This is a genomic window from Streptomyces sp. NPDC003697 (genome assembly GCF_053587115.1).
In genome coordinates this window covers 1-55,145 of the sequence record NZ_JBSFNN010000043.1, presented here as the reverse complement: position 1 = coordinate 55,145, position 55,145 = coordinate 1, and the positions used below count along the sequence as shown (strand labels likewise).

Sequence of the window (55,145 nt, the reverse complement as noted above, 5' to 3'; positions counted from 1 at the left end):
CACTACCTAACTCAACCCGCCCCCCCAAGGGACGCCGGGCCCCGGTCGACCGGGGCCCTTCGTCCGTTCGGGGGGGCGGGCGTCAGGCCTTGACGCGGACGTCCTTGCGGAACTTGGCGGTCAGGTCGGCCGCGGCCTTCAGGTCGGGGCTCTTGCCGGCCATCGCGTCGGCCAGGTCCACGTTCAGGATGACGCCGAGCGTGCTGTGGTCGCCCCAGATGCACACGGGCATGTGGATCTCGCTCGGGCCCGTGGAGGAGCCGCCGTCCGACGAGTCGCCCTTGACCATCATCTCCTGGCACTTGAGGACCGCGCCGTCGAGTCCGGCCGGCTCGAACGCCTTCGGGCTGCCGACCATCTCGCCCTCGTCGTCCTTGGCTGCGTTCTTGTTCGTCTCGGCGAACATCGCGTCGACCACGGCCTCCGGGTCGTCGATCTCGCCGTACACGCCCATGAAGTTGACCATCTTCATGGCCAGCGGGTTGTTCTTGTCGCCGCTCTGGTATCCGGCGTGCACGTCCTTGGCGTTCTTGACGCCGTGCTTCTCGGCGTCCTTGACGTCGCTCTCGTCGAAGCCGCCGCTGTCGACGTCGTTCGCCTTCTTGTACTGGCCGGCGAGGACCGTCGCCGGCGTCGTCAGCTTGTGCGGGCCGTCGTCCGCGACGTCCGAGCCGGCGCCCCCGCCGATCACGAAGTACGCGCCCACCGCGATCGCCGCCACGACCGCCACCGCGCCGATGATCAGGCCCGTCTTCTTCCCGCCGCCTCCCGGGGCCGGCGGCTGCGGGACGCCGTAGGGCTGCTGGCCGTAGGGGTTCGGCTGGGGCGGGACGCCCTGCGGCTGCTGTGGGTAGCCGTAGCCGGGCTGCGGCGGGGCGGGCGGGGCCTGCTGGGGGTAGCCGTAGCCGGGCTGGGGAGCCTGCGGCGGCTGGCCGTAGGGACCCGGCTGACCGTACGGGCCGGGCTGCCCCGGCTGCTGGGGCTGCCCGCCGTACGGGCCCGGCTGGTTGTGACTCATTCCTGGGTTCCCCTCCAGATGCTTATCCGTACCTGACATCCTGGCCCAGGCACCGGCCGCGCAGACCACCGGGGTGCGCACCGTTACACAACAAACGCGTTTCGGGACGGGGCGGTGACACCTCTAAACTGAGCCCGTGACCGAGAACGCTCAGCAGCAGCCACCAGCGCCCCCCATCGAACTGCCGACCCAGTACGCGCCGGCCGACGTAGAGGGGCCGCTGTACGAGCGCTGGGTGGAGCGCGGTTACTTCGAGGCGGACGAGAAGAGCGACAAGCCGCCCTACACGGTGGTCATCCCGCCGCCGAACGTCACCGGCTCGCTCCACCTGGGCCACGCCTTCGAGCACACCCTCATCGACGCCCTCACGCGCCGCAAGCGCATGCAGGGCTACGAGACGCTGTGGCAGCCCGGCATGGACCACGCCGGCATCGCCACGCAGAACGTCGTCGAGCGGGAGCTGGCCAAGGAGGGCAAGTCCCGGCACGACCTGGGCCGTGAAGCGTTCGTCGAGCGCGTCTGGCGGTGGAAGTCCGAGTCCGGCGGCCAGATCAGCGGCCAGATGCGCCGCCTCGGCGACGGCGTCGCCTGGTCGCGCGAGCGCTTCACCATGGACGAGGGCCTCTCCCAGGCCGTCCAGACCATCTTCAAACGGCTCTACGACGACGAGCTGATCTACCGCGCCGAGCGCATCATCAACTGGTGCCCGCGGTGTCTGACCGCCATCTCGGACATCGAGGTGGAGTACCAGGACGACGACGGCGAGCTCGTCTCCATGAGGTACGGCGACGGGGACGAGACCATCGTCGTCGCCACCACCCGCGCCGAGACCATGCTCGGTGACACGGCCGTGGCCGTCCACCCTGAGGACGAGCGGTACCGGCACCTGGTCGGCAAGCTCATCAAGCTGCCGCTGACCGACCGTTCCATCCCGGTCGTCGCGGACGAGCACGTCGACCCGGAGTTCGGCACCGGTGCCGTCAAGGTCACCCCGGCGCACGACCCGAACGACTTCGAGATCGGCCAGCGTCACGACCTGCCGTCCGTCACCGTCCTGGACGAGCACGCCGTGATCACGGCGCACGGCCCCTTCCAGGGCCTGGACCGCTTCGAGGCCCGCTCCGCGATCGTCGCCGCGCTGCGCGCCGAGGGCCGGATCGTCGCCGAGAAGCGGCCGTACACCCACTCCGTCGGCCACTGCTCGCGCTGCAAGACCACCATCGAGCCGCGCCTGTCCATGCAGTGGTGGGTCAAGGTCGGCCCGCTCGCCCGGGCCGCCGGTGACGCGGTCCGCGAGGGCAAGGTCAGGATCCATCCGCAGGAGATGGAGAAGCGCTACTTCGACTGGGTCGACAACCTCCACGACTGGTGCATCTCGCGGCAGTTGTGGTGGGGCCACCGAATTCCCGTCTGGTACGGGCCGAACGGCGAGGTCGTCTGCGTCGGCCCCGACGAGGAGCCCCCGGCCGGCGAGGGCTGGCGCCAGGACTCCGACGTCCTGGACACCTGGTTCTCCTCCGGCCTGTGGCCGTTCTCCACGTTGGGCTGGCCGGAGCAGACCGAGAGCCTCGCGAAGTTCTACCCGAACTCCGTCCTGGTCACCGGCTACGACATCCTGTTCTTCTGGGTCGCCCGGATGATGATGTTCGGCCTGTACGCGATGGACGGCACCCCGCCGTTCCACACCATCGCCCTGCACGGCATGGTCCGCGACCAGTTCGGCAAGAAGATGTCGAAGTCCTTCGGCAACGCGGTCAACCCGCTGGACTGGATGGACAAGTACGGCTCCGACGCGCTGCGGTTCACCCTGGCGCGCGGCGCCAACCCCGGCGTCGACGTCCCGATCGGCGAGGACTGGGTCCAGGGCTCGCGCAACTTCGCCAACAAGATCTGGAACGCGACCCGCTTCGCGCTGATGAACGGCGCGACGGTCCAGGGGCCGCTGCCGGACGCCGCGAGCATGTCGGCGACGGACCGCTGGATCCTCTCCCGGCTGAACTCGGTCGTCGCCGAAGTCGACGCCTACTACGACGACTTCCAGTTCGCCAAGCTGTCCGACGCGCTGTTCCACTTCGCGTGGGACGAGGTCTTCGACTGGTACGTCGAGCTGTCCAAGACGACGTTCCAGGCGGGCGGTGAGGCGGCCGAGGTCAGCAAGCGGGTCCTGGGCGAGGTCCTCGACGTCACCCTGAAGCTGCTGCACCCGGTGGTCCCGTTCGTCACGGAGACGCTGTGGACCACCCTCACGGGCGGTGAGTCGCTCGTCGTCGCCGAGTGGCCGACGGCCGTCTCCGTCCCCGGGGCCGACACCCCGGGCGGTTTCCGCGACGCCGGCGCCGAGCGGGAGATCGAGACGCTGCAGTCGCTCGTCACGGAGGTCCGCCGCTTCCGTGCCGACCAGGGCCTGCAGCCGGGCCAGCGGGTGCCGGCGCGGCTGACCCTCGCCGGCACGGCGCTGGCGCCGCACGAGGCGGCCATCCGCCAGCTGCTGCGGCTGCAGCCGGAGGGCGACTCCTTCACCGCGACGGCGACCCTGCCGGTCGCGGGCGTCGAGGTGGCGCTTGACCTGTCCGGCGCGATCGACGTGGCGGCGGAGCGCAAGCGGCTCGCGAAGGACCTGGCGGCGGCGGAGAAGGAGAAGGCGCAGGCCACGGCCAAGCTCGGCAACGAGGCCTTCCTGGCCAAGGCGCCGGACCAGGTGGTGGACAAGATCCGCACCCGCCTCGCCAAGGCGGAGGAGGACATCACCCGCATCACGGCCCAGCTCGGCCGCCTGCCGCAGGCGTGAGCGACACCGCCTGACCGCGCACACGACGGCAGACGAGGCCCCGGAGCCGCTCCCGGCCCCGGGGGCCCCGCCTGCCTCCCGGGGGCGCCGTCCGTGCGCCTGGCAGGCCGCCGCCGGGGCCTGTCCGCGCCCCGGGCCGTCCGGAGTGGGCCGCCGGGTGGGCGTGCCGGGCCGGGCGGTACGGATGACCCCGTCCCGGGTACGTAGACTGGCTGTTGTGAGCGACCTCCCCCGGCACGACGACCAGCAGCCCGACCCCCTCGACTCCTTCGACGAGATCACCGCGACGGAGACCGACCGCGACCCCGATCTGGCGGTCATCGAGGCCGGCAGCCGCACCCTGCGCACGCAGGGCGGCTCGCCGCAGGCCGAGGCGCCGGCGCGACCGGAGGACCCCGAGGTCGACAAGGCCCTGCGTGAGGTCGAGGGCGAGCTGGCCACCCGCTGGGGCGAGACCAAGCTGGAGCCGTCCGTCAGCCGCATCTCGGCGCTGATGGACGTCCTGGGCGAGCCGCAGCGCGCGTACCCCTCCCTCCACATCACCGGCACCAACGGCAAGACCTCCACCGCCCGCATGATCGAGGCGCTGCTCGGCGCGTTCGAGCTGCGCACCGGCCGGTACACCTCGCCGCACGTCCAGTCGATCACCGAGCGGATCAGCCTGGACGGCGCCCCGATCTCCGCCGAGCGGTTCGTCGAGACGTACCAGGACATCAAGGCGTACGTGGAGATGGTCGACGCCGCGCAGGAGTACCGGCTGTCCTTCTTCGAGGTGCTGACCGGCATGGCCTACGCCGCCTTCGCCGACGCCCCCGTGGACGTCGCGGTCGTCGAGGTCGGCATGGGCGGCAGCTGGGACGCCACCAACGTCATCGACGCCGGCGTGGCCGTCGTGACCCCCATCGACCTGGACCACACCGATCGCCTGGGGTCCACACCCGGCGAGATCGCGGGCGAGAAGGCCGGCATCGTCAAGCAGGGCGCCACGGTGATCATGGCCCAGCAGCCCGTGGACGCGGCGCAGGTCCTGCTGAAGAGGGCCGTGGAGGCCGACGCCACCGTGGCCCGGGAGGGGCTGGAGTTCGGCGTCGTCTCGCGTCAGGTCGCCGTCGGCGGACAGCTGCTGACCCTGCGCGGCCTCGGCGGCGAGTACACCGAGGTCTACCTCCCGCTGCACGGCGCCCACCAGGCGCACAACGCCGCCGTCGCGCTCGCCGCCGTCGAGGCCTTCTTCGGAGTCGGCGCCCAGCGCGCCGAGCCGCTGGACATCGACACCGTCCGCAAGGCGTTCGCCTCCGTCGCCTCGCCGGGCCGGCTGGAGGTGGTGCGCCGCTCGCCCACCGTCGTCCTGGACGCCGCGCACAACCCGGCGGGCGCGCGGGCCGCGGCCGAGGCGATCGGGGAGGCGTTCGACTTCAGCCGCCTGATCGGCGTCGTCGGCGTCAGCGACGACAAGGACGTGCGCGGCCTGCTGGAGGCCTTCGAACCGATCTTCGCCGAGGTCGTCGTCACCCAGAACTCCAGCCACCGTGCGATGGACGCCGACGAGCTGGCCGCGATCGCCGTCGAGGTCTTCGGCGACGAGCGCGTCCAGGTCGAGCCGCGGCTGCCCGACGCGCTGGAGGCCGCCATCACGCTCGCCGAGGAGGAGGGGGAGTTCGCGGGCGGGGGCGTCCTCGTCACCGGATCCGTCATCACCGTCGGCGAGGCCCGACTGCTCCTCGGGAAGGGCTGACTCTGCCGTGCGTACGCTCTGTTCCTCGACGCTGATCGGCGAGTTCTTCGTCATCGCCTTCGCCGCGCTGGTCGCGATGAAGGACCCCGCCCTGTCCACGAGCACGGTGTGGACGGTCAGCGGCATCGCCATGCTGCTGTGCGTGCTGCTGTGCGGCATGGTGACCCGCCGCGCCGGCGTGGCCCTCGGCTGGGCCCTGCAGATCGCGCTGATCGGGTCCGGTTTCGTGGTGCCCACGATGTTCTTCCTGGGGGCGGTCTTCGGAGCGCTGTGGTGGGCCTCGGTGCACTACGGCAGAAAGGTCGACGAGGCCAAGGCCCGCTTCGCCGCCCAGGCCGGCTCCGGTGAGGCTGACGCTGTGTGACAGCGGCGGGGAAGTGCCCTGTAACCTCGTGCCACCGCACACCCCGTGAGGAAAAAGGAGCCCTCCCGTGACCCAGCGCACCCTCGTCCTGCTCAAGCCCGACGCCGTTCGGCGCGGGCTGACCGGCGAGATCATCAGCCGTATCGAGCGCAAGGCCGGCTGGCAGATCACCGCGCTGGAACTGCGCACCCTGGACCAGGAGACCCTGGAGCAGCACTACGGCGAGCACAAGGGCAAGCCCTTCTACGAGCCGCTGGTGGAGTTCATGTCCTCCGGCCCGGTCGTGGCGTTGGTCGTCGAGGGCGAGCGGGTGATCGAGGGGGTGCGCGCCCTGGCCGGCCCCACCGACCCGATCGCCGCCGCCCCCGGGTCCATCCGCGGCGACTACGGCGTGATCGTCCGGGAGAACCTGATCCACGCCTCCGACTCGGAGGAGTCCGCCGAGCGTGAGCTAAAGATCTTCTTCCCCGGCCGGGCCTGAGTCCCCGCCGGCGCCGCCCCGGCGACAGCCTGTCCTGACGCCCCGTCAGTCCGCCGGGGCGCCTGACCTGGGGCGGCCGAGTCCGTCCGACCGCCCATCGGCGTACGCGTGCCGATCGGGGGAACGAATGCCCCCGATGGACCGTCTCCACAAGCGAGGCGGCACGCCACATGCCGACAATGGCGGAGACCCTCGCGCAGTGTTCGTGCAGGCGCGTCTACGATGGAAGCCTTCACGTCACAGCACCCACCTCGCCGACCTGAAAAGCCCTCAAAAGCTTGCGGGTAGGCCAGACGAATTCTGATGGGGAACTCAATGTCGTTCATCGGCCGTGACATGGCTGTCGACCTCGGGACCGCCAACACGCTGGTGTACGTCAGGGGTCGCGGGATCGTACTCAACGAACCGTCCGTCGTCGCGATCAACACGAACACCGGTGGCATCCTCGCCGTCGGCGCCGAAGCCAAGAAGATGATCGGGCGCACGCCCGGCAACATCGTCGCCGTCCGCCCGCTGAAGGACGGCGTCATCGCGGACTTCGAGATCACCGAGCGGATGCTCCGCTACTTCATCCTGAAGATCCACAAGCGGCGGTATCTGGCGCGTCCGCGCGTCGTCGTCTGCGTACCCTCCGGCATCACCGGCGTCGAGCGCCGCGCCGTCATCGAGGCGTCGTCCCAGGCCGGCGCACGCCAGGTGCACATCATCGAGGAGCCCATGGCGGCCGCCATCGGCTCCGGCCTGCCGGTCCACGAGGCCACGGGCAACATGGTGGTGGACATCGGCGGCGGCACCACGGAGGTCGCGGTCATCTCGCTCGGCGGCATCGTCACCGCGCAGTCCATCCGGGTCGCCGGCGACGAGCTGGACAACGCGATCATCCAGCACGTCAAGAAGGAGTACTCGCTCCTGCTGGGTGAGCGGACGGCCGAGCAGATCAAGATCACGATCGGTTCGGCATACGAACTCGACACCGACGAGCACACCGAAATCCGCGGCCGGGACCTCGTCTCCGGACTGCCGAAGACCGTCGTCATCTCGGCCGCCGAGGTCCGCAAGGCGATCGAGGAGCCGGTCAACGCGATCGTGGACGCCGTCAAGACGACCCTCGACAAGTGCCCGCCCGAGCTGTCCGGCGACATCATGGACCGGGGCATCGTCCTGACCGGCGGCGGCGCGCTGCTGCGCGGCCTGGACGAGCGGCTGCGCCGCGAGACCGGCATGCCGATCCACATCGCCGAGGACCCGCTGGACAGCGTGGCGCTCGGCTCCGGCAAGTGCGTCGAGGAGTTCGAGGCACTCCAGCAGGTCCTGGACGCCCAGCCGCGCCGATGACGTGCGGTCATCGATTCCGCCGTACGAGACGATCTCCTCTCGTACGGCGGATCGTTGATATCGACGCATAGGCTGCCCCACGGGCCGCGCGAGGCCCCGGCACCGCACCGCCGCACACACGTCGCCGCGGCGCACCGCCGGGACACCGCACGGGCCGGACACCGCACCACCCCGCACCACCCGAACACCGCACGACCTCGACCCGCGGGCATCCGGGCCCGCGACGCGCTCCCAGACCAATTCCGACGAGGAAGGCACGGCCGCCGCACGTGAGGGACACACGAGAGAGCCGGCTGCTCCTGGTGCTGCTGATCGCCATCGCGTTCGCACTGATCACGGTGGACATCCGCGGAGGGCAGAACTCCCCGGCGGACGGTGCCCGGCGCGCCGCCGCCACCGTCTTCGGCCCGATCGAGAACGGGGTGTCGGCCGCGGTCGACCCGGTCGGCAACGCGGTCAGCGCCGTCCGCGCCTCCGGCGACCGCCACGACCGGCTCGCCGCGCTGGAGAAGGAGAACGCGGCCCTCAAGGCCAGACTCGGCAGCGACGCCCGCAACAGCAGCCGGCTCCAGCAACTCGACAGGATGCTGAAGGTGGCCGGCGAGGGCCAGTACGGCATCAAGGGCGCCCAGGTCATCGCCATAGGGTCGGCGCAGGGCTTCTCCTGGACCATCACCATCGACGTCGGCTCCGACGACGGCATCCGGCGGGACATGACCGTCCTCAACGGCGACGGCCTGGTCGGCCGCGTCACCACGGTCGCCCCCGGCTCCTCCACCGTGCTGCTCGCCAACGACCCCGACTTCACCGTCGGCACCCGTATGGAGGGCACCGACGAGCTCGGCTTCGCCACCGGCCAGGGCGACCGCCCGCTCCGCGTGCAACTCCTCAACGGCAAGGCGGAGGTGAGGAAGGGCGACCGGCTGGTCACCTTCGGCTCGCAGGCCGACGCGCCGTTCGTGCCGGGCGTGCCGGTCGGTGTCGTCTCCCGCGTCGACCCCGCCGGCGGCGACCTGACGCGGACCGTCTACGTCACCCCGTACGTCGGCTTCACCAAGCTCGACGTCGTCGGTGTCGTCGTCCAGGCCCCGAAGAAGGACCCCCGGGACGCCGTCCTGCCGAAGAAGCCCAAGCCGACCCCGACGCCGACCGTGACCGTGACGGTCACCCCCGGCGCGACCACCGAGGACCAGTCCGCCGACGGCAGCCCGACGGACGGCGAGGCCACCGACGAGCAGGCGACCGACGGTCCGGCCACCGACGACCAGGCGACCGACGGTCCGGCCACCGACGACCAGCAGCAGTAGGAGCTCGAAGTCCCATGCGTGTCAACCGGATCCTGCTGTCCACCGCGCTGGTCGTCGTCGCCCTGGTGATCCAGGTCAGCGTTCTGGCCCGCCTGCACCTGCCCGGCGCGGTCCCCGACCTGCTGCTGCTGACGGTGCTCGGCCTGGCCATGGTCTACGGCCACGTCGGCGGAGCCCTCGTCGGCTTCGGCGCGGGCCTGCTCGCGGACCTCGCTCCGCCCGCCGACCACGCCGCCGGCCGCTACGCCCTGGTGCTGTGCGTCGTCGGCTACCTCGCCGGGCTCGTCAAGCCGGACAACGGCCAGGTCAAGTCGGCCCTGGGCCCCATGGCCGTCGTCGTCGCCGCGGCGATCGGCTCCACGCTGCTGTACGCCGGCGTCGGCGCCCTCGTCGGCGACACCGCCGCCCGCCACGTCGGCCTGGTCGGCCTGCTGGCCACGGCCGTGCTCTACGACCTGCTGCTCGCGCCGTTCGTCGTCCCCGCGATCATGGCCCTGGGCCGGAAGGCGGAGAACGACCCGCTCGCCGAGGCCGGCTCCGCGACGAAGGCGGCCGACATCTCCTCCCGCTGGCTCTCGTCCGGCACGGGCCTGCGCGTCGACGGCCGGCGCGGCGGGCTCGGCGGCCTGAAGGTGAAGGCGGCCCGGGCCCGCACGGCCCGCGCGGGCCGCATCAAGGGGGTCAAGCGACTGTGACGACAGCGGAGCCGGCCGCCGCCGGGCCCCACGGGCCCGGCGTACACGACCCGCACGCGGCCCACGCGCACCCACACGACTCGTCCACACGCTGAGAAGGGGGAGGCCGTGCCTCACGCCCACCCGTCTCCCGCCACCGCCCCCGCGGAGAATGGGCCCCGCCCATGACCAACATCCCGGAGACCGGACGGACCCCCCGGGTCCAGACCCGGCTCGTCGTCATCCAGATCCTCGTCCTGTCCCTGCTCGGCACCCTCGGCGGCCGGCTGTGGTACCTGCAGATCCGCAACGGCGCGGAGTACCAGAAGGAAGCCTCCGGCAACCACGTCCAGCAGGTCGTGCAGCCCGCCGTGCGCGGCTCCATCCTGGACGCGCGGGGAGTCCCGCTCGCCGACAACGAGGCCCGCCTCGTGGTGTCCGCCTCCCGCACCGACCTGCTGAAGCAGCACGACGACGGCAAGGCGGTCCTCACCAAGCTCGCCGGCGTCCTCGGCATGGACCCGGCCGAGGTCACGCAGAAGGTCCGGCTGTGCGACGCCGAGACCCCGCAGCCCTGCTGGAACGGCTCGCCCTACCAGCCGATCCCCATCACCGACGAGGCCACCGCGAAGCAGGCCCTGCAGATCCGCGAGCGCGCCGAGGACTTCCCCGGCATCACCGCCGAGCCCGAGGCCGTGCGCCGCTACCCGAGCCCCGGCAAGGCCAACACCGGCCAGGTCCTCGGCTACCTCTCCCCGGTCACCGACGACGAGATCCAGCAGGCCAAGGACACCGACTCCCCCTTCCTGCGCTCCGACATGGTCGGCCGCTCCGGCCTCGAGCGCCAGTACGACAAGGAGCTGCGCGGCAAGGCGGGCGTCACCCGCTACGAGGTCGACAACCTCGGCCGCGTCATCGGCAGGGCCGAGTCGGACCCCGCCCAGGCCGGCTCCCACCTGGTCACCAGCATCGACGCCCGCGTCCAGCGGGTCGCCGAGTACGAGCTCGACCGGGCGATGAAGGTCGCCCGCCAGCAGTTCGACAAGATCACCGGCACCAACTACAAGGCCGACTCCGGCGCCGTCGTCGTGTTGGAGGCCAAGACCGGCCGGGTCGTCGCCATGGCGTCCGCCCCGACCTACGACCCGAACGTCTGGGTCGGCGGCATCTCCGCCAAGGACTACAAGAAGCTCACCGGCAAGAACTCCGACTACCCGTTGCTGAACCGCGCCATCCAGGGCCAGTCCGCGCCCGGCTCGACGTTCAAGGTGATCTCGACGGCCGCCGCCGTGCAGGCCGGATACGAGTTCAACGGCGGCTACCCGTGCACGAGTTCGTACTCCGTCGGCGGCCAGGTCTTCAAGAACTTCGAGGGGGAGAGCTTCGGTCCCATCTCGCTCGGCCGGGCGCTGGAGGTCTCCTGCGACACCGTCTTCTACGGCCTCGCCCACAACGAGTGGAAGAAGGACGGCGGCCTCAACCCCAAGAAGAAGCCCAAGGACTACTTCTTCAAAACCGCCCACCAGTTCGGGCTCGGTGCCGAGACGGGCATCGACCTGCCCAACGAGGTCACCGGCCGCGTCCCCGACCGCCAGTGGAAGGCCGACTACTGGCAGGCCAACAAGGACGCCTGGTGCAAGAGCGGCAAGAAGGACGGCAGCTACGTCGAGAAGATCGCCTACGAGAACTGCCTCGAGGGCAACAAGATGCGCGCCGGTGACGAGATCAACTACTCCATCGGCCAGGGCGACACCCTCGTGACCCCGATCCAGATGGCCGACATCTACGCGGGGATCTCCAACGGCGGCACCCTCTACACCCCGACCATCGGCAAGGCCGTCGTCAGCGCCGACGGCAAGCACGTCACCGAGATCAAGCCCAGGTCCCACGGCAAACTGCCGATCACCAAGGCCACCCGCAACATGATGGACGCCGCCCTCGCCGGCGTCGCCATCCGCGGTACCGCCGCCTGGAAGTTCTCCGGCTGGCCCCAGGACAAGATCGCACTGCACGCCAAGACCGGTACCGCCGAGGTCTACGGCAAGCAGACCACCTCCTGGCTCGCCACCTACACCAAGGACTACGCGGTCGTCATGACGATCGCCCAGGCCGGTACGGGCTCCGGCGCCTCCGGTGAGGCCGTGCGCAACATCTACAGCGCCCTCTACGGCGTCCAGGCCGACGGCTCGATCGACAACCACAAGGCGCTGCTGCCCACCCCGCAGAAGACCCTGCCGAAGATCCAGGCCGACGGCTCGATCACCGCCCCGAAGATCTCCAAGGACCCGGCCGAGGACCAGAGGGCCGCCGAGAAGGACGACACCGCCCCGGACGACGGACAGCCCGCGGCGACCACCGCCTCACCGGATGCCCCCAACCGCAACACCCGCAGACGACCGCGCAGGCGGGGAAGCCGGAGGAAGCTCGCATGACCGGCGCCAACACCTTCTCCGTCTCCGGATACGGGCCCGAGCGCGCCCGCTGGACCCGGGTCTTCGCCCGCGACGGGATGGCCCGCAGGCTCGACTGGCCGATACTGCTCGCCGCGCTCGCGCTCTCCGCGATCGGCTCCGCCCTCGTCTTCTCGGCGACCCGCAACCGCACCGAGATCAACCAGGGTGACCCGTACTACTTCCTCATCCGGCACTGGATGAACACCGGCATCGGACTGGCCCTCATGGTCGGCACGGTCTGGCTCGGCCACCGCGCCCTGCGCAACGCCGTGCCGGTCCTCTACGGCCTGTCCGTCCTCGGCGTCCTGCTGGTGCTCACCCCGCTCGGCTCCACGGTCAACGGCGCCCACTCCTGGATCGTCTTCGGCGGCGGATTCTCGCTCCAGCCCTCCGAGTTCGTGAAGATCACGATCATCCTGGGCATGGCCATGCTGCTCGCGGCCCGGGTCGACGCCGGCGACAAGAAGTACCCCGACCACCGCACGGTCCTGCAGTCCCTGGGCCTGGCCGCCGTCCCCATCATGATCGTCCTGCTCATGCCCGACCTCGGCTCGGTCATGGTCATGGTGATCATCATCCTCGGCGTCCTGCTCGCCTCCGGCGCCTCCAACCGCTGGGTCTTCGGCCTTCTCTCGGCCGGCGCGATCGGCGCGATCGCCGTATGGCAGCTGCACATCCTCGACGAGTACCAGATCAACCGCTTCGCCGCCTTCGCCAACCCCGACCTCGACCCGGCCGGCGTCGGCTACAACACCAACCAGGCCCGCATCGCCATCGGCTCCGGCGGCCTGACGGGCGCCGGACTCTTCCACGGCTCGCAGACCACGGGCCAGTTCGTGCCCGAGCAGCAGACCGACTTCGTCTTCACGGTCGCGGGCGAAGAGCTCGGCTTTCTCGGCGCCGGGCTGATCATCGTCCTGCTCGGCGTCATCCTGTGGCGCGCCTGCCGCATCGCCCGCGAGACGACCGAGCTGTACGGCACGATCGTCGCCGCCGGAATCGTCGCCTGGTTCGCCTTCCAGGCGTTCGAGAACATCGGCATGACCCTCGGCATCATGCCGGTCACCGGCCTGCCGCTGCCCTTCGTGTCCTACGGCGGCTCGTCGATGTTCGCCGTCTGGGTGGCGGTGGGGCTGCTGCAGTCGATCCGGGTGCAGCGGCCCATGTCGGCGTGAGCCCGGCGGCCGCCGGGTGTCCGGCGGCCGTCCGCACCGACGGACCGTGGAGTCGGTCCGGCGGCAGTCGGCCGTCCGGAGCGTGCGGGGCAGTGCCCCGACCGGGTTAGGCTTGATGGTCACCCCCTGTCAGCTCACAAAGGTCCGCGAGATGCCTGCCGAAGCCGCCGAGACTGTTGAGTCTGTGTTTCCGCAGCTCGAAGCACTGCTGCCGCACGTGCAGAAGCCGATCCAGTACGTCGGCGGAGAGCTCAACTCCACGGTCAAGGAGTGGGACTCCTGCGACGTCCGCTGGGCGCTGATGTACCCCGACGCCTACGAGGTCGGCCTGCCCAACCAGGGCGTCATGATCCTCTACGAGGTCCTCAACGAGCGGGAGGGCGTCCTCGCGGAGCGGACCTACAGCGTGTGGCCCGACCTCGAGGCGCTCATGCGGGAGCACGACGTCCCGCAGTTCACGGTGGACAGCCACCGCCCGGTCCGCGCCTTCGACGTGTTCGGCCTCAGCTTCTCCACGGAGCTCGGCTACACCAACATGCTCACGGCCCTCGACCTGGCGGGCATCCCGCTCGAGTCCAGGGACCGCACCGCCGACGACCCGATCGTCATGGCCGGCGGCCACGCGGCCTTCAACCCCGAGCCGATCGCCGACTTCATCGACTGCGCGATCATCGGCGACGGCGAGCAGGCGGTGCTGGAGGTCACCGGGATCATCCGCGCCTGGAAGGCCGAGGGCCGCCCCGGCGGCCGCCAGGAGCTGCTGTTCCGCCTGGCGAGGACCGGCGGGGTGTACGTCCCGGCGTTCTACGACGTGGAGTACCTCCCCGACGGCCGCATCGGCCGCGTCGTGCCCAACAGGTCGGGCGTCCCGTGGCGCGTGTCCAAGCACACCGTGATGGACCTCGACGAGTGGCCCTACCCCAAGCAGCCGCTGGTCCCGCTGGCCGAGACGGTGCACGAGCGCATGTCGGTGGAGATCTTCCGCGGCTGCACCCGCGGCTGCCGCTTCTGCCAGGCGGGCATGATCACCCGTCCGGTCCGCGAGCGGTCCATCACCGGCATCGGCGACATGGTCGACAAGGGCCTGAAGGCGACCGGCTTCGAGGAGGTCGGCCTCCTCTCCCTGTCCTCGGCGGACCACTCGGAGATCGGCGACATCGCCCAGGGCCTGGCCGACCGCTACGAGGACGACAAGATCGGCCTCTCGCTCCCGTCGACCCGCGTGGACGCCTTCAACATCGACCTGGCGAACGAGCTGACGCGCAACGGCCGCCGCTCCGGCCTCACCTTCGCCCCCGAGGGCGGCTCCGAGCGCATCCGCAAGGTCATCAACAAGATGGTCTCCGAGGACGACCTGATCAGGACCGTCGCGACGGCCTACGGCAACGGCTGGCGCCAGGTGAAGCTGTACTTCATGTGCGGCCTGCCGACGGAGACCGACGAGGACGTCCTTCAGATCGCCGACATGGCCACGCGCGTCATCAAGAAGGGCCGCGAGGTCTCCGGCTCGAACGACATCCGCTGCACGGTCTCGATCGGCGGCTTCGTCCCCAAGCCGCACACCCCGTTCCAGTGGGCGCCGCAGCTCTCCGCGGAGGAGACCGACGCCCGCCTGGAGAAGCTGCGCGACAAGATCCGCGGTGACAAGAAGTACGGCCGCTCGATCGGCTTCCGCTACCACGACGGCAAGCCGGGCATCGTCGAGGGCCTGCTCTCCCGGGGCGACCGCCGCATCGGCGCCGTCATCCGCGCGGTGTACGAGGACGGCGGCCGCTTCGACGGCTGGCGCGAGCACTTCTCCTACGACCGCTGGATGGCCTGCGCGGCCAAGGCGCTGGCCCCCTACGGGGTGGACGTCGACTGGTACACCACCCGCGAGCGCGGCTACGAGGAGGTCCTGCCCTGGGACCACCTCGACTCGGGCCTCGACAAGGACTGGCTCTGGGAGGACTGGCAGGACGCCCTCGACGAGACGGAGGTCGAGGACTGCCGCTGGACGCCGTGCTTCGACTGCGGTGTCTGCCCGCAGATGGATACGGCCATACAAATCGGCCCGACCGGCAAGAAGTTGCTGCCTCTGACGGTCAAGAACGCGGGTCCGACGCCGGCTTCGAGTGGTCACGCGCACTGAGGTGAGCGAGGCACTCGATCGGGTGGTTGAGGTGCTGGCGGGGGTGAGCGAGGAGGAGGTGGCTGCGGCGTTGGCTGCGGCCGGCGCTTCGGTCCCTCGCCCGTCGGCGCCGTTGGCGTCCTCCCCGACTCCGCTGCCGAGCCCAAGGAGCGCCTCGCGAATCGTCTCCGAGGTGGAGTGGGTCTGAGGAATCGGCGCCCACGAGGCGACTCCTACGACCGCACGTGCCGTTGGATGCCCCGTCCCATGAGCAGATGAAGGGGAGTAAGACTTCTACCAGGCTTGACAGCTACCAACAGCAGAATCTTGGGCAGTAAGAGTCCGAGCGGGTACTGCGGGCTGCATGGGACGGGGCTCAAGCTAACAGGCCATCTCATTTGGTGCGTTCGATAGTCTGCGTGTGTGGGGATTGTTGAGCGGCTGGTGCCGGATGAGCTGTGGGAGTTGTTCCAGCGGGTGGTGCCCGAGGCGCCGACGCGTCCGCAGGGTGGAGGTCGGCGCCGGCACGGTGACCGGGAGGTGCTGGCCGCGATCGTGTTCGTGGCGACGTCGGGCTGCACGTGGCAGCAGCTGCCGTCCGCCTCGTTCGGGCCGTCGGGAGCGACTGCTCACCGGCGGTTCACGGAATGGTCGAAGGCCAGGGTGTGGGCGAAGTTGCACCGCCTGGTCCTCGACGAGCTCGGTTCCCGTGGCGGGCTGGATTGGTCCAGGTGCGCGATCGACTCGGTGAACATGCGGGCCCTGAAAAGGGGGAACTGACAGGCCCGAATCCTGTGGACCGGGGCAAGTACGGCTCGAAGATCCACTTGATCACCGAGCGGACCGGTCTGCCCATTTCCGTCGGCGTCTCGGGCGCCAACGTCCATGACAGCCAGGCCCTCATCCCGCTCGTGCGGGGCATCCCGCCCGTCCGCTCGCGCCGCGGCCGACGGCGACGCAAGCCGGACAAGCTCCACGGCGACAAGGGCTACGACTACAACCACCTGCGGCGATGGTTACGCGGCCGTGGTATCACGCCCCGAATCGCACGCAAGGGCACGGACTCCAGTCAGCGGCTCGGCCGGCACCGCTGGACCATCGAACGCACCATGGCCTGGCTCGCCGGATGCCGACGTCTGCATCGCCGCTACGAACGCAAAGCCAGCCACTTCCTGGCCTTCACCAGCATCGCCTGCACCCTCATCTGCTACCGCAGACTCACCAATTGAGATGACCTGTAATACCGACGGCCCCGACGATGACGCGGTCGCCGCGTACGTAGCCAAGTACGTCACCAAAGGCGCGAGCGAGACAGGCGTCGGTACCGACCATCCGCCCACTGCCAGCGACGACATCGAATCGGCACCCGTGAGCGAACACGTCCGCACCCTCATGCGCACCTGCTGGCGCCTGGGCGGCCTACCCGAATATCGGCCTCTCCGCTTGAGGGCCTGGACCCACACGCTCGGTTACCGGGGGCACATCCTCACCAAATCCCGCGCCTACTCCACCACCTACGCAGCACTTCGTGCCGAACGCGCCGACCACGTGGGCCACGCCAACCTGCCCGAGGCGATCACGGAGCGGCACTGGCGCTACATCGGCTCCGGTCACACCCCTGGTGCTGCCCTCATCGCGGCCGGGATCGCGGACGACCTTGCAGAGTCCCGACGGCTCGGCCTAGAGGCGAGGCAGGAGGAGGAATGGTGCCGATAACCCGTCGAACCGAATGTGAACCTCGGCAGCCTCGGTGCTCGTCGCTGCTTCGGCCTTCCGACGACAAGACCATGAGCCTGATCGAGAGCGAGATCGTGATCATTGACGATGACGGCACGGAAGAGCAGTTCGACCCTGCGGTGTGGTTCGAGTGAAACGAGCTGGTGTCAACTCAGATCCGTGGCATTGCCCGATGCTCAGACACGCAGCTCTGCACGGTGGCGTGGGAGCCGCTTTGACTCCGGTAGTCACGTCGTGGGAGGTGGCTGCGGCGGCTGCGCCTGACCGGCAGTATTCGATGAGTTGTTTGCGGCTCGCGCCAAGAGCCTCATGTCATCGGGGTCACTCCGATGAAGCACAAAGACCTTCGCGAGCGCGAGCAAACTTGGGCCGCACAAGATGACGGACAGCCAAGGAGCTGAGTCAACGACCGCGATACCCGTAGCCAGGAGAGCGATAGAAATCACTGCGCCGACAGTGATGTTGACGACGTGCCGACGATGGCTCAGTTGCTCAACGTGTGCAGCGGCATCCCGTTCCGCTGCCTCGCGCTCCGCGCGCGCCTGCCGCTCGCCCTCATCCTTCTGCGCTCGAATGCGCTCCTTCTCCAGCTCGTAGTTCAAACGAAGACGCAGCACAGTCTCCTCTGAACGTAGAGCCCGCTCAGCCTTCGCCGTCGCGAGAGCCGCCCGAAAGACTTCCGGAGGCGCTTCGGCCCACTGCGCAGCAAGCCGATGCGCCTCCGCCGCTAGGAGGTTCTCGATCAACTCAGGTTGCTGGTGTTGCGGGATGGGTAGAGATCCTGCGTCGTCCATCGTCACTCTCGGGTCCCCCCACCGCCACTGTTGACGGGTTGGTAGTGATCTCTACCAGCCGCTTCCGGAGGCGGTCCAAGCTTTAGAAACAGTGCAATCAGATCGGAGTTGACGGCCTCCCGCGCCTCGCGAGTGAGGCGTCGCGCCTCACCCAGGTTCAAAGAGCGAAACTGACCCGAGGTACCTAGGTCAGTGTCTTCAAGCTCGTACGAAGCGTTGCCGATAATCCTTGCCACCTGCGTTGCGTGGGAAGCGAAGAGATCATCGAGCGATGGGACATCGCGAGCCGCTTCCGAAGCTGACAAATCCTCATCCCGAAAGGACATGTCCGGGCTCTCAAGGGCGGCGCACGGCTCGGGCGCCCCTGTGACGGCGGTCTCACGCAAGGTGAGCTCAGAGAGGGCTTCCGTATAGGACGAGTTGGCGCCTCCGGCCATCTGCCGAAGCCCTTCGAGCACGATCATGGCCTCAATGGTGCGACCTGCAGCGACGTGGGCGCTCATGGCCTCTAGAAGGCGGTAGCACGTGGCGGGACTGTCCAAGGCAGGTTGATGTTTGAGTCGATCGCGGATTTGCGCCACGTATCCGAGCGCCTGGCCCAAGGCGTCGGTGAGAACGGGCTCAACAGAGCGTCCCTGTACAACGACGATTCGCAGCAAGATGTCGAGGGCTTCGTCGTGGCGGCCGATGACATTCAGGGCGCGCGCGAGCTTGTTGCGGGCGGTGAGGGTGCGGCGGTCGTCCGGGCCGTGCAGTCGTTCGCTGTCGGCCAGTGCCCGCTCGCGCAGGTCGAGGGCTTCCTGCGTACGTCCGGCGTCGCTGTAGGAGTCGGCGAGCTTGTTGCGGGCGGTGAGGGTGCGGCGGTCGTCCGGGCCGTGCAGTCGTTCGCTGTCGGCCAGTGCCCGCTCGCGCAGGTCGAGGGCTTCCTGCGTACGTCCGGCGTCGCTGTAGGAGTCGGCGAGCTTGTTGCGGGCGGTGAGGGTGCGGCGGTCGTCCGGGCCGTGCAGTCGTTCGCTGTCGGCCAGCAGTCGCTCGCACAGGTGGAGGGCTTCGAGGTGGCGGCCGGTTGTGGTGAGGGCGCGCGCGAGGTTGTTGCGGGCGGTGAGAGTGTTGGGGTTGTCCGGGCCGGCGGTGCGCTCGAATCCGGCGGTGACCTGCTCCCAGTGGGCGACGGCTTCGAGGTGGCGGCCGGTTGTGGTGAGGGCGCGCGCGAGGTTGTTGCGGGCGGTGAGAGTGTCGGGGTCGTCCGGGCCGGCGGTGCGCTCGAATACATTGATGAGTTGCTGCCAGCTCTCAATGGCTTCGTCGTGGCGGCCAGCGGCAGCAAGGAGGCGCGCAAGTCTGTCCAGAGCTCGGGTCGTTTGACGATGATCAGGGCCGAACGTGACTGCCGCCTTCGCTAACGCCTGCTTGGCGTTCCGTACATCGTCCGGCATCTCGCTCACGCGCTCACCCCCTGACTCCCATCGTGCCGTATGACGACTACAGAAGTCACCTGTCTCCGTGCTAGTGACTCGCGAACTAGTGTCTCGTGATCCTGTTCGTGTCAGTTCGAGTTGTTATTGACAAGTTTCTTCACGTTGGTCGCGACGAGTCGGACCTTCGCGAGGACCTCGCCGGCGGTCGCGGTCCAGGTGAACGGTTTCGCCGTCGTGTTCCAGGAGTCGATGTAGTCGCGGATCTGTTTGATCAGGACGTGGACGCTGGAGAACGTGCCACGACGGATGGACTGCCGGGTCAGGATTCCGAACCAGATCTCGATCTGGTTCAGCCACGAGGAGCCGGAAGTCCTTGCCGTTCCGGGTCGGCTTGCACTCGCCGAGCACTTCGCCGGTGCTCACGTTCAGGGCGGCGAACAGGTTCGTGGTGCCGTGCCGGACGTAGTCGGCGGTGCGCTTCTCGCTCGCCGCGAAGGCGACCGGCAGTACCGGCTGGGTCCGGTCCAGCGCCTGGATCTGCGTCTTCTCATCAATCGAGAGGACCACTGCGCCGCCCGGCGATGCCAGATACAAGCCGATCACATCGGCCACCTTCTCCGCGAACGCGGGGTCTTTGGAAATCTTGAAGGTGCCGGATCGGTGCGGCTTCAGGTGCTCTTCCCGTCAGACGCGCGCGACGTAGTGCCAGGACACGGTGACGTTCTCGGTCCGCTCCAGGTACTTCGCCAACTCCCGGGTGGACCAGTGCGAAAGCCCCGTGCCGTCCGGTGGCGTCATACGCGTCAGCGCAATTACCCGGGACCGCACCCTGGCCGGCACCTGTTCCCGTGCGCCACCGGGACGCTCCCCTTCCAGCCCGCCCAGGCCCTGCTCGGCATAGCGGGCCTTCCAGCGGTCCACGGTCGGCAGCGACACCCCGAGCAGCTCGGCAATGTCCTTGCGTCGACGTCCCTCGGCCGACCACAGCACGATCCGGCCCCGCGTGGCTATAGCCGCAGGGACATCCCTGCTGTTCACCAACTCCCGCAACTCAGCGGCCTGTTCCACGGAGAGCTCCATACCAAAAGACCCTGCCACACAAGATCAAGTAACGCTGACGGAATCACGAGACACTAGGCCAACCAGCCCAGACCATGGGGCCTTGAGGGAGTCCGTGAACGATCTCTCAGAAGGCCTCTGCGAAGTCGTCTTCCTTGAGTATCAGCCGCTTCCGCACGTCTTTGGGGATCACGATTTTCATGCGGATGTGCGGTGCTCGTACTCCCTTAACCTTGGTCCGCGTGATCACGCACTTGACGCCGACCCGGAGCAAATCGGCGGCCATGGCCTCCATGCCGCCCTCCTGCCATCGGGACCGGAACGTCTTGCCGTTGTGCACGGCGACCCACCGGTCCTTCGTCGATTCCGGGTCGATGGCCTCCAGCTGCTTGATGAGGTCGTCCATCGTCTTCTCAGCCTGCTCCTTGGTGAACCGCGTTTTCGTGAAGCGGCCTTCGGGCTCCAGCCCAGTCATGTAGTAGCTGATGGACTGTTCGAGGCGCTGTAGCTCCTTGCGAGCCTCGGCACCCTGCCGGTACTCGCGTGTCATGACCGGCTCGTCACCCAGAACCCTCAGGACGTCGTCCACGAGCTTGCTGTAGATCTCATCGGGGTTAGGGGCGCCGTGACCCCCGGCCTTGCACTTGCCGCACCGCAGGTACGAATACGATCGTCCATTGACTCGGTTCTGCTGCACTGTCATGTTCGAGCCGCAGTCATGGCAGATCAGCACGCCGAGGAACTTCGTCGCGCCACCGGGGTGCCGTGTTGGCTGGTTCTTCCCTCGGCTGTCCAAGACGTCCTGAAGGCTCTTGAACTCTTCCTCGGTGAAGATCGGGTCGGCCACGCGGATGGGCTGGGCGTTGCCGCCAAGGACGATCTTCGAGCGGCGTACGCCCCCGTTCTTGTCCTCTTCTACGCGGTACCCCATGAGCGCAGGGTTCCTGAGACGGCGAAGCAGCGTCGATGCTGTCAGCCCCGGTCCACAGAGGCCGGCGCGTACGAGGACCTTCGCCATGCGTCGGGCGGACGCGGGTTCGGCCCGCAAGACGGCATTGCGGCACCAGTGCAGTGCTCGGTGTGCGTCCTCGTTGATGGCGAGTACGACCCTGCCGTCCTCGTTCTCCGCCGTCTCGTATCCGTACGCGGGCTTGCCTACAAGCCAGTCACCCTGAGTCTTCGTGTAGTCCCAGAGGCTCGCTACGCGTGTGCTCGTGTTGGCCGCCTCGATCTCAGCAATGCCACCGATGATCGTGACCATGATCTTCCCTGCCGTGGTGGTCAGGTCGATCGAGTCGTTCTTGGAGACGAGGTTCTTCCCGTACTTCAGACACCAGTCGATCATGGTGCTGAGGTCGGTGAGTCGCCGCACGAAGCGATCCAGCTTCCAGAAGAGGATCTCGTCGAACTCTGGTGCCCGGTTGTTGAGCCAGTCCCCGAGCTGCTTGCGCTTCCACGGTGGAACCTTCGTGGCCGACACGTTCAGATCGCTGGCCACGCCGACGACTCGACAGCCGCGGTCCAGGGCCAGCTTGCGCAGGTCGAGTTCCTGACGAACCGGTGAGGTCGTGTCATCGGTGAGGACGGACAGCCGCACGGACAACAGGGCCCGCGGGGCGTCGTCAGGTAAGAGCGCCTCCGCCCTCTTCAGCTCCTCCAAGAGGGCTAAGTCGGCCTTGGTCCACTCGGCCTCAACTGCGTATTGAGCGCGGTCAGTTGCCGCTCGCGTCCTCGTTCGCTTCCCCATGACCAGCACGGTAGCGGTTATAGGACCGTTGGTGAATGGCCGCAGATGGACACGTCCATCCAGGTGGGTCCGACGGGCAAGAAACTGCTGCCTTTGACGGTGGTCAACAAGTAGTCGTCCCCTGGGGTACCGCAGTGCCGTACCGGATAGGGTCCTGCGGTGGACATCACAGATCTGACGCCTCTGGAACGCCGTATCTGGCAGGCGTTTCGGGGCGGTCTGACGATCGACGTCCGCCGAGACGAGGATCAGGGATCCACGACCGCACAGGATGAGGAGCGGACGGTTCGGGCTGAGGTCATCCGGGCCCTGCTCCTGGGAGATTCGTCCGAGCCCGGCGAGGCGCCTGCTCTGTTCCTCGCCGGGGCCAGGGTCGCTGGTGTCCTCGACCTTCGGCATGCGGAGATACGCCACCCGATCCGTCTGGCCTCCTGCCATTTCCAGAACCCCTTGGAGCTCGACGGGGCGCAGACCCGCCAACTCGATCTCAGCGGGTCCTGCCTTCCGTCTTTGACAGCCACGTCTCTTCGTGTCGACGGTGCGCTCCGGCTCACGAATTGCCAGATAGCGGGCAGGGCCCGGCTCAACAGTGCCGAGATCTCCAGCGGAATCTTCCTGGACGGCGCGCGCCTCGGGGATGGTGACGGATGGGCGCTCCAGCTCGATCACGCTTCGGTAGGTGCTGATCTATGGGCACCGGGACTCGTGGCACTGGGTGGGATCAGCCTCCGAACGGCTCATGTCGCGGGAGCTGTCGATCTAGAAGACGCTCAAGCCAGGAATGTGAACGGCGATGCCATCGACGCTGCGCGGGTCACCGTGGGTACCGTCCTCAACGCTGGTGGCCTCACTGCTGAGGGCCGGGTCAGGCTCACCGGTGCCAAGGTCGCGGGCTGGATCTCGTTCGTCGAAGCCAGGCTCAGCAACCCCGGCGGCGTCGCACTCGGTATCAGCAGCTGTGAAGCCACCCAGCTGACGCTGAGGGACGCTCAGCCGGTCTCCGGCGACGTCAGAATGCACTACGCCAGCTTCAAGGTCATCGAGGCTGCGCCACAGGTCTGGCCGGCCGCGGTCCGCCTGGACGGACTGACCTACGAGGCGCTGACCCCGCGCCTTCCCGCCGCAGACCGACTGGCATTGCTGCGGCGCGATGCGGACGGCTTCGTCCCGCACAGCTACGAGCAGCTCGCGGCCTCCTACCGCCGCGTCGGTGATGAAGCCGAGGCCCGCACAGTCCAGCTCGCCAAGCAGCGACGACGCCGGACCGCTCTGCCTTGGTACGCCAGGCCATGGGGGTATCTCCAGGATGCGACCGTGGGCTATGGCTTTCGTCCCATCCGTGCATGTGGCTGGCTCACGGCCCTGCTCCTTCTGGGCTCAGTCACGTATGGAGTGCACCATCCACCCCCGGTCGAGCCCGGCAAAGGCCCAGGGTTCAATGCCCCCGTCTACGCCCTGGATCTCCTGCTGCCGATCATCGACTTCGGTCAGCAGAGTGCCTTCGCGCCCACCGGCGTCTATCAGTGGCTGTCCTACCTCCTGATCGCTGTCGGCTGGGTTCTCGCCACGACAGTCGCGGCAGGGATCACACGCAACCTCAGCCGCCAATAGCGCCGGCCGGCGTGAAAGATGGACACGTCCCTCCAGATCGACCCGACCGGCAAGAAGTTGTTTCCTCTGACGGTCAAGAACGCCGAGCCGGCGCCGAGCGGTCACGCGCACTGAGGTGGGCGAGGCGCTGGATCGGGTGAAGCCCGTTCCAGGCCCGGGCTGACCGCGTGGCCGATGAGCCCCCTCCCGTACGCACGGGAGGGGGCTCATCGGCAGGTGACGGCCTGTCAGTCCCCGGTGATGTGCGGTCAGGTGGGGGAGGAGTCAGGTCTGTCCGGTTCGCGGCGAGTTGTCTTGCTCGTGCGACGGGCCGTTGCTATGGCTGGGTCACCCGACCCCAGGGAGCATGCCGTGCGTCTGAAGCGCCCCTTTGCCCTTCCTCCGCGTTCACGTGTCCGCGTGTTGCTCTGCGCTGTCGCGGCCACCGCCCTGACGACGCTCACCGCCGCGACGAGTGCCCCCGATGCGGGCGTCCGGACCGTGGCCGACCCGGCAGCCGTGGTCCGCGAGTGGAACGCCATCGCCACTGACACGATCAAGACCGGTCTCGGCCCGCGCCCCTCCGGGCAGGCGGTCATCTGGCACGGATTCGTCTCCGTCGCCGTGTACAACGCCGTGGTGGGGATCGAGGGCGGCTACGCCCTGTACAAGTGGCGCGAGCGCGGTCCGGCCGAGGCGTCATCGGCGGCGGCCGCCGCCACTGCGGCCCACGACGTGCTGCTCACCTACTTCCCCGCCTCCAAGGAGCGGATCGACACGTCCTACGCGAACTCGATCGCCGCTCTTCCGGCCGGTCGTGCGAGGGACCGGGGCGTCGCCTACGGAAAGCGCGCTGCCGCTCGCATCATCGAACTCCGGGAGGGGGACGGCAGGTTCGCGGACGTTCCGTTCACCCTGTCGCCGGCACCGGGGGTCTGGCGTCCCACCCCGCCCGCGTTCCAGCCCTTCATCGACACCTGGCTGGGCAGGCTCCGTCCCCTCCTGCTCGCCTCCGCGCGGCAGTTCCGCCCCGGCGCACCGCCCGCCCTCTCCTCGGCCGCCTATGCCAGGGATGTCCGGGAGCTGAAGGCCATGGGCGCGAGGACCGGCTCGGGCAGGAGCGCGCGGCAGACCGAGACCGCCCTCTTCTTCAGCGGCAACCTGGTCGAGCAGGTGCAGACCGCCGTACGGGACCACGCCGCCCGGCACCGGCTGGGCATCGCCGGGACGGCCCGGCTGTTCGCCGCGGTGAACGCCTCGGCGACCGACGCCGTCGTCACGGCGTGGGACGCCAAGCTCCACTACGGTTCCTGGCGGCCGATCACCGCCATCCGCCTCGCCGACACCGACGGCAATCCCGCGACGACGGCGGACCCGGCCTGGGAGCCGCTGCTCCTCACTCCACCGCATCCGGATTACATCGCCGGCCACACGACCGTCGCCGCTGCCGTGGTGCGCGCCCTGACCGGTGTGCTCGGCACCTCGCGCATCGACCTCCATGTCCCGTCGGAGGTCACCGGCACCACGCGGTTCTACGGCTCGGCCGCGGACCTCGACCGGGACGTCGTCGATGCCCGCGTGTGGGGCGGCGTCCACTCCCGCACGGCGGACGTGGCCGGTCAGCGGGCCGGCACGCAGGTGGCCGCCTGGGCGCTGGACCACTACTTCCAGCCGGTCGCGAAGCACGGCACCCAGCCGCTTCCGGCCCGGGGGAGGCACCCTTCGTCGTGACGGTGCTCCGTCCGGGCCCGCCCTGCTCGACGAGGCCGGCTGAGGGCCGTCCCGTACGGACCGGCGGCCGAAGCCACCGGGGGGACGGGCGCGGTCGGCACCGGGGACTCGTGGACGGACACCCGGGCCAGGACCGGCCGCCGCGGGTCCGCCGATGACGACGACGCTCCGGCCGCCGCAGGCGTGAGGCACGCCGTACGGCCGTGACGCCTGTGAGTCCCTGCCCCGCGAGGGGCGGGGACTCACAGCTGTCCGTGCGGCTGCGTCCGTGGCCCACGGGTGGCGGTGACCTGCCCCGACGGTCGGTTCCGGTTGCTTGGGCAAGTCCGTGTCCCGGGTGGCGATTGCTGGATACAGTCGGACCGTCACTGCTGGTCGTGGGGGCAATCAGTGTGTGGTCGGCGGTCGCCGACGTCCTGGGGAGGGCCTGTAGCGCATGAGTCGTCGCTCTGCTGGTTTTGTCGGTGCCTGGGCTGAGATGCAGCGTGAGCAGCAGCGCCAGGTGGAAGCCGAGGCGAGGCGGCGTCGGGAGGAGGCGCGCCGGGCGCGGGCCCACCAGCGTGGCCACCGGGAGTACCGGCAGGCGGAGGCCAGGCGGCGGACGGAGGAGCTGGAGGCCGAGGTCGCGGCCTTGCAGGGGCTGCTGGCTGCGGGTTGCCGGACGCCGGCTTTCAGGGCGTCGTCCCTGATGCGCGCGGAGGAGGTCCCGCCGTTCGATCCGGGGCCGCAGGCGTGGCCGGTGCGCATGCCCGATCCGGGCCACTACCAGGTGCAGGGCGGCTGGACGGCCGGCCGGCGAGCGCAGGCGCAGGCCGAGGCACGGGCTCGTTTCGAGCGCGACTGGTATGCCGCGCAGGCCGCCGAGGCGCAGCGGCAGCAGCAGTTGGCGGCGTTGCGGCGGGAGTACGAGCAGAGGGTGGGGGCGCAGCGGGCGGAGGTGCGCCGGCACAATGCCGGGGTCGTCGAGGTGACGGAGGGGGTCCGGCGGGGCGAGCCCGACGCCGTGGTCGAGTTCTTCTCCGCCGCTCTCCACTCGTCGTCGGCGTGGCCGCAGGGGTTTCCCCGGCAGGCGTCGGCGGCCTACGACTGCGCGGCGCGGCAGCTGGTGCTGGACTGGGAGCTTCCCGGGTACGGCGTCGTCCCGGAGGCGAAGTCGGTGCGGTACGTGGTGGCCGACGACCAGTACCGGGAGACGGCGCGCCCGGTGAGCCGGCGCCGTGCTCTGTACCGGGAGGTGCTGGCGCAGAGCGTGCTCCTCGTCCTGCACCAGCTTTTCGCCGCGGACGAGTACGGCGTCCTCGACTCGGTGGCGCTGAACGGCTTCGTCGATGCCCGCGATCCGGCGACGGGCAGGCGGGCGCAGACCGTCCTGGCGACCGTCATGGCGCCGCGGGCGGTCTTCGCCGATCTCCGTCTGGAGCAGGTGGACGGGGTGAGCTGCCTGACCGAGGCGTTGCGGGGGCAGCTCGCGGCCCGGCCCGACCAGCTCGCTTCCGTGCGGCCGGGCCGGCGGCCCCAGGACGTGGGTGGGCCGGTGGCCGCGCGGGGCGACGGTGACGAGCCGGATCTGTACGTCATGGATCCGGTCGCCTTCGAGTCCCTGGTGGCGGAGCTGTTCCGGGCCATGGGGATGAGGGCGGTGACGACGCAGCGCTCGAACGACGGTGGCGTGGACGTCGACGCGCTGGACCCGGCGCCCATCCGGGGCGGCAAGATCGTCGTTCAGGTGAAGCGGTATCGCAACACGGTGCCTCCGACGGCGGTGCGCGATCTGTACGGCACCGTCCAGGACGCCGGTGCCAACAAGGGCGTGCTGGTCACCACGTCGGGTTTCGGCCCCGGCTCGCACACCTTCGCCCGCGGGAAGCCCCTGGAGCTCGTGTCGGGGAGCGAACTCGTCGACCTGCTGCACCGGCACGGGCTGCGCGGACGGCTGGGGGAGGGAGGGCGGGCCGCCCCGGCGCAGCCGGCGCCTGCCGGTGCCGCGGCTCCGTCCGGCGACCGCAATGTGCTGGGCATGACGTGGTCCGGTGATGTGGCGTTGGACGTGTGTGCGCTGGTGTGTCGCCACGGCCGGGTTCTGAGCGAGGACCATTTCGTGTTCTTCAACAACCCGGGGACTCCGGACGGCGCGGTACGCGCCGTGCCCGCGGTGGCGCCGGACCGGGCGGCGTTGCGGGTCTCCTTCGACGCGCTGCCGGCGGCGGCCGACCGGCTGGTGCTGGTCGCTGCCGTCGATCCGGAGGTGAACCCGGGGGCGGACCTCTCCGGGTTCACCGAGGCCGGGATCCGGTTGCTGGACCCGGCGATGACCGAGCTGGACCGGCTGGAGGTCTCCGACGGCCGCGCCCGGGAGACGGCGCTGGTGCTCGGCTCGTTCCGGCGCAGGGCCAACGGCGACTGGGACTTCGTGCCGGGTGGGAAGGGCTACCCGGGGGGTTTGGAACAGCTCGTCCGGGACTACGGCATCGACGTCGAGTAGGTGCGCCTGGCGTCATGCGTGGTGTCGGGCACCCGTGGCGGGGGCAGCCGTCCGCGGCCCGGTCCGGCGGGCAGGGGCCGGTGCCGTTCGGCGGTCGGGCGGACCCGCGGGACGCGGGTCCGCCCACTGAGTGGCGCCGGAGGCTCCCTCCGTGGCGGCAGGGGGCTTCTTCGTGCCGGTGGGCTGCTCGGGCGGCGGCCTGTGCGGGGTTCGACGGGTGTGGTCGGGGTGGGCGCGCGGCGGTGGGTGCTCGTCCGTTCGCGGGGGCGCCGGCGCGGAGGGCTGCCGTGTGCCGACCGCCAGGGCGGGCATTTGGGAGAATGCTGGGGAGGTGTACGTGGTGGGTGAGGACGGCTTCGGGCTGGACGATGTGTTGCGGGGTGCTGAGGCAGCCGCGCCCGTGGAGTCTGTGGACGTGGTGGCCCGCAATGTGGAGAAGCGCTTCGGGGCGCGGGCGGTGTCGTTCCTGTTCGTGGATGTGATCGGGCAGCAGGTGGTGCGTCTGCCCCGGGCCGGGGAGATGCGGCGGGGTGCCGGCATGGAGCGGACCGGGCTGCGTGGCAGCGTGTACGACCGGGTGCTGCGGAGCCAGCGTCTGCACCAGGAGCCGGACGCCGACGGCGGGGTCCGGCTGGTCGCGCCCGTGACGAACCGGGGGGACTGCATCGGCGTGCTGGAGCTGTCGGTGCCGTACGTGGACGACGCGGTCCGGGACGGGGTCCTGCAGGCCGCTCACGCGCTGGCGTACATCGTGGTCACGGATCGGCGTTTCACCGATCTCTACCACTGGGGCAAGCGCACCACCCGGATGACCCTGGCCGCCGAGATCCAGCATCAGCTCCTGCCGTCGGCGCCGTGCTGCGAGGCCCCCCAGTTCACGGTGGCCGGTGGCCTGGCGCCGGCCGACGACGTGGGCGGCGACACCTTCGACTACACGCTGGACGACGACACCCTGCACCTGTCGATCACCGACGCCATGGGGCACGACATCAACTCCGCCCTGCTGGCCACCCTCACCGTCAACGCGCTGCGGTGCGCCCGTCGGGCCGGCGGCGGGCTCGTCGACCAGGCCCGGACGGCGCACGAGGCGCTCCGGGCCCACGGCCGGGGCATCACGACCGGGCAGCTGTTGCGCCTGGAGCTGGACACGGGGGTCTGCACCCTGGTGAACGCCGGTCATCCGTGGCCGCTGAGGCTGCGTGGCACCCGGGTGGAGGAGGTGCCGCTGAAGGTCAACCTGCCCTTCGGTGTGCCGGCGCTGCCGTCCCCCTACCAGGTGCAGCGGCTCGACCTGCGGCCCGGCGACCGGTTGCTGCTGCTCACCGACGGGATGCAGGAGCGCGCCGCGGCCGCCGTCGATCTGACGCAGACGCTGCTCGACACCCGCGACCTGCACCCCCGTGAGGTGGTGCGCGCCCTGATCGAGGCGGTCCACGACGTCTGCGGCGGCGACCTGCCCGACGACGCCACGACCATGGTGCTGGACTGGCACGGCCCGCGGCCGGACGGACCCCGCGGCGGCCCCAGCGCCTACGGATGATCGTGGGTCGTGGCCGGGCCGGGGCGGCGGGCGTGGCTCCGGGCCGCGGACGCGGATCGCGGCACGCCGGCTCCGGGGTACTCCGGCGCCGTGCCCGCGGCCCGCGACGCGCCGGACCCCCGGGCAACGGCCCCGGGGTCCGCGCGCCGCGCGGGTCCGGCATCGTCCGCACCTCGCACGCATGCTTCCGGGCCCGGCGGTCCCCTTCGGTGCGGGAGGGGCCCGGGCACGGACGGCGTGCCCGGGCCGCGCCTTCCTCCTCAGGCCGCCGGCGCGCTGCCGGGGTGCAGGATCACCTTGGTGTAGCCCTCGATCCGCTTGTCGAACTTCTCGTACGCCTGCGGTGCCTCGTCCAGCGGCAGCTCATGGGAGACCACGAAGCCGGGCTTGGCCCGCCCGGCGATGATCATGTCGCGCAGCTGGCGGTTGTAGCGCTTGACGCTGCACTGACCGGTGCCCATCAGATGGCCCTTCTCGAACATGCGGCCGATGGAGACCAGCAGTTGGCCGTGCTTCGCGTGCTCGTCGGGGGCGCCCGGGTCGGCCGGCACGTACAGGCCCGGCACGCCGAACATGCCGGTCGCCCGGACCGTGTCGATCAGCGTGTTGAGGACCACCGCGGGTTCCTCACGGCTGGTGTCCCGAGTCGACTGGGCCTGGTATCCGACGGCGTCGACGCCCTTGTCGGTCCCCTCTCCGTCGGTCCGCTCCTTGATCTGCTCGGTGGGGTCGCCCTGGGTGAAGTCGATCGGGATGGCCCCGATCTCCTCCGCCTTGGCGAGCCGCTCGGGCACCCGGTCGACGACGAACACCCGCGCCGCGCCGCGCAGCAGCGCTGAGTAGGCGGCCATCAGCCCCACCGGCCCGGCACCGAACACGGCCACGCTCTCGCCGGTGGAGACCTGGGCGAGTTCGCACCCGTGGTACCCGGTCGGGAAGATGTCGGCGAGCAGGACGAAGTCGGTCTCGAACTCGTCACCCGGGGGCAGTTTCAGGCAGTTGAAGTCGGCGTAGGGAACCCGCAGCTTCTCGGCCTGCCCGCCGGGGTACGGGCCCATCGCCACGTAGCCGTAGGCGCCGCCGGCGAAGCCCGGGTTGACGGTCAGGCAGAACCCCGTCTTGCCGTCCACGCAGTTCTTGCAGAAGCCGCAGGCGACGTTGAACGGCATCACGACGCGGTCCCCCTTCTTGAGGGAGGTCACGCCGGACCCGGTCTCCTCGATGATGCCGAGGTTCTCGTGTCCGAAGATGATGCCGGGCTCCGCTGCCGTGCGGCCCTCGTACATGTGCAGGTCGGACCCGCAGATCGCGCTCGACGTGACGCGTACGATCACGTCGTTCGGATGCTGGATTCGAGGATCTTCGACCTCCTTCACCCGCACCTGGTACGGCTTCTCGTAGACGACGGCTTTCACCTCGGTCACCTCCGCGTCGAACGCTGGATGAGGCGGTGCCGAACGGGCCCCGACCCGGGGACGGACAAGTGCGACCGCGGCCTCGGCTGCGCCGCGGCCCGGATGCTCTCGCTTCACCGCCGGATGGTTCGAACAGTTCCAGAAAACGCCCCTGCGGCACCGCCTGCAACCGCTCACCGGGGCCCCGGAAACCCGCGCCGGCGAGCGGACCGCGAGGCGGGAGGCGGCGTGCCCGGACCGGATCCGCGGGGGCCGCCCGCGCGGCGGAGGTGCCGGCATGCGCCGGCTCCCCCGGGGCATCCGGTACGGGACGTCGTCCCGCGGCCCGCCGCCGCGGCCGCGCGCACGACGGGACGGGCCGTCCGCCAGGCCCCGGCTCCGGCGCGGGCCACCGCGGCCGGCCCGCGCCGGCGAACGCCGGAGGCTGTCCGGCGGACCGCGGTCACGGCCGTTCGGGCCCGCCGGGAACGTTCGGGCCGCACGGCACGTACTCTTGACAGCAGTAGGACCGCTCTCACGAAGGACTGAACGACACTGGGCAAGCGACAGCCCGAAGGCCCGCCGCCCGCACCCGCGGTGCAGCGCATTCGACTGCGCTACACCAAGCGCGGCCGCCTCCGGTTCACCAGCCACCGTGACTTCCAGCGCGCCTTCGAGCGTGCGCTGCGCCGTGCCGAGGTGCCGATGGCGTACTCGGCGGGGTTCACTCCGCACCCCAAGGTGTCCTACGCCAATGCCGCACCCACCGGCACGGGCAGTGAGGCGGAGTACCTGGAGATCGCGCTCACCGAGCCGCGTGACCCCGAGCGCCTGCGCGTCCTCCTCGACGAGTCGCTGCCCGCCGGGCTGGACGTCGTCGAGGCGGTCGAGGCCCGCACGCCGGGACTCGCCGACCGGCTGACGGCTTCCGTGTGGGAGCTGCGGCTGGACGGCGTGGAACCGGCCGAGGCCGCGCGCGCGGTCGAGGCCTTCAACCGGGCCGGGACCGTCGAGGTGCAGCGCCTGACCAAGAACGGCATGCGCACCTTCGACGCCCGCCCGGCCGTCGCGCACCTGGAGAGCGCCGAAACGCAGAGTGACCCGGCTGATAGGCCGGGCGACCAGGCCTGTGCGATACTGCGCCTGGTTGTTCGGCACGTGACGCCTGCCGTACGACCCGACGACGTCCTGTCCGGTCTCCGCGCCGTGGCCGACCTGGCGCCGCCGGTCCCCGCAGCGGTGACCAGGCTGGCGCAGGGGCTGCTCGATGAAGAGACCGGCACGGTGACCGACCCGCTCGCGCCCGACCGCGAGGCAGCGACGACCGCGCCGGAGACGGCCGCCGCCACTGCCGCCGCGACAGCGCCCGCGTAGGACGGTTCCGCGTCAGGGACGGACGTCGAAGCGCCGCCCTCGTACTCGGGAGCCACCTGGGTCGGGCAGCGCACCGACCAGAAGACTTTCGCCAGGCCGTACCGACAAGGCGTACGGAACCGGCGAGACAGGACACAGAAAGCTCCCGTGTGGCGCTCGCGCCCCGGACGGCGGCACCGCGCACCGCGCGAGCCGCGGACGTCAACGGCGGATCGACGCCGGACCGGGCGCGGCGCCCGGGAGCCCGACGGGAGATACGCCCGCATGCTCGAGCCGAACGAAACCACCGGGCCCGTGACGGGGTCCGAACAGAACACCCCCAGCGACACGCTGCCCCCGCGCCGCCGGCGCCGCGCCGCGTCCCGCCCGGCGGGCCCGCCCGCCGGGCAGGGCTCCGAGGAACTCGGCGAGGCGGGCGCGCCCACCGTCGCCGAGGTCGTCGCGCCGGCCATACCGGTCGCCGACCCCGCCGACCTCGTGGAAGACCAGGCGGACGCGACCGCCGAAGCGGAGGAGATCGAGGCCGCCGCGGCCACCGGAGCGCTGGAGAGCGCCGAGGGCGCCGTCGCCGCCGAGACCGCCGGGGCGCTTCAGCCCGCCGGCGCCGAAGAGCCGCCCGCCGCGCCGGCACGGCGCACGCGTCGGCGTGTCGCGGCGCCTGCCGGGACCCCCCGGGCCGCCCAGGGCGACGCGGCCGCCGAGACGGTCCTGCCCGCGGCAGGCGACCGGACGACGGCCGCCGCCGAGGACGCGGCGCGGACGCCCGGCGACGGCACGTCCGCCGGTTCCGTCGAGTCCGGCGACGCCGCCGCTCCGCCTCGTACCCGCCGCCGCGCCACCCGGCGCGCCGCCGCACCCGCCGGTGCCCCTGCCGCCGCCGAGACCGCCGAGACGGTGGTCCCCGCCGCGAGCGCGGAGAGCACCGGGGCCCGCGCCGCCTCGCCCGTCACCACCGCCGAGGAGTCCGCAGCGGACGCGGCCGAGGCGCCCGCGGACGCCCCGGCCGCCGGACGGACCCGCCGCCGTGCGACACGCCGTGAGTCCGCCCCCACCGGCGCCCCCGAGCCCGCCGCGACCGCCGAGACCGTGGAGGCGGCCCCGGCGGCCGAGGCCGCGGCGAGCCCCGTGCCGGAGATCGCCGCCGAGGCGCCGGCCGCCGAGCGGACCGCCGGAACCACCGAGACAGCCGGGGCCACCGAGGACGAGGCTCCGCGCCGGAGCCGCCGCCGTGCCACCCGCCGCGCGGCCGCGCCCGCCGGGGAGCAGGCGCCCGAGGCCGCTCCGGCCGCAGGGACCGCCGACACCCCCGAGCCCGCCGCCGCGACGTCTTCCGGCGGGGAGGACGAGGCCGAGGCGGCCGCCCCGCCGGCCAAGGCCACCCGGTCCCGCAGGGCGGCCCGCGAGCCGAGGACGCCGACCTTCGCGGCCCCCGCCGCCGAGGCGCCCGCCGAGGCGCCGCAGGCCGCCCCCGCCGGCGAGACCCCCGCAGCCGAGGAGGCCGCGGAGGAGTCCGGTCCGCGCCGTGCCCGGCGCCGGGCCGTACGCCGTGCCGCCACCGGGTTCGCCGAGCCGGCCCGGTCCGCCGCCGGTGAGTCCGCCGAGGAGGAGACCCCGCGCCGGCCCGAGCGTCCCGCCGTGGCCGTGTTCCAGCCGCCGGTCTTCGCCGAGCCGAAGTTCCAGACGCCGGAGCGCGCCGCCGCCGAGGCCGCCGCCGAGGCGGCCGGTGCCCACGAGGTCCCGCAGCAGCAGGCCGCGAGCGAGCAGGTCGAGCAGACCGAGCAGACCGGTTCCCGCCGTCGTCGCCGTCGCCGCGGTGCCGGGGACGGTGAGGAGCCCGAGAAGCAGGCCGTCGAGGTTCCCGTCGAGCCCCCCGCCGAGGAGACCGAGGAGGCGGAGGAGTCCGCCGAGAGCGAGGACACCGACGACACCGAGGACGGCGAGGAGGGCGGCACCCGCCGTCGCCGCCGTCGCGGTGGCCGTCGCCGCCGTCGCGGCGAGTCCGCGGACTCCGGCGGTGACGAGGAGGCGGACGAGACCGACGATGTCGCCGCCGAGCAGGCCGCGCAGGACGCCGAGGACACCGCCGAGCAGGCCGAGCAGGACCGCGAGGAGGACGAGGAGGCCGACCCGGACGGGGGCCGTGACGAGCACCCGGGCGCCGGCGGCTCCAGCAACAGCCGCCGTCGCCGTCGTCGCCGCCGCCGTGCCGGCGACGGGTCCGGCGACGCCGAGACGTCCACCGACGACCCGGAGCGCACCGTCGTCAAGGTGCGCGAGCCGCGCAAGCCCGCCGAGCCGTCCGACGAGGTGCAGTCCATCAAGGGCTCGACCCGTCTGGAGGCGAAGAAGCAGCGCCGCCGCGAGGGCCGTGAGCAGGGCCGCCGTCGCGTCCCCATCATCACCGAGGCCGAGTTCCTGGCCCGCCGCGAGGCCGTCGAGCGCGTGATGGTCGTCCGCCAGCACGGCGACCGCACGCAGATCGGCGTCCTGGAGGACGGCGTGCTCGTCGAGCACTACGTCAACAAGGAGCAGTCGACCTCGTACGTCGGCAACGTCTACCTCGGCAAGGTGCAGAACGTGCTGCCGTCGATGGAGGCCGCCTTCATCGACATCGGCAAGGGCCGCAACGCCGTCCTGTACGCCGGCGAGGTCAACTTCGAGGCCCTGGGCATGTCGGGCGGCCCGCGCCGCATCGAGTCCGCCCTGAAGTCCGGGCAGTCCGTGCTCGCCCAGGTCACCAAGGACCCGATCGGGCACAAGGGCGCCCGCCTGACCAGCCAGGTCTCCCTCCCGGGCCGCTACCTCGTGTACGTCCCCGAGGGCTCGATGACCGGCATCAGCCGCAAGCTGCCCGACACCGAGCGGGCCCGGCTGAAGGCCATCCTCAAGAAGGTGGTCCCCGAGGACGCGGGCGTCATCGTGCGCACCGCCGCCGAGGGCGCCACCGAGGAGGAGCTGCGCCGCGACGTCGAGCGGCTGCAGGGGCAGTGGGAGGACATCCAGAAGAAGGCCAGGAGCGGCGGCGCGAACGCGCCGACGCTGCTGTACGGCGAGCCGGACATGACCGTCCGGGTCGTGCGCGACATCTTCAACGAGGACTTCTCCAAGGTCGTCGTCAGCGGTGACGAGGCGTGGGAGACGATCCACGGCTACGTCTCGCACGTCGCGCCGGACCTCGCGCCGCGCCTGCAGCGCTGGACCAGCGAGGTCGACGTCTTCGCCACCCACCGGATCGACGAGCAGCTCGCCAAGGCGCTGGACCGCAAGGTGTGGCTGCCCAGCGGCGGTTCGCTGGTCATCGACCGGACCGAGGCGATGGTCGTCATCGACGTCAACACCGGCAAGTTCACCGGTCAGGGCGGCAACCTCGAGGAGACGGTCACCAGGAACAACCTGGAGGCGGCCGAGGAGATCGTGCGCCAGCTGCGGCTGCGCGACCTCGGCGGCATCATCGTGATCGACTTCATCGACATGGTCCTGGAGTCCAACCGCGACCTGGTGCTGCGTCGCCTGCTGGAATGCCTGGGCCGCGACCGCACCAAGCACCAGGTGGCCGAGGTGACCTCGCTGGGCCTGGTGCAGATGACCCGCAAGCGGGTCGGCCAGGGACTGCTCGAGTCGTTCTCGGAGACCTGCGTCCACTGCAACGGCCGCGGTGTGATCGTGCACCTGGAGCAGCCGTCGGCCGGCGGCAACGGCGGCAAGCGCCGCAAGCGCGCCCGTGCCGGTGCCGAGCAGCCGCACGAGCACGAGACGGCCGTGGTGTCCACCCCGACCGCCGAGGAGGAGGCGGAGGCGGAGGCCGAGCTCACCGCCGAGGCCATCGCCGAGCCGGTCGCCCTGCCGTCGCCGGAGTTCGCTCCGGACGAGGAGCTGTACAGCAGCGTCGCCGAGGCGGAGGCCGCGGCGTCCCGCGGCCGCGGCCGGCGGCGGGCGAGCCGGCGGGCGTCGGCTCCCGCGGGCACGCCTAGGGCCGGCGCCGACGGCGGCCCGGTGGCCCCGACGGCGCAGCAGGTCACCGCCGAGGAGGAGGCCGAGCGCCCGGTGCGGCCGGAGCCGGCCGCCGAGGCGAAGGCCGAGCCCGCGGCCGCCGAGGACCCCGTCGTCGCGGAGCGGCCCGACTCCGCGCCGGCCGAGGAGGAGACCGCGGCCGCGCCGGCCGAGGAGGCGCCCAGGGGCCGTGGCCGGCGTCGCGCGACCCGCAAGGTGTCGGCCCCGGCCGGCTCCCCGGCGGGTGCCGAGGCGGCCGTGGTGACGGTGCCCGAGTCCGCGCCGAGCGCCGCCGGGCCGGAGGCCGCCGAGGCCCCGGCCGAGGAGCCGCAGGCTCCGGCCGAGGCGCCCGCCGAGAGCGCCGCCCCGGCCCGCCCGCGTCGCCGTGCGGTGCGCAAGGCCACCGCGCCGACCGCACCCGAGGAGGCGGCCGTCGTGGTCGTCCCGTCGGCGGCGGGCACCGCGTCCGAGGACCGGGCCCCGGCTCCCGCCGAGGCGGGGGCCCAGGTCCCGGCCGAGGGGACCGTCCCGGCCGAGGCACCGGCTGAGGAGGCCGCCATCGCCGAGGCTTCGGCTGACGAGGCCGCCATCGCCGAGGCTTCGGCCGAGGAGGCCGAGGCAGCGGCGCCCGCGAAGAAGGCGGCCCGCAAGACCGCCAAGAAGGCGACGGCGAAGAAGGCCGCCACCAAGAAGGCGACGGCGAAGAAGACCGCCGCGAAGAAGACGACGGCCAAGAAGACCGCCGCGAAGAAGACGACCGCCAAGAAGGCGGCGGCGAAGAAGACGGCGCCGGAGGCGTCGGCCTCCGCGGAGGACTGACTGGCCCTCGCCCTCGCGGCGTCGCAAGCGGGACCAGCGCGGGGCACCGGTGAACCCACCGGTGCCCCGCCGGCATGTCCGGCCCGCAGCCGCCGCCGTCCGGCCCGGGGCCCCGAACCGCAGTCGCCCCCGGGCGCCCGGCGCCCGCTCCGCTGCGCTCGCGTGGAAACGCCGTGCGGTGCGGGCGGATTGTCCTGGTACCTCCGCTGCGGGAGTCGTGCGGCGGCGCGTGGCCGCACGCCCCGGATGCCCGACGCCCGGCACGCGCCGCTCTGCGCCCGATGCCCGGCGCCCGGTGCGCTTCGCCCGGCGTCCGGCACGCCGCGCCCGGCGTCCGGCGCGCACGCTCCAGGCTCGGCTGCGCTCGCGTGGAAACCCCCTGCGGTGCGGGCGAATTGTCCCGGTTCACCCGCTCCGGGGGCCGCGCGGCGGGGCCCGGTCGCACGCGCCGGGCGCCGCCGGCCGAGCGCACCGGCACCCTGTCCGAACCTCCTGCTCACGAACCGGTCACGATCGCGTGTCGGCTGTGACCTGACGGGCGCCAAGCTGAGGTGTTTCCGTTGCAACCCTGGGAAAAGCGCGTCCAGCCGTGCTGGTAACGTGGCTTCGGTCCCGGCAGGTGCTGACCGCACGCCGGGTCGCAGCCGGGGTGCACACCCGCTCCACACCGTCCGCACAACGGCTGTCTTCTCGCAAGGACTATCTGTGGGGGCAGGTCTTCCGCGAAAGCCGTTCGCCGCACAGGCATTGGCGAACTTTCAGGGATGTGGACGCGCGCTGCGCACCGTTCCGTCCCGGCCCATGTACAACGTGGCGCCCGCGGAGGTCGCCGAAGAGGAGGGGGATGTCGTGAGCGACACCCATGAGATACCAGCCGCCAGGCCCGTCATCGGGGACGAGGAGATCGAGGCCGCGGTGCGCGTGCTGCGCAGCGGCCGCGTCGTGCAGGGCCCCGAGGTGGCCGCCTTCGAGACGGAGTTCTCGGAGCTGGTGGCCGAGCGGCACTGCGTCGCGGTGAACTCCGGCACCTCCGCGCTGCACCTGGCCCTGATGGCACTCGGCCTGGGCCCGGGCGACGAGGTCATCGTCCCGTCGTTCTCCTTCGCCGCCTCCGCGAACGCCGTGCGGCTGGTGGGTGCCGACGTCGTCTTCGCCGACATCGACGCGGACACCTTCTGCCTGGACCCGGCGGCCGTCGAGGCCGCCCTCACGCCGCGCACCGCCGCGATCATGCCGGTGCACCTGTACGGCCACCCGGCGGCCATGGACCAGATCATGGCCATCGCCGAGAAGCACGGCCTGGCCGTCGTCGAGGACGCCTGCCAGGCGCACGCGGCCTCCCTGCACGGCACCCCGGTCGGTGCCTTCGGCGCCGCCGGGACGTTCAGCTTCTACCCGACGAAGAACATGCACGCCCTCGAGGGCGGCATGGTCAGCACGGCCGACGCGGAACTCGCCCGCACCCTGCGCCTGCTGCGCAACCAGGGCATGGAGCAGCGCTACGCCAACGAGATCGTCGGCGCCAACATGCGCATGACCGACGTCGCCGCCGCGATCGGCCGCGTCCAGCGGGCCAAGCTCCCCGCCTGGACCGAGCAGCGCATCGCCAACGCCGCGTACCTGACGGAGCACATCACCGCCGGGAACGTGGTCACGCCGAAGGTCGCCGAGGGCGCCCGGCACGTCTACCACCAGTACACCGTGCGCGTCCGGGGCGACCGGGACGCCGCCATGGCCCGCCTCGCCGAGGCCGGCATCGGCAACGCCGTGTACTACCCGACGCCGATCCACCGGCTGAAGCCGTACTGGGAGCCGGACCAGAAGGCCGGCCGCACCTGGGACCTGCCCGAGACGGAGCGCGCCGCCGCCGAGGTCGTGTCGCTGCCCGTCCACCCGGCCCTGTCCCAGGCGGACCTGGAGCGCATCGTGGCCGCCGTGAACGCACTGGGGGAGCAGCTGTGACCACCGGATCCCTGCGGGCCGGCCTCGTCGGCCTCGGTTCCATGGGCCGTCACCACGCCCGGGTGCTGTCCGGGCTGGACGGCGTCGACTTCGTCGGAGCCGTCGACCCGATGGGCGACAAGCACGGCGCCGCCCACGGCGCTCCCGTCCTCAGCACCGTCGAGGAGCTGATCGACCTCGGTGTGGACTACGCCGTCGTCGCCTGTCCCACGGCACTGCACGAGGAGGTCGGCCTGGCGCTCGCCGAGGCCGGTGTCTGCGCGCTCATCGAGAAGCCGGTCGCCGACACGGTCGAGGGCGCGCGCCGCCTCGTCGAGGCCTTCGAGTCGCGCGGCCTGGTGGCCGGCGTCGGCCACATCGAGCGGTGCAACCCCGCGCTGCGTTCGCTGCGGGCCCGGCTGGAGGCCGGCGAGCTCGGTGACGTCTTCCAGGTCGTCACCCGCCGCCAGGGCCCCTTCCCGCACCGCATCGCCGACGTCGGCGTGGTCAAGGACCTCGCCACGCACGACATCGACCTCACCGGCTGGGTGACGGGCCGCCAGTACGTGTCCATCGCCGCGCACACCGTCTCCAAGAGCGGCCGCGAGCACGAGGACATGGTCTCCGCGGTCGGCCGCCTCGACGACGGCACCATGGTCAACCACCTCGTGAACTGGCTGAGCCCGCTCAAGGAGCGCTTCACCTCGGTCACCGGCGAGCGCGGCTGCTTCATCGCCGACACCCTCACGGCGGACCTGACGTTCCACTCCAACGCCGCGGTGGCGACGGAGTGGGAGGCGCTGCAGGCCTTCCGCGGCGTGTCCGAGGGCGACATGATCAGGTACGCGATCCAGAAGCGCGAACCGCTCCTGGTGGAGCACGAGTTGTTCCGGGACGCCGTACTCGGCAAGGAACAGGACATCTGCACCCTGCGCCAGGGTCTGCGCACGGTGGAGGTGGCGGCGGCGGTGCTGGAGTCGGCCGCCGACGGCAGTACCGTCTTCATCGACCGCGAAGAGCACACGGCTGCCCGATAGGCTCCGGCGCGCGCCACCGTTGCTCCCCGGCCCCCCTTCGCCCAAGGGGGGCCGCACTCCTGTACCACCCGGAGGAAGTACCTGATGGAATCCCGTGCTCGCAGGCCGAGGCTGGCAGTGATCGTCGCCAACGGCATCACGGGCGACTCTCGTGTGCAGAAGACCGCTGTCGCTGCGGCACGAGACGGCTGGGACGTGACCCTCATAGGCCGGAGCGACACCAAGCGCGTCCAGCGGTCGAAGATGGGGCCGATCGAGGTGATCCGGGTACCCGTCGGATCGGACTACATGCGCGGGGTGAAGGCGCGCCGCGCACGCACGCTGCGGGCGACGGCCACGCAGTTCCACCTCCCGGACCAAGCGGCCCTGAACCGCTACACCGCCGCCTACAAGGCCTGGGTCCGCCAGAAGTCGGCCGAGAGCAACTGGGCCGGCGCCCCGCGCCGTACGTCCATCAAGGCGCTGCTTCGGGCCCGCCGCTCGGTGCACCGGCTGCGCGTCCAGGCGTACAAGTGGGAGCAGCGGCGCAGGCCCAAGGACCCGGCCCCGGTGCGGGACTGGCGCCTCGACTGGCCGCAGGTGGTGGACCTGGACCTCGCCTTCGGCCCGGTGATCGAGGAGGTCGAGCCGGACGTCATCCACGCCAACGACGTGACGATGATCGCCACGGCCGCGCTCAGCGCCGCCCGGCTGCGGGCCCGCGGCCACCAGTGCGCCTGGCTGTACGACGCGCACGAGTACGTCCGCGGCGTGGAGTGGCCCAACCCCCGCCAGGCCTACGCGCTGCCCGCGGTGGAGGCCGAGTTCATCGGCCGCGCCGACGCGGTCGTCACCGTCTCCTCGCAGCTGGCGGAGCTGCTGAAGAAGGACCACAAGCTGTCCGAGCTGCCGCTGGTGGTCGGCAACGCGCCGGTCCGCGAGGTGATCGGCGGCGGCAGCACGGCCTCCTCGGTGCGGGAGGCCTGCGGTCTTGGCCCCGACGTGCCGCTGATGGTCTACTCGGGCTGGATCGGCCCCGAGCGCGGCGTGGACGCCGTCATCGACGGCCTGCCGGAACTGCCCGGGTTCCATCTCGCCCTGGTCCACGGCCGGATGACACCGCTGCTGGAGCAGCTGCTCGCGCGCGCCGAGGCGCTCGGCGTACGCGACCGGATCCACCTGGTGCCCTACGTGCCGCAGCACGAGGTCGCCGACTACCTGTCCTCCGCGGACCTCGGCCTCACCCCCTTCCGGCGCGTGCCCAACTGCGAGGTGTCGCTGCCGACGAAGGTCCCCGAGTACCTCCAGGCCCGGCTGCCCCTGGTCACCAGCGACGTGAAGGTCATCAAGGCGTACGTCGAGAAGCACGGCCTGGGCGAGGTGTGGACCTGGGACGACCCGAAGACGTTCGCCGAGGCCGCCGCCCGGGCCATGGAGAACCGCGACAGGCTCGCCGCCGCGATCACCGAGGACGTCCTCACCGACCTGTCCTGGGAGGCGCAGAGCGGCAAGCTGCTGCAGCTGTACCGCGAGCTGTCGAAGAAGACCCCGCCCGGCCCCCGGCCCGAGGTGTCGTGGACGGTGCAGGAGACGCCCGACGCCGTGCGCACGGCGGACACCACCGGTGCCGACGGCAGGCCGCTGTGGCGGAAGATCGGCGACACCCGCGTCCGGCTGGGCCTCGGCCCCGCCAACTACGCGGGCCAAGGCGCCGCGTTCGCACAGGCCATCACGCGCCTGAACCCGGACGTGTCCGCCGAGGTCGTGATGAACAAGCGGCCGGAGTCCTTCGACTACCCGGCGGACGTCTACGTCGACGCCGACCGGCTGCGCGACCTCGACGTGCAGATGCAGCAGATGGAGCGGGTCATCGGCCGCTTCACGCACCTGCTCGTCGACGCCTTCATGCCGGTGTTCGGCCACCTCAACGGCACGTCCATAGCCGGCGACCTCGACGCGCTGAAGCAGGCCGGCATCAAGGTGGCACTGCTCGCGCACGGCAGCGAGATCCGCCACCCCGGCAACCACATGGCGCGGCACCCGTACTCGCTCTTCCATGACGCCCCCGACGGCATCGCGAAGAGGCTGCAGGCCAAGGCCGAGCTGAACAAGCGGATCGCGTCCGAAGCGGGCCTGCCGCTCTACGTGACGACGCCGGACCTCCTGGAGGACCTGCCGACGGCGAAGTGGGCGCCGCTGGTGGTCGACGTCGACAGCTGGGCCACCGACCGCCCGGTCATGGAGCGCAAGCGCCCGCTGGTGCTGCACGCCCCGTCCAAGCGGTGGACCAAGGGCACCGACCGGATCATGCCGGTGCTCACCGAACTGCACGACGCGGGAATCATCGAGTTCCGGCTCGCCGAGGGCATCCCGTGGGCGCAGATGCGCGACCTCGTGCAGAGCTGCGACCTCGTGCTCGACCAGTTCACCACCGGCAGCTACGGCACCTTCGCCGTGGAGGCGATGGCCGCGGGCAAGCCCGTCGTGGCCTACATCAGCGACGGGGTCAAGGCCACGACCGACGGTGCCCTGCCCATCGTCAGCGCCACTCCCGACACCCTCCGCGAGGTCGTGGAGGGCCTGGTGGCCGACCGCGAGGGCACGGCCCGCATCGGCCGGCAGTCCGTCGAGTTCGCCCGGACCTACCACGACGGCACCTGGACCGCCCAGGTCCTGGGCGGTTTCCTGAAGTGACCGGTTCAGAAAGGCTGTTCATGGAAGCGCAGAGCGCCGACGCGCCCCGGCCGGCCAAGGGCCGAGTCGTGATGCTGGTCGACAACAACGTCCAGAACGACTCGCGGGTGCAGAAGGCGGCCGAGTCCGCGGCGGCCGCCGGCTGGGACGTGGTGCTGCTCGGCCTGGTCCGCTCCGGCAGCGGGCGCAGCTGGAAGCTCGGCGACGCCGAGGTCCGGCTGCTGCCGCTGAAGACGCCGCTGGCCAAGCGGCACGCCGAACGGCACCGCTCGCCGCTGCGCCGTCCCTTCGCCTACCCGCCGGGACCGATGTCGGCCTACCGCCGGCAGTGGGCCAAGGCCTGGCGGGCGGACGTGGCCACCCGCAGGGCCGCCCTGAAGGTGGCGCCGCAGGCCGTCGGCGGCCCGGCGTTCCGCCGGGTCGAGAAGCTGCGCCTCCTCGCGGCCGGGCCGCTGTCCAGGTTCATGCAGAAGTGGGTCGAGTTCCGCGCCCGCCAGACCGGCCAGGCGCAGAAGGCGGGCCGCGCCCTGCGCGGGCCGCTCGACCGGGCCTTCACCGCCCTGTGGAAGACCGTCAAGGGCAGGCGCGCCTGGCGTCGCCTGGAACCGGTCCTGTGGGACTACGAGCTGACGTACGGCAAGGAGATCGACGCCCTCAAGCCCGACCTCATCCACGCCAACGACTTCCGGATGCTCGGCGTCGGCGCCCGCGCCGCGATACGGGCGCGCGCCAAGGGCCGCCCGGTCAAGCTGGTGTGGGACGCGCACGAGTACCTGCCCGGTGTCCGCCCGTGGGAGGACAACGCCCACTGGATCCCCGGCAACACCGCCCACGAGAGCGAGTACGCCCCGTTCGCCGACGCCGTGGTCACCGTCTCCGACGGCCTGGCCGACCTGCTCAGGGAGCGTCACGGCCTCTCGGAGCAGCCGACCGTCGTCCTGAACGCCCCCGACCGCCCCGTCGAGCGGGACCCGGTGCTCGAGGACACCGAGCCGGAGCCGGACCTGCGGGCCCTGTGCGGCATCGGGCCGGACGTCCCGCTGGTCGTCTACAGCGGCTCGCCCGGCCCGCAGCGCGGCCTCGGCGACATGGTGGAGGCCCTGCCGAAGCTCGAGGGCGTGCACATGGCGTTCGTCGTCCCCGCACCGGCGGCCGCCTACATCCAGGGCCTGCTGCGGCGCGCCCAGGAACTCGGCGTCGGCGACCGGCTGCACGCCGTCCCGTACGTCAAGCACTGGCAGGTCGTCCGCTTCCTGTCCGCGGCGGACGCCGGCTGCATCCCGATCCACCACTGGCCCAACCACGAGATCGCCCTCATCACGAAGTTCTTCGAGTACTCGCACGCCCGGCTGCCGCTGGTGGTGAGCGACGTGAGGACGATGTCGGAGGTGACCCGCTCCACGGGCCAGGGCGAGGTGTGCCGGGCCGAGGACGTCGACGACCTCGTGCGCGCGGTCAAGGCCGTGCTGGCCGACCCGGGGAAGTACCGGGCCGCCTACGACAAGCCCGGGCTGCTCGACGCCTGGACCTGGGAGGCACAGGCCGAGGTGCTGGACGAGCTGTACACCCGGCTCGTCGCCAGATCCTCCGGGGCGGACTCATGAGCGGGCGGGTCCCCGACGTCACCGTCGTCGTGGCCGTCTACAACACCATGCCCTACCTCACGGAGTGCCTGAACTCCCTGCTGGGGCAGAGCATCGGCCGCGACCGGCTGGAGGTCGTGGCGGTCGACGACGGATCCACCGACGACAGCGGGCGCGAACTCGACCGGTTCGCGCAGCTGTACCCGGACACCGTCAAGGTGATCCACCAGGCCAACTCCGGTGGACCCGCCGCCCCCAGCAACCGCGCGCTGGAAGTCGCCACCGGCCGCTACGTGTACTTCATCGGCTCCGACGACTACCTCGGCGAGGAGGCCCTGGAGCGCATGGTGGCCTGCGCCGACACGGGGGAGGCGGACGTCGTCGTCGGCAAGATGGTCGGCACGAACGGCCGGTACGTGCACCAGGCGCTGTACAAGGACGGCAACCGGGACGTCAGCCTGTACGACTCCGCCCTGCCGTTCACCCTGGCCAACACCAAGCTCTTCCGCCGGGCCCTGGTGGAGAAGCACAAGCTGCGCTTCCCCGAGCACCTTCCCGTCGGCAGCGACCAGCCGTTCACCATCGAGGCCTGCGTGCGCGCGCGGAAGATCTCGGTGGTGGCCGACTACATCTGCTACTTCGCCGTCAAGCGCGGCGACGCCAGCAACATCACCTACCGGGCCGACCACCTGTCCCGGCTGCGCTGCACCGCCGAGATCATGGACTTCACGGCCGGTCTCCTCGAACCGGGCCCGCAGCGCGACGCCGTGCTGCGCCGGCACTTCACCTGGGAGCTCGCCAAGCTCGTCCAGGACGACTTCCCCGGCCTGGACCGCGCCCTGCAGGAGGAGATCTGCGCGGGCATCGCCAAACTCGCCGACGTCTACTTCACCGACGGCATCCGCGACGCCATGGACGTCAAGCGCCGGGTGCGCATCGCCCTGGCCCGGGCCGGCGCCGTCGACGAGCTGAGCGAGGCGATCACCGGCGAGAAGGAGCACGGCGCGCCCCCCTTCGTCGTCGAGGGCGACCGCGCCTACGCCCGCTACCCGGGCTTCCGCTCCCCAGGCGTGGGCCTGCCCGACCGCACGTACGAGCTGATCGGTGAGGCGGTCCCCGGCCGTCTCGCCGAGGGGACGGAGCTGCTGCGCTCCGGCTGGGAGCAGCCGGGCGACGGCCTGGTCTACACGGCGTCCGTGCGGCTGCCGGTCGTCGGCGACGTCGGCAGCGCCACCCTGCGGCTGGTGCAGGGCGCCATGCCGAAGTCCGCGAACAGGACCGGCGCCCGCAGGCTCCCCGCCGACCGAACGCTGCCCGCACCGGCCGGGGAGATCACGACGGAGCCCGCCGAGGACGGGGCCGCCACCGTGCTGCACGCCCGTGTCCCGCTGGAGAGGCGTACCGTCAGGCTGGGCGTCCGGGTGTACGTGGACGTCGCCGGTGAGACCTACGAGATCGCGGTGCGCGGCAAGGACAAGCCCATGCCGCTGGCCCGCCGCTGGGGCCGCGACGAGGACCCCTACCGTGGCTCCGCGATCGTCAACGACAAGGGCCGTGTGGTGATCGACACGGCCCGGATGCACCCGCCCAGGCGGGCCCTGGCCTACCGGGCCATGCGGCGCGTGGCCGGGAAGCTGAAGTCCCGTGCCGTCGGCTTGAAGTCGATCGGTGCCAAGAAGCCGAACGGTTCCAGAAGGAAGTAGCGACCGTCCATGAACATCTGTGTAGTAGCGCTCGGCAAGATCGGGCTTCCGCTGGCCGTGCAATTCGCGTCCAAGGGCCACCGGGTCATCGGCGCGGACGTCAACGAGAAGGTCGTCGAGCTGGTCAACGCCGGCGTCGAGCCCTTCCCCGGTGAGCACGACCTCGACGTCAAGCTCAAGCAGGCCGTCGACGCCGGTCTGCTGAGCGCGACCACGGACACCGCCGCCGCGGTCGCCGAGTCCGAGGCCGTCGTCGTGGTCGTCCCGCTGTTCGTCGACGCCGAGGGCGTGCCGGACTTCGGCTGGATGGACGCCGCCACGAAGGCGATCGCCCAGGGACTCAAGCCCGGCACGCTCGTCTCCTACGAGACCACGCTGCCGGTCGGCACCACCCGCACCCGGTGGGCGCCGATGCTGGCCGAGGGCTCGGGCCTGCGGGCCGGTGAGGACTTCCACCTGGTGTTCTCGCCGGAGCGTGTGCTCACCGGCCGGGTCTTCGCCGACCTGCGCCGCTACCCGAAGCTGGTCGGCGGCATCGACGAGGCGTCCACCGCCCGCGGTGTGGCGTTCTACGAGCAGGTCCTCGACTTCGACGAGCGCGACGACCTGCCCCAGCCGAACGGCGTGTGGGACCTGGGCACCGCCGAGGCCTCCGAGCTGGCCAAGCTCGCCGAGACGACCTACCGGGACGTCAACATCGGCCTGGCGAACCAGTTCGCGCGCTTCGCCGACGCCAACGGCATCGACGTCAAGAAGGTCATCGAGGCCTGCAACTCGCAGCCCTACAGCCACATCCACCAGCCGGGCATCGCCGTCGGCGGCCACTGCATCCCGATCTACCCGCGGATGTACCTGTGGAACGACCCGGCCGCCACCGTCGTGCGCTCCGCCCGCGAGGCGAACGCCGCGATGCCCGAGTACGCCGTCGATCTGCTCGCGGCCGCCTACGGCGACCTGCGCGGGGTCAACGTGCTGGTGCTGGGCGCGGCCTACCGCGGCGGGGTGAAGGAGACCGCCTTCTCCGGCGTCTTCCCGACCGTCGAGGCGCTCAAGGCGCGCGGCGCCGTCCCGTTCGTCTCGGACCCGATGTACACGGCCGACGAACTGACCGCGCTGGGCCTCGTGCCCCACCAGGGCGAGAAGGTCACCGCCGCGATCCTGCAGGCCGACCACGCCGAGTACCGCTCCCTGACCCCGGCCGATCTGCCGGACGTCACGGTTCTCGTCGACGGGCGCCGTACCACCGACCCGGAGGCCTGGAAGGGCGTCCGCCGCGTCGTCATCGGCGGCTGACGTTCACGGCACGAGGAAGGGCCCGTCCAGCCGGACGGGCCCTTCCTCGTGGATGCGGTCAGCTGCGGGCGTCGGCCGCCCGCCGGCGGGACTCCTTCTCCAGGGCGCTGCGCAGCCACCTCTGCGAGGGCTTCTCCACGAACCGGTGGACGAGCCAGGACAGCGCCAGCAGCGATGCCGTGGTGACGCCGAGCGTGGCCCAGGCGCCCAGGTACCCGTACAGGGTGCGGATCATCGCCCAGCCGAGCTCCTCGTGGAGCAGGTAGAGCGGGTAGACCAGCGCGCCCGCCGAGGCCAGCCACTTCCAGCCGATCCGGTCGAGCTTGTGCAGCGCGACGGCGAGGACCAGCAGGTAGAAGACGGTGACCAGCGCGAGGGCGAGGTAGGGGTCGCGGTCCATGCCCTCGTCGTGACGCAGATGGTCGGCGTGCTGGACGAGGTCGCTCTGCATCACGAGCCAGCTCGCCCCGAGCAGGCCCCACAGCTTGAGGTCGGGGCCGAAGCGGTACATCAGGTACATCGCGATGCCGGAGACGAACAGCGCGGTGTTCAGCGGCTGCGCGAAGATGCCGAGCAGGGGGACGTCGTCCTGCTGCACCAGGACGCTCGCGAGCAGCCACAGCCAGCAGAAGACGGAGACGCGGACGTAGTCCAGGCCCTTCCACAGGACGGCCAGGAAGATCAGGTAGAAGGTGAGCTCCACCCACAGGGTCCAGTAGGCGCCCACGAGGTGCCGGGCCGAGAGAGGCACCTGGAACATCGTCAGGTTCGTCAGCGAATCGCTGACGCTCGGCGCCTTGCGCGCGCCGTCGGGCAGCCCCCGCCAGACGAGGACGGCGACGACCACCGAGAACCAGTAGGCGGGGAAGAGCCGCAGGAAGCGGGCCCGCACGAACTGGCCCGGCGTGCGGTCCCAGGCGGACAGGCAGATGACGAAGCCGCTGATGATGAAGAACAGCTGGACGCCGTACGAGCCGTAGGAGGTGACCGGGAAGAGCCAGGGGAACAGCTCCTTGGGGTTCACACCCCAGTTCGCCCGCGTGGCCGCGTCGACACCGGTGAAGTGGAATATCAGCACGGAGAGCGCCGCCAGGACCCGCAGGGCGTCCAGCGCGTACAACCGGGGGGCCGGCGCCTTCGCGGGCGGCACGGAGCCGTGCGCGTCCGCCGCGTCACGGGGTGCCGGAACCTTGACGTCGGTCTGGGACATGTGAGGTCCTCGCTGTGTGTTCTGGGCGCCCGGACCGCGCGGCCCGGGCGCCGGTGAGGCCGGAGGACCGAAGGCTCCGGTGTCCCGGGCCACCCCCCGATGCCGCCTGCCCGCTCACTCCGCCTCGGCGAGCGTCCCCTCGGCCGTCTCCTTGTACAGTCGGCCGGACTTGGGGCACTCCCAGACCCCGGCCTCGCCCTCGCGCTCGACCAGGCGGACGCCCTCGTGGCCGACCCAGCCGATCTGCCGCGCGGGCACGCCGACGACGAGCGCGAAGTCGGGGACGTCCCTGGTGACGACCGCGCCGGCCGCGACCATGGCCCACCGGCCGATCCGGACCGGGGCCACGCACACCGACCGCGCGCCGATCGAGGCACCGTCGGCGATCTTCACGCCGACGGCCTCCCAGTCGCCGCCCCGCTTCTGCTTGCCCTCGGGGTCGACGGAACGCGGGTTGTGGTCGTTGGTGAGCACCACGGCCGGGCCGATGAAGACGCCGTCACCGAGTTCGGCGGGCTCGTAGACGAGCGCGTAGTTCTGCAGCTTGCAGTTGTCACCCATGCGCACACCCGAACCGACGTACGCGCCGCGACCGATGACGCACCCTTCGCCCAGGCGGGCGTCCTCACGGATCTGCGCGAGGTCCCACACGCTGCTTCCGGCGCCGATCTCGGCGCTCTCGTCGACCTGAGCGCTGGGCTGGACCCTGTAGTTCACTTCTCTGCCTTCCCCTGGTGCTTCGGCAGCGAGCATACGGGGGCCGCGTGTCCCGCAGGGCGGGGGCGTCGCCCCGCGGGTGCCGAAGACCGCCCCCCGGCGGGGCGGAGCCGTCGGCGGCATGGCGGCCCAGCCCCGGTCCTGTGTCCCCGGTGTGCGGCTTACGCGGGTTTTGTGAACGACCGGGGCGACCGGTGTGACCTTTGCCACGTTCGGCGGAACGAAATCTGCTATTGCATGTTCACCTCAAGTGACGGGATGATCCCTTGACCTTTTTTAGACCGTCTTTATCCACGGGGGGCCCGTGTCAAGGGTGGGGAAAATCTGGCGGCACAGTGCTGCCGTCGCGCTGACGGCAGCGCTGCTGACGGGGGGACTCGGAGCCGGCGGCACGCCGGCCGCGGCCGCCGTCGCGTGTCCTTCGGGAACCGAGTCCGACTTCAACGGGGACGGTGTCAGGGACACGGCGGTCGCCGATCCCGAGGCGAGCGACGACGGCGTGGCCAAGGCGGGTGCGGTGCACATCGTCTACGGCGGCGGCAAGGGCACGCTCACGCTCAGGCAGTCCCTCGACAACGTCCCGGGCGTGCCGGAGACGGGCGACCGGTTCGGCTTCTCGCTCGCCGTGTACGACGCCGACCTGGACGGCTGCAGCGACCTGGTGGTCGGCAACCCGTACGAGGACATCGGCACCGTGCCCGACTCCGGGTCCGTGCACGTCTTCTACGGCTCCACCAGCGGCCTGAACGCCGGCCGGGCCGTGAAGGAGTTCTACCAGGGCACCGACAAGCCGCTCGGCGGCGGCGCGGAGACCGACGACTGGGTCGGCTACGCGGTCGCGGCCGGCAAGACCTCGGCCGGCACGCCGTACCTGCTCATCGGCAGCCCCGGGGAGTCCGTCGGCACCGTCGACGACGCCGGTGCGTTCTACTACGTCAGCGGCACCGCGCAGACGGTCGTCTTCGTCAGCCAGGACACCGACAAGGCCGGCGCCGTGTCCGGCGTCGCCGAGCAGGACGACCGCTTTGGCTCCACCCTCGCCGCGACCCCGACCCACTTCGCGGTCGGCACGCCCGGCGAGGCACTGGGCACCACGACCTTCGCGGGCGGCGTGGCCTGGTTCAACCACACGCTGACCTCCGGCTATCCGAAACCGCTGGGCGGACTCGGCCAGGACCAGGACACCATCAGCGGGGCCGAGGAGGTCGGCGACCAGTTCGGCGCCGCCCTGGCCATGGTCCCCTACCGGCCCTCCGGCGCGACCTCCACCACCGAGTCGCTGCTCGCGGTCGGCGTCCCCGGCGAGGACCTGTCGACGACCGTCGACGCGGGTGCCGTGCAGATCTTCCGCCTCACCGCGAGCGGCAGCTTCTCCGAGGTCGCCTGGATCGACCAGAACAGCGCGGACGTCGACGGCGAGGCCGAGGCCGGCGACTTCTTCGGCCGGCGCCTGGCCGCCGTCAACACCTCCCCGAACGCGACGTCCACCGCGACGACGACCCGGCTCGCGATCGGCGTGCCCGGTGAGGAGTCGTCCGAGGAGCACGCGGACGAGGGCGGCGTCCTCGTCGTGCCGATGGTCGGCGCCGCCGGCGGCTCCGACCAGTGGATCGACCCCGGCTACGGCATCCCGTCCACCCCCGCGCCGCGCATGCTCACCGGCCTGTCCCTGGGCGGCACCTCCGCGCTGCTGTACGTCGGGGTGCCCTACGGGCCGGCCGAAGGCAGGGCCGTCTACGGCTTCCCGTGGAACGTGGCCTCCGGCGGTGCCCCGACGCTGACGATCAAGCCCGGTGAGGGCGGCCTCCCGGCGGACGGTGTCGCCTTCGGCACCACCGTGCGCTGACGAGGTCCCGCACCGTCGTGGGGCCCGGCCGCCGGGTCCCACGACGACCACCACGGGGCGTCCCCCACGAACCGGCCGCGACGCACACCGTCCCGGGCCTCCCGTGGCGGACCGCCTCCGGCGACCCGGGCCGACGGACCCGCCGGCCCGGCGGGGGCGGCCTCCCCGTGGCCGCCTTCGGCGCGGCCGTGCGGTGAGCACCCGCCGGCCCCCTGACCCCTCACGCCGGACCGGGCGGTCCGGCGATCGGAACTCCGAGACGACCGACACGATGCAACTGGGGAGTGGACGCGTGTCCGCAGACAGACAGAGACCGGTACGGCGAGCCGTGCTGCTGCGCGCCGCCGTGGCGGCCGCCGTCACCGGTGCGGTGGTGGCGGGTGGCATGGCGGTCCTGCCGGGCGACGCCCCGGCGCGGGACCAGGCGCCGGTCGCCGCGGGCCGGCCGGCGCAGACCGAGCAGCAGGCCCTGGAACTGGCCAGGAAGAGCGGCAAGAAGGCCGAGGTCGTCGGACTGCGCACCGAGCGCAGGGAGATCTTCGCCGAGCCCGACGGCACCTTCACCGCCCGTGAGTACACCGAACCCGTCCGCACCGTCCGGGACGGCGCGTGGGTCGACATCGACGCGACGCTGGTGAAGCACGCCGACGGCACCTGGGGTCCGAAGGCCGCCACCGTGGACCTGAGCCTCTCCTCGGGCCAGGCGGGCAAGCCGTTCGTGACGATGCGGCGGGCCGGCCGCGAGTTCGCCCTGAGCTGGCCGTACGGCAAGCTGCCCGCGCCGCGGGTCGACGGGGACACCGCCACCTACCCCGACGCCCTGCCCGGCGTCGACCTGACCGTGCGCGCCGAGGCCGACGGGTTCGGCCATCTGCTGGTCGTCAGGACGCCCGAGGCGGCGGCGAACCCGAAGCTGGCCCGGCTCGACCTCGGCATGACGACCGACGGCCTGAAGGTCGCCGAGGACGCCACCGGCGCGATCGTCGCCGAGGACTCCGCCGTGGGCGGCACCGTCTTCCAGGCCGGCAAGCCGGCGATGTGGGACTCGGCGGCCGTCGCCGAGGCCGCGGCGAGACGGCAGGGCCCCAGGGCCGTGACGAAGGCCCTGAAGTCCGCGGCGGCCGGGGCCGGCGAGACCGCCGCGGCGACCGCGACCGCCGCGGCGACCCCGACGGCCGGTCCCACGGCCGACGGCCGGGCGCCGGAAGCCGCCCTCGAGGGCCCGGGCGGCGGTGGCCGCGTCGCCCCGCTGGACGTCCAGGTCGCCCCGGGCCGGCTGAGCCTCGTCCCCGACCGGAAGCTCCTCACCGGCGCGGACACCGTCTTCCCCGTCGTCATCGACCCCATCCAGCGGACCACCTCGCGCACCGCCTGGACCGGCGTCATGTCGGGGATGCCCGGCGAGCAGGACTGGAAGTACTCCGGCAGCGCGGGCGTCGGCAAGTGCCCCACCGACTACAACCCGGTCTCCTGCAACGGCGTCGGCGTCCGCCGCGTGCTGTTCACGATGCCGCTCTCCTTCTACAAGGGGAAGCAGATCCTGGGCGCGACCTTCTCCGCCCGGGTGGAGCACATCTACAGCGCCTCCCCGACCGCGGAACCCATCAAGCTGTACCGGATCGGCGGCAAGAACTACTCGCTCACCTCGTCCAGCAACTGGTCCAACACCTCGGACGACTGGGACGACTACCTGCAGACCGTCGACAAGGCGATCTCCCCGACCTCCTGCTCCAGCCAGGCCAACCTGCACTTCGAGAGCGGTGCGACCGGCGAGCTGACCAGCGAGGTGAAGACGGCCGCCGCCGAGGGCTGGAGCTCGATGACGCTGGGCCTGCGGGCCTCGGACGAGACCCGCTTCGCCGAGTGGAAGCGGATCTGCGGCAACGCCTACCTGTCGGTCAAGTACAACAACCTGCCGCGCCAGATCAAGACGTCCGACATGTCCACCGACCCCGGTGGCCTGTGCAAGTGGGGCGCCGGCCGAGAGTTCACCGAGGTCCCGCCGAAGCTGCAGGCCATCGCGAGCGACCCCGACCACGGCAACGGCCAGACCGACAAGGTGAAGGTCGAGTTCAAGGTGGAGTGGACCGACCCCGCCACCAAGGAGGCCAAGTCCTACAGCTACACCACGCCGGACTGGCTCTCCCCGACGACGGGCACCAAGTTCGCCCACACCGTCAAGTCGACGATCCCGCAGAACACCGTCATCTACTGGAGCGCGCGGGCCTACGACGGTGACGGCTGGGGCCCGTGGAGTTGGGAGGGCGACACCGCGCAGCGCTGCGAGTTCATCTACGACAAGACGCTGCCCGGCAAGCCCAACGTCCTGTCCAAGCAGTACCCGTCGGACACCGTCTACCACGACGGCGTGGGCACCTACGGCACTTTCACCTTCGCACCGAACCCGAACGACTCCATCCCGGACACCGACGTCGTCAATTACCGCTACGCCTTCGACAGCACCGCCAGCCCCGCGACGCCCCTCCCCCCGTCCTCGGCCGGCGGCTCCGTGTCCGTGCAGTGGATGCCGACCCGTTCGGGACGGCACTGGGTGGACGTGATCGCCGTCGACAAGGCGGAGAACCCCAGTACCAAGGCGCACTACGAGTTCCTGGTGAGCGAGGGCGCGCCGGTCGTCGGCCAGTGGAACCTCGCCGACCAGGACGGCAGCGGCGAGGCCAACGAGGAGAGCGGCCAGTACGCGGCGACCGCGGGCAGCGCCGTCACGTTCGGCGTGGACGGACCCGGCGGCAAGGCCGACAAGGCGGCCCGCTTCGACGGCAGCCCCGAGGCGTACCTCGACGCGAGCGAGACCGTGCTCGACACCGCCAGGAGCTTCAGCGTGAGCGCCTGGGTGCGGCCCACCGCGCTGGACCGCGACATGGCGGTCGTCAGCCAGGACGGCACCGGCGAGCCCGGCTTCACCCTCGGCTACGACGCGTCCGCGGGGACCTGGAAGTTCTCCGTCCCGGTCAACGACGTGGACTCCCTCGGCGAGTGGAAGGCCGTGTCCGCCGGGGTGAGCGTGGTCAAGGACCAGTGGGTGCTGCTGACCGGCGTGTACGACGCGCAGAAGAGCGGCGGCCCGCTGCTCCAGCTCTACGTCGGCAAGGAGCTGAAGGGCTCCGCCACACGGCGCTCCACCTGGAAGTCGTACGGACCGCTGCAGATCGGCCGCGCGACGGCCAGGAGCGGCTACCGCGACCACTTCACCGGTGACCTCGCCGAGGTCCGCGTCTTCGACCGCGTCCTGCCCCCGGCCCAGGTCGCCGAGCTGATGACGGTCAAGCCGCAGCGCAAGGGCTACTGGCAGCTGGACGACGCCGCGGGCGGCGCGGCGGCCGAGACCGGCGGCGGCCAGGCGCTCAACCTGGCCGGGAACGCCTCCATCTACCGCCCGGCCGACCCGCTGTTCGACACCGCCGCCCTCGTCGGCGACGGCAACCTGGTCCTGGACGGCGACGGGGACTACGCGTCCACCACCACCGCCCCGGTCACCGGCAACAGCAGCTTCACCGTGACCGCCCGCGCCCAGCTCACCTCGCTGGACCCGGAGAAGTCGCAGACCGTGCTGTCGCTGCCGGGCGCCAACGCCAACCGGGTCCAGGTCCGCTACCAGGCGGCCACCGGCCAGTGGGAACTGGCCGTCGCCACCACCGACGCCGCCGACGCCAAGGTCGTCACCTTCACCGACGACCAGGAGCTCCCCGACACCGACGGCTCCGGCCAGCACCTGGCGGTCGTCTACGACGCCTTCGCCAACACGATCCGGCTCTACGTCCAGGGCCAGCTCGTCGCCGGCGCCTACGGCACGGACGAGACCCTGTGGTCCGCCACCGGAGGTCTGCAGGTGGGCCGTTCGCTGCGCGGCGCGAGCGAATACTTCGCCGGAGCCATCGACGAGGTGCGCGTCTACAGCGGGGCGGCCGACCAGGTCGCGGTGCAGCAGATGGCCCAGCTCGTGGCCGTCCCCGACATGTGACGGCACGTCACCGGAATCCCCGGGGTGCCGGACGCGACGACGTCC

At 71.3% G+C, this 55,145-nt stretch carries 36 protein-coding genes; 27 read left to right on the top strand and 9 right to left on the bottom strand.

Going from position 1 to position 55,145, the window contains the following annotated elements:
• Positions 1-82: 82 nt before the first annotated feature.
• Positions 83-1,018, bottom strand: a complete 936-nt coding sequence (locus tag ACWDNY_RS18685) for a hypothetical protein (RefSeq protein WP_451646856.1) — start codon at positions 1,016-1,018, stop codon at positions 83-85.
• 136 nt (positions 1,019-1,154) lie between these two features.
• On the opposite strand from ACWDNY_RS18685, the gene ACWDNY_RS18680 reads away from it, so the two are divergent.
• The 13 genes from ACWDNY_RS18680 (at position 1,155) to ACWDNY_RS18620 (ending at position 17,311) form a co-directional block, all read left to right on the top strand.
• A complete protein-coding gene (locus ACWDNY_RS18680; RefSeq protein ID WP_451646855.1) occupies positions 1,155-3,806 on the top strand; it encodes a valine--tRNA ligase in 2,652 nt (883 codons plus the stop codon).
• 217 nt (positions 3,807-4,023) lie between these two features.
• Complete coding sequence (gene folC / locus ACWDNY_RS18675; RefSeq protein ID WP_451646854.1) at positions 4,024-5,541, top strand: bifunctional tetrahydrofolate synthase/dihydrofolate synthase; 1,518 nt, start codon at positions 4,024-4,026, stop codon at positions 5,539-5,541.
• 7 nt (positions 5,542-5,548) lie between these two features.
• On the top strand, positions 5,549-5,905 hold the full coding sequence (locus tag ACWDNY_RS18670; protein WP_451646853.1) for a DUF4233 domain-containing protein: 357 nt from the start codon (positions 5,549-5,551) through the stop codon (positions 5,903-5,905).
• 67 nt (positions 5,906-5,972) lie between these two features.
• Positions 5,973-6,386 carry a nucleoside-diphosphate kinase gene (gene ndk, locus ACWDNY_RS18665; RefSeq protein WP_451646852.1) on the top strand — a complete coding sequence of 138 codons (414 nt, stop codon included), beginning with the start codon at positions 5,973-5,975 and terminating at the stop codon, positions 6,384-6,386.
• 315 nt (positions 6,387-6,701) lie between these two features.
• Positions 6,702-7,721 carry a rod shape-determining protein gene (locus ACWDNY_RS18660; RefSeq protein ID WP_361498878.1) on the top strand — a complete coding sequence of 340 codons (1,020 nt, stop codon included), beginning with the start codon at positions 6,702-6,704 and terminating at the stop codon, positions 7,719-7,721.
• Positions 7,722-7,990: 269 nt separating this feature from the next.
• On the top strand, positions 7,991-9,028 hold the full coding sequence (gene mreC, locus ACWDNY_RS18655; RefSeq protein ID WP_451646851.1) for a rod shape-determining protein MreC: 1,038 nt from the start codon (positions 7,991-7,993) through the stop codon (positions 9,026-9,028).
• Positions 9,029-9,042: 14 nt separating this feature from the next.
• The gene (gene mreD, locus ACWDNY_RS18650) at positions 9,043-9,723 is read left to right on the top strand and encodes a rod shape-determining protein MreD (protein WP_451646850.1); all 681 of its coding nucleotides are present in this window, start codon (positions 9,043-9,045) and stop codon (positions 9,721-9,723) included.
• A gap of 164 nt (positions 9,724-9,887) precedes the next feature.
• Positions 9,888-12,134 carry a penicillin-binding protein 2 gene (gene mrdA / locus ACWDNY_RS18645; protein WP_451646849.1) on the top strand — a complete coding sequence of 749 codons (2,247 nt, stop codon included), beginning with the start codon at positions 9,888-9,890 and terminating at the stop codon, positions 12,132-12,134.
• Positions 12,131-13,330, top strand: coding sequence for a rod shape-determining protein RodA (gene rodA, locus ACWDNY_RS18640; protein WP_451646848.1), 1,200 nt, complete (start codon positions 12,131-12,133; stop codon positions 13,328-13,330). Before mrdA ends, rodA begins: the two co-directional genes overlap by 4 nt.
• A 151-nt stretch (positions 13,331-13,481) precedes the next feature.
• Positions 13,482-15,461: a TIGR03960 family B12-binding radical SAM protein gene (locus tag ACWDNY_RS18635; protein WP_451646847.1), complete on the top strand. Its 1,980-nt coding sequence runs from the start codon at positions 13,482-13,484 to the stop codon at positions 15,459-15,461.
• A gap of 408 nt (positions 15,462-15,869) precedes the next feature.
• A protein-coding gene (locus tag ACWDNY_RS18630; RefSeq protein ID WP_451646860.1) for an IS5 family transposase occupies positions 15,870-16,669 on the top strand; the annotation gives its coding sequence in 2 pieces (ribosomal slippage) (positions 15,870-16,205 and positions 16,208-16,669; 798 coding nt in all).
• Between the two features lies 1 nt (position 16,670).
• On the top strand, positions 16,671-17,156 hold the full coding sequence (locus tag ACWDNY_RS18625; protein WP_451646846.1) for a replication initiator: 486 nt from the start codon (positions 16,671-16,673) through the stop codon (positions 17,154-17,156).
• A complete protein-coding gene (locus ACWDNY_RS18620; RefSeq protein ID WP_451646845.1) occupies positions 17,144-17,311 on the top strand; it encodes a hypothetical protein in 168 nt (55 codons plus the stop codon). Before ACWDNY_RS18625 ends, ACWDNY_RS18620 begins: the two co-directional genes overlap by 13 nt.
• Before the next feature lie 93 nt (positions 17,312-17,404).
• Here the strand turns inward: ACWDNY_RS18620 and ACWDNY_RS18615 are convergent, their stop codons facing one another.
• From ACWDNY_RS18615 to ACWDNY_RS18595, 5 genes are all read right to left on the bottom strand, one after another.
• Entirely contained in the window at positions 17,405-17,977 is a 573-nt protein-coding gene (locus ACWDNY_RS18615) for a hypothetical protein (RefSeq protein WP_451646844.1), read from the bottom strand.
• Complete coding sequence (locus ACWDNY_RS18610) at positions 17,974-19,407, bottom strand: tetratricopeptide repeat protein (protein WP_451646859.1); 1,434 nt, start codon at positions 19,405-19,407, stop codon at positions 17,974-17,976. The genes ACWDNY_RS18615 and ACWDNY_RS18610 overlap by 4 nt, the downstream gene beginning before the upstream one ends.
• 123 nt (positions 19,408-19,530) lie before the next feature.
• On the bottom strand, positions 19,531-20,001 hold the full coding sequence (locus ACWDNY_RS18605; RefSeq protein ID WP_451646843.1) for a hypothetical protein: 471 nt from the start codon (positions 19,999-20,001) through the stop codon (positions 19,531-19,533).
• Between the two features lie 72 nt (positions 20,002-20,073).
• The gene (locus ACWDNY_RS18600) at positions 20,074-20,457 is read right to left on the bottom strand and encodes a helix-turn-helix domain-containing protein (RefSeq protein ID WP_451646842.1); all 384 of its coding nucleotides are present in this window, start codon (positions 20,455-20,457) and stop codon (positions 20,074-20,076) included.
• Positions 20,458-20,575: 118 nt separating this feature from the next.
• A complete protein-coding gene (locus ACWDNY_RS18595; protein ID WP_451646841.1) occupies positions 20,576-22,195 on the bottom strand; it encodes a recombinase family protein in 1,620 nt (539 codons plus the stop codon).
• A gap of 159 nt (positions 22,196-22,354) precedes the next feature.
• Between ACWDNY_RS18595 and ACWDNY_RS18590 the strand changes: the two genes are divergently transcribed.
• The 4 genes from ACWDNY_RS18590 (at position 22,355) to ACWDNY_RS18575 (ending at position 29,538) form a co-directional block, all read left to right on the top strand.
• Complete coding sequence (locus ACWDNY_RS18590) at positions 22,355-23,806, top strand: membrane-associated oxidoreductase (RefSeq protein WP_451646840.1); 1,452 nt, start codon at positions 22,355-22,357, stop codon at positions 23,804-23,806.
• A 399-nt stretch (positions 23,807-24,205) separates the two neighbouring features.
• Positions 24,206-25,516 (top strand): vanadium-dependent haloperoxidase, encoded by a 1,311-nt coding sequence (locus tag ACWDNY_RS18585; protein ID WP_451646839.1) that lies wholly within the window; start codon positions 24,206-24,208, stop codon positions 25,514-25,516.
• Between the two features lie 436 nt (positions 25,517-25,952).
• Positions 25,953-27,998 (top strand): restriction endonuclease, encoded by a 2,046-nt coding sequence (locus ACWDNY_RS18580; RefSeq protein WP_451646838.1) that lies wholly within the window; start codon positions 25,953-25,955, stop codon positions 27,996-27,998.
• 337 nt (positions 27,999-28,335) lie between these two features.
• A complete protein-coding gene (locus ACWDNY_RS18575) occupies positions 28,336-29,538 on the top strand; it encodes a PP2C family protein-serine/threonine phosphatase (RefSeq protein ID WP_451646858.1) in 1,203 nt (400 codons plus the stop codon).
• Between the two features lie 260 nt (positions 29,539-29,798).
• Here the strand turns inward: ACWDNY_RS18575 and ACWDNY_RS18570 are convergent, their stop codons facing one another.
• A complete protein-coding gene (locus ACWDNY_RS18570) occupies positions 29,799-30,953 on the bottom strand; it encodes a glutathione-independent formaldehyde dehydrogenase (protein WP_451646857.1) in 1,155 nt (384 codons plus the stop codon).
• Positions 30,954-31,529: 576 nt separating this feature from the next.
• Here ACWDNY_RS18570 and ACWDNY_RS18565 point away from each other — a divergent pair.
• From ACWDNY_RS18565 to ACWDNY_RS18530, 8 genes are all read left to right on the top strand, one after another.
• Positions 31,530-32,306 (top strand): TIGR03936 family radical SAM-associated protein, encoded by a 777-nt coding sequence (locus ACWDNY_RS18565; RefSeq protein WP_451646837.1) that lies wholly within the window; start codon positions 31,530-31,532, stop codon positions 32,304-32,306.
• Between the two features lie 264 nt (positions 32,307-32,570).
• Positions 32,571-37,115: an Rne/Rng family ribonuclease gene (locus ACWDNY_RS18560; RefSeq protein ID WP_451646836.1), complete on the top strand. Its 4,545-nt coding sequence runs from the start codon at positions 32,571-32,573 to the stop codon at positions 37,113-37,115.
• Positions 37,116-37,964: 849 nt separating this feature from the next.
• The gene (locus ACWDNY_RS18555) at positions 37,965-39,077 is read left to right on the top strand and encodes a DegT/DnrJ/EryC1/StrS family aminotransferase (protein WP_451646835.1); all 1,113 of its coding nucleotides are present in this window, start codon (positions 37,965-37,967) and stop codon (positions 39,075-39,077) included.
• A complete protein-coding gene (locus ACWDNY_RS18550) occupies positions 39,074-40,093 on the top strand; it encodes a Gfo/Idh/MocA family protein (protein WP_451646834.1) in 1,020 nt (339 codons plus the stop codon). Before ACWDNY_RS18555 ends, ACWDNY_RS18550 begins: the two co-directional genes overlap by 4 nt.
• 84 nt (positions 40,094-40,177) lie before the next feature.
• Positions 40,178-42,766, top strand: coding sequence for a glycosyltransferase family 4 protein (locus ACWDNY_RS18545; protein WP_451646833.1), 2,589 nt, complete (start codon positions 40,178-40,180; stop codon positions 42,764-42,766).
• Positions 42,767-42,786: 20 nt separating this feature from the next.
• Positions 42,787-44,370: a glycosyltransferase family 4 protein gene (locus ACWDNY_RS18540; protein ID WP_451646832.1), complete on the top strand. Its 1,584-nt coding sequence runs from the start codon at positions 42,787-42,789 to the stop codon at positions 44,368-44,370.
• The gene (locus ACWDNY_RS18535; protein ID WP_451646831.1) at positions 44,367-46,052 is read left to right on the top strand and encodes a glycosyltransferase family 2 protein; all 1,686 of its coding nucleotides are present in this window, start codon (positions 44,367-44,369) and stop codon (positions 46,050-46,052) included. Before ACWDNY_RS18540 ends, ACWDNY_RS18535 begins: the two co-directional genes overlap by 4 nt.
• A 9-nt stretch (positions 46,053-46,061) precedes the next feature.
• The gene (locus tag ACWDNY_RS18530; RefSeq protein ID WP_451646830.1) at positions 46,062-47,345 is read left to right on the top strand and encodes a nucleotide sugar dehydrogenase; all 1,284 of its coding nucleotides are present in this window, start codon (positions 46,062-46,064) and stop codon (positions 47,343-47,345) included.
• Between the two features lie 58 nt (positions 47,346-47,403).
• On the opposite strand, the gene ACWDNY_RS18525 is transcribed toward ACWDNY_RS18530, so the two are convergent.
• Together ACWDNY_RS18525 and ACWDNY_RS18520 are read right to left on the bottom strand one after the other, a co-directional pair.
• Positions 47,404-48,555, bottom strand: coding sequence for an acyltransferase family protein (locus tag ACWDNY_RS18525; RefSeq protein ID WP_451646829.1), 1,152 nt, complete (start codon positions 48,553-48,555; stop codon positions 47,404-47,406).
• A 114-nt stretch (positions 48,556-48,669) separates the two neighbouring features.
• Entirely contained in the window at positions 48,670-49,272 is a 603-nt protein-coding gene (locus ACWDNY_RS18520) for an acyltransferase (RefSeq protein ID WP_451646828.1), read from the bottom strand.
• 313 nt (positions 49,273-49,585) lie between these two features.
• Between ACWDNY_RS18520 and ACWDNY_RS18515 the strand changes: the two genes are divergently transcribed.
• Together ACWDNY_RS18515 and ACWDNY_RS18510 are read left to right on the top strand one after the other, a co-directional pair.
• The gene (locus ACWDNY_RS18515; RefSeq protein WP_451646827.1) at positions 49,586-51,118 is read left to right on the top strand and encodes an FG-GAP repeat protein; all 1,533 of its coding nucleotides are present in this window, start codon (positions 49,586-49,588) and stop codon (positions 51,116-51,118) included.
• A 292-nt stretch (positions 51,119-51,410) separates the two neighbouring features.
• Positions 51,411-55,100, top strand: a complete 3,690-nt coding sequence (locus tag ACWDNY_RS18510) for a LamG domain-containing protein (RefSeq protein ID WP_451646826.1) — start codon at positions 51,411-51,413, stop codon at positions 55,098-55,100.
• Positions 55,101-55,145: the final 45 nt, after the last annotated feature.

Bases quoted from the DNA above. Each gene is read 5' to 3' on its own strand.
- ACWDNY_RS18560 (WP_451646836.1), top strand. From the start codon at position 32,571: ATGCTCGAGCCGAACGAAACCACCGGGCCCGTGACGGGGTCCGAACAG.
- ACWDNY_RS18635 (WP_451646847.1), top strand. From the start codon at position 13,482: ATGCCTGCCGAAGCCGCCGAGACTGTTGAGTCTGTGTTTCCGCAGCTC.
- rodA (WP_451646848.1), top strand. From the start codon at position 12,131: ATGACCGGCGCCAACACCTTCTCCGTCTCCGGATACGGGCCCGAGCGC.
- ACWDNY_RS18610 (WP_451646859.1), bottom strand. From the start codon at position 19,407: ATGCCGGACGATGTACGGAACGCCAAGCAGGCGTTAGCGAAGGCGGCA.
- ACWDNY_RS18545 (WP_451646833.1), top strand. From the start codon at position 40,178: ATGGAATCCCGTGCTCGCAGGCCGAGGCTGGCAGTGATCGTCGCCAAC.
- ACWDNY_RS18595 (WP_451646841.1), bottom strand. From the start codon at position 22,195: ATGGGGAAGCGAACGAGGACGCGAGCGGCAACTGACCGCGCTCAATAC.
- ACWDNY_RS18625 (WP_451646846.1), top strand. From the start codon at position 16,671: ATGACCTGTAATACCGACGGCCCCGACGATGACGCGGTCGCCGCGTAC.
- ACWDNY_RS18620 (WP_451646845.1), top strand. From the start codon at position 17,144: ATGGTGCCGATAACCCGTCGAACCGAATGTGAACCTCGGCAGCCTCGG.
- ACWDNY_RS18525 (WP_451646829.1), bottom strand. From the start codon at position 48,555: ATGTCCCAGACCGACGTCAAGGTTCCGGCACCCCGTGACGCGGCGGAC.
- ACWDNY_RS18580 (WP_451646838.1), top strand. From the start codon at position 25,953: ATGAGTCGTCGCTCTGCTGGTTTTGTCGGTGCCTGGGCTGAGATGCAG.
- mreD (WP_451646850.1), top strand. From the start codon at position 9,043: ATGCGTGTCAACCGGATCCTGCTGTCCACCGCGCTGGTCGTCGTCGCC.
- ACWDNY_RS18540 (WP_451646832.1), top strand. From the start codon at position 42,787: ATGGAAGCGCAGAGCGCCGACGCGCCCCGGCCGGCCAAGGGCCGAGTC.
- mrdA (WP_451646849.1), top strand. From the start codon at position 9,888: ATGACCAACATCCCGGAGACCGGACGGACCCCCCGGGTCCAGACCCGG.
- ACWDNY_RS18530 (WP_451646830.1), top strand. From the start codon at position 46,062: ATGAACATCTGTGTAGTAGCGCTCGGCAAGATCGGGCTTCCGCTGGCC.
- ACWDNY_RS18685 (WP_451646856.1), bottom strand. From the start codon at position 1,018: ATGAGTCACAACCAGCCGGGCCCGTACGGCGGGCAGCCCCAGCAGCCG.
- ACWDNY_RS18535 (WP_451646831.1), top strand. From the start codon at position 44,367: ATGAGCGGGCGGGTCCCCGACGTCACCGTCGTCGTGGCCGTCTACAAC.
- ACWDNY_RS18660 (WP_361498878.1), top strand. From the start codon at position 6,702: ATGTCGTTCATCGGCCGTGACATGGCTGTCGACCTCGGGACCGCCAAC.